Annotated in this window: 49 protein-coding genes and 1 other annotated feature (2 of these 50 cut by a window edge); of the genes, 11 read left to right on the top strand and 38 right to left on the bottom strand. The window is 25.8% G+C overall.

Features of this window, described 5'->3' with window-relative positions:
* The 3 genes from D500_RS03685 to D500_RS03695 form a co-directional block, all read right to left on the bottom strand.
* A protein-coding gene (locus D500_RS03685) for a hypothetical protein (RefSeq protein WP_008362657.1) crosses the window boundary here: on the bottom strand, positions 1 to 82 show its beginning. Its footprint begins 521 nt before the window's first position; 82 of the gene's 603 nt are visible here — the first part of the coding sequence; it begins with the start codon at positions 80 to 82; its stop codon lies off the left edge, out of view.
* 465 nt (positions 83 to 547) lie between these two features.
* Entirely contained in the window at positions 548 to 1,108 is a 561-nt protein-coding gene (locus D500_RS03690; protein ID WP_008362660.1) for a hypothetical protein, read from the bottom strand.
* A gap of 471 nt (positions 1,109 to 1,579) precedes the next feature.
* Positions 1,580 to 2,179, bottom strand: a complete 600-nt coding sequence (locus D500_RS03695; protein ID WP_008362662.1) for a hypothetical protein — start codon at positions 2,177 to 2,179, stop codon at positions 1,580 to 1,582.
* A 783-nt stretch (positions 2,180 to 2,962) separates the two neighbouring features.
* On the opposite strand from D500_RS03695, the gene D500_RS03700 reads away from it, so the two are divergent.
* Positions 2,963 to 3,136, top strand: coding sequence for a hypothetical protein (locus D500_RS03700; RefSeq protein ID WP_195886726.1), 174 nt, complete (start codon positions 2,963 to 2,965; stop codon positions 3,134 to 3,136).
* Between the two features lie 342 nt (positions 3,137 to 3,478).
* Here the strand turns inward: D500_RS03700 and hpt are convergent, their stop codons facing one another.
* From hpt to nrdF, 6 genes are all read right to left on the bottom strand, one after another.
* On the bottom strand, positions 3,479 to 4,030 hold the full coding sequence (gene hpt, locus D500_RS03705) for a hypoxanthine phosphoribosyltransferase (RefSeq protein WP_008362666.1): 552 nt from the start codon (positions 4,028 to 4,030) through the stop codon (positions 3,479 to 3,481).
* A gap of 20 nt (positions 4,031 to 4,050) precedes the next feature.
* The gene (gene purB / locus D500_RS03710; protein ID WP_008362668.1) at positions 4,051 to 5,349 is read right to left on the bottom strand and encodes an adenylosuccinate lyase; all 1,299 of its coding nucleotides are present in this window, start codon (positions 5,347 to 5,349) and stop codon (positions 4,051 to 4,053) included.
* Positions 5,342 to 6,640, bottom strand: a complete 1,299-nt coding sequence (locus D500_RS03715) for an adenylosuccinate synthase (protein ID WP_008362669.1) — start codon at positions 6,638 to 6,640, stop codon at positions 5,342 to 5,344. The genes purB and D500_RS03715 overlap by 8 nt, the downstream gene beginning before the upstream one ends.
* A gap of 250 nt (positions 6,641 to 6,890) precedes the next feature.
* Complete coding sequence (nrdE, locus tag D500_RS03720) at positions 6,891 to 9,053, bottom strand: class 1b ribonucleoside-diphosphate reductase subunit alpha (RefSeq protein ID WP_008362671.1); 2,163 nt, start codon at positions 9,051 to 9,053, stop codon at positions 6,891 to 6,893.
* On the bottom strand, positions 9,040 to 9,513 hold the full coding sequence (gene nrdI, locus D500_RS03725; RefSeq protein WP_008362672.1) for a class Ib ribonucleoside-diphosphate reductase assembly flavoprotein NrdI: 474 nt from the start codon (positions 9,511 to 9,513) through the stop codon (positions 9,040 to 9,042). Before nrdI ends, nrdE begins: the two co-directional genes overlap by 14 nt.
* Positions 9,514 to 9,521: 8 nt before the next feature.
* Positions 9,522 to 10,541, bottom strand: coding sequence for a class 1b ribonucleoside-diphosphate reductase subunit beta (gene nrdF, locus D500_RS03730; protein WP_008362674.1), 1,020 nt, complete (start codon positions 10,539 to 10,541; stop codon positions 9,522 to 9,524).
* Between the two features lie 294 nt (positions 10,542 to 10,835).
* Between nrdF and secG the strand changes: the two genes are divergently transcribed.
* The 8 genes from secG (at position 10,836) to D500_RS03770 (ending at position 19,253) form a co-directional block, all read left to right on the top strand.
* Positions 10,836 to 11,120: a preprotein translocase subunit SecG gene (gene secG, locus D500_RS03735; RefSeq protein ID WP_008362675.1), complete on the top strand. Its 285-nt coding sequence runs from the start codon at positions 10,836 to 10,838 to the stop codon at positions 11,118 to 11,120.
* Between the two features lie 36 nt (positions 11,121 to 11,156).
* Complete coding sequence (gene rnr / locus D500_RS03740) at positions 11,157 to 13,271, top strand: ribonuclease R (protein ID WP_008362677.1); 2,115 nt, start codon at positions 11,157 to 11,159, stop codon at positions 13,269 to 13,271.
* Between the two features lie 7 nt (positions 13,272 to 13,278).
* The gene (smpB, locus tag D500_RS03745) at positions 13,279 to 13,725 is read left to right on the top strand and encodes an SsrA-binding protein SmpB (protein WP_008362679.1); all 447 of its coding nucleotides are present in this window, start codon (positions 13,279 to 13,281) and stop codon (positions 13,723 to 13,725) included.
* Positions 13,725 to 14,210 carry a hypothetical protein gene (locus D500_RS03750; protein WP_008362681.1) on the top strand — a complete coding sequence of 162 codons (486 nt, stop codon included), beginning with the start codon at positions 13,725 to 13,727 and terminating at the stop codon, positions 14,208 to 14,210. Before smpB ends, D500_RS03750 begins: the two co-directional genes overlap by 1 nt.
* A 121-nt stretch (positions 14,211 to 14,331) precedes the next feature.
* Complete coding sequence (locus D500_RS03755) at positions 14,332 to 14,583, top strand: hypothetical protein (protein WP_008362683.1); 252 nt, start codon at positions 14,332 to 14,334, stop codon at positions 14,581 to 14,583.
* Between the two features lie 50 nt (positions 14,584 to 14,633).
* Positions 14,634 to 16,958 carry a PTS transporter subunit EIIC gene (locus D500_RS03760; protein ID WP_008362684.1) on the top strand — a complete coding sequence of 775 codons (2,325 nt, stop codon included), beginning with the start codon at positions 14,634 to 14,636 and terminating at the stop codon, positions 16,956 to 16,958.
* A gap of 106 nt (positions 16,959 to 17,064) precedes the next feature.
* Positions 17,065 to 18,192 (top strand): serine hydrolase domain-containing protein, encoded by a 1,128-nt coding sequence (locus D500_RS03765; protein WP_008362686.1) that lies wholly within the window; start codon positions 17,065 to 17,067, stop codon positions 18,190 to 18,192.
* A gap of 95 nt (positions 18,193 to 18,287) precedes the next feature.
* On the top strand, positions 18,288 to 19,253 hold the full coding sequence (locus D500_RS03770) for an ROK family protein (RefSeq protein ID WP_008362688.1): 966 nt from the start codon (positions 18,288 to 18,290) through the stop codon (positions 19,251 to 19,253).
* A gap of 222 nt (positions 19,254 to 19,475) precedes the next feature.
* On the opposite strand, the gene D500_RS03775 is transcribed toward D500_RS03770, so the two are convergent.
* The 7 genes from D500_RS03775 to mgtA all read right to left on the bottom strand — a co-directional run bounded on the left by D500_RS03775 (position 19,476) and on the right by mgtA (position 30,440).
* Entirely contained in the window at positions 19,476 to 20,945 is a 1,470-nt protein-coding gene (locus tag D500_RS03775) for a YfcC family protein (RefSeq protein ID WP_008362690.1), read from the bottom strand.
* A 62-nt stretch (positions 20,946 to 21,007) separates the two neighbouring features.
* Positions 21,008 to 22,003 (bottom strand): ornithine carbamoyltransferase, encoded by a 996-nt coding sequence (gene argF, locus D500_RS03780; RefSeq protein ID WP_239759416.1) that lies wholly within the window; start codon positions 22,001 to 22,003, stop codon positions 21,008 to 21,010.
* Between the two features lie 16 nt (positions 22,004 to 22,019).
* On the bottom strand, positions 22,020 to 23,231 hold the full coding sequence (locus D500_RS03785) for an arginine deiminase (protein WP_008364042.1): 1,212 nt from the start codon (positions 23,229 to 23,231) through the stop codon (positions 22,020 to 22,022).
* A 626-nt stretch (positions 23,232 to 23,857) separates the two neighbouring features.
* Positions 23,858 to 24,790, bottom strand: coding sequence for a carbamate kinase (gene arcC, locus D500_RS03790; protein WP_239759417.1), 933 nt, complete (start codon positions 24,788 to 24,790; stop codon positions 23,858 to 23,860).
* Positions 24,791 to 24,802: 12 nt separating this feature from the next.
* On the bottom strand, positions 24,803 to 26,332 hold the full coding sequence (locus D500_RS03795) for a YfcC family protein (RefSeq protein ID WP_008364178.1): 1,530 nt from the start codon (positions 26,330 to 26,332) through the stop codon (positions 24,803 to 24,805).
* Between the two features lie 9 nt (positions 26,333 to 26,341).
* Positions 26,342 to 27,337 (bottom strand): ornithine carbamoyltransferase, encoded by a 996-nt coding sequence (argF, locus tag D500_RS03800; protein ID WP_239759418.1) that lies wholly within the window; start codon positions 27,335 to 27,337, stop codon positions 26,342 to 26,344.
* 274 nt (positions 27,338 to 27,611) lie between these two features.
* The gene (gene mgtA / locus D500_RS03805; RefSeq protein WP_008363060.1) at positions 27,612 to 30,440 is read right to left on the bottom strand and encodes a magnesium-translocating P-type ATPase; all 2,829 of its coding nucleotides are present in this window, start codon (positions 30,438 to 30,440) and stop codon (positions 27,612 to 27,614) included.
* Positions 30,441 to 30,782: 342 nt separating this feature from the next.
* Between mgtA and D500_RS03810 the strand changes: the two genes are divergently transcribed.
* Positions 30,783 to 32,006, top strand: a complete 1,224-nt coding sequence (locus D500_RS03810; protein WP_008363058.1) for an MSC_0882 family membrane protein — start codon at positions 30,783 to 30,785, stop codon at positions 32,004 to 32,006.
* Positions 32,007 to 32,078: 72 nt separating this feature from the next.
* Here the strand turns inward: D500_RS03810 and D500_RS03815 are convergent, their stop codons facing one another.
* From D500_RS03815 to rpiB, 12 genes are all read right to left on the bottom strand, one after another.
* The gene (locus tag D500_RS03815) at positions 32,079 to 32,378 is read right to left on the bottom strand and encodes a hypothetical protein (RefSeq protein WP_008363056.1); all 300 of its coding nucleotides are present in this window, start codon (positions 32,376 to 32,378) and stop codon (positions 32,079 to 32,081) included.
* Complete coding sequence (gene atpD / locus D500_RS03820; RefSeq protein WP_040538473.1) at positions 32,378 to 33,805, bottom strand: F0F1 ATP synthase subunit beta; 1,428 nt, start codon at positions 33,803 to 33,805, stop codon at positions 32,378 to 32,380. Before atpD ends, D500_RS03815 begins: the two co-directional genes overlap by 1 nt.
* Before the next feature lie 8 nt (positions 33,806 to 33,813).
* Positions 33,814 to 34,656, bottom strand: a complete 843-nt coding sequence (atpG, locus tag D500_RS03825) for an ATP synthase F1 subunit gamma (protein WP_008363053.1) — start codon at positions 34,654 to 34,656, stop codon at positions 33,814 to 33,816.
* Between the two features lies 1 nt (position 34,657).
* Positions 34,658 to 36,235 (bottom strand): F0F1 ATP synthase subunit alpha, encoded by a 1,578-nt coding sequence (gene atpA / locus D500_RS03830; protein WP_008363051.1) that lies wholly within the window; start codon positions 36,233 to 36,235, stop codon positions 34,658 to 34,660.
* 11 nt (positions 36,236 to 36,246) lie between these two features.
* Positions 36,247 to 36,792, bottom strand: coding sequence for a F0F1 ATP synthase subunit delta (locus D500_RS03835; protein WP_008363050.1), 546 nt, complete (start codon positions 36,790 to 36,792; stop codon positions 36,247 to 36,249).
* Position 36,793: 1 nt separating this feature from the next.
* Positions 36,794 to 37,339, bottom strand: a complete 546-nt coding sequence (gene atpF, locus D500_RS03840) for a F0F1 ATP synthase subunit B (RefSeq protein ID WP_008363048.1) — start codon at positions 37,337 to 37,339, stop codon at positions 36,794 to 36,796.
* Positions 37,340 to 37,368: 29 nt separating this feature from the next.
* Positions 37,369 to 37,674 (bottom strand): ATP synthase F0 subunit C, encoded by a 306-nt coding sequence (atpE, locus tag D500_RS03845; RefSeq protein WP_008363046.1) that lies wholly within the window; start codon positions 37,672 to 37,674, stop codon positions 37,369 to 37,371.
* Positions 37,675 to 37,704: 30 nt separating this feature from the next.
* Complete coding sequence (locus D500_RS03850) at positions 37,705 to 38,565, bottom strand: F0F1 ATP synthase subunit A (RefSeq protein WP_008363044.1); 861 nt, start codon at positions 38,563 to 38,565, stop codon at positions 37,705 to 37,707.
* Positions 38,565 to 38,960 carry an MG406 family protein gene (locus D500_RS03855; protein ID WP_008363042.1) on the bottom strand — a complete coding sequence of 132 codons (396 nt, stop codon included), beginning with the start codon at positions 38,958 to 38,960 and terminating at the stop codon, positions 38,565 to 38,567. The genes D500_RS03850 and D500_RS03855 overlap by 1 nt, the downstream gene beginning before the upstream one ends.
* A 138-nt stretch (positions 38,961 to 39,098) precedes the next feature.
* The gene (upp, locus tag D500_RS03860; protein WP_008363039.1) at positions 39,099 to 39,722 is read right to left on the bottom strand and encodes a uracil phosphoribosyltransferase; all 624 of its coding nucleotides are present in this window, start codon (positions 39,720 to 39,722) and stop codon (positions 39,099 to 39,101) included.
* A 98-nt stretch (positions 39,723 to 39,820) separates the two neighbouring features.
* Positions 39,821 to 41,062 carry a serine hydroxymethyltransferase gene (locus tag D500_RS03865; RefSeq protein ID WP_008363038.1) on the bottom strand — a complete coding sequence of 414 codons (1,242 nt, stop codon included), beginning with the start codon at positions 41,060 to 41,062 and terminating at the stop codon, positions 39,821 to 39,823.
* The gene (gene rpiB / locus D500_RS03870) at positions 41,046 to 41,489 is read right to left on the bottom strand and encodes a ribose 5-phosphate isomerase B (RefSeq protein ID WP_008363036.1); all 444 of its coding nucleotides are present in this window, start codon (positions 41,487 to 41,489) and stop codon (positions 41,046 to 41,048) included. The genes D500_RS03865 and rpiB overlap by 17 nt, the downstream gene beginning before the upstream one ends.
* Before the next feature lie 78 nt (positions 41,490 to 41,567).
* Between rpiB and D500_RS03875 the strand changes: the two genes are divergently transcribed.
* The gene (locus D500_RS03875) at positions 41,568 to 41,864 is read left to right on the top strand and encodes a rhodanese-like domain-containing protein (RefSeq protein WP_008363034.1); all 297 of its coding nucleotides are present in this window, start codon (positions 41,568 to 41,570) and stop codon (positions 41,862 to 41,864) included.
* A gap of 8 nt (positions 41,865 to 41,872) precedes the next feature.
* Here the strand turns inward: D500_RS03875 and D500_RS03880 are convergent, their stop codons facing one another.
* The 10 genes from D500_RS03880 to D500_RS03925 form a co-directional block, all read right to left on the bottom strand.
* Positions 41,873 to 44,038, bottom strand: coding sequence for an MAG2960 family serine endopeptidase lipoprotein (locus tag D500_RS03880; protein WP_008363033.1), 2,166 nt, complete (start codon positions 44,036 to 44,038; stop codon positions 41,873 to 41,875).
* A 74-nt stretch (positions 44,039 to 44,112) separates the two neighbouring features.
* Entirely contained in the window at positions 44,113 to 47,880 is a 3,768-nt protein-coding gene (rpoC, locus tag D500_RS03885) for a DNA-directed RNA polymerase subunit beta' (RefSeq protein WP_008363031.1), read from the bottom strand.
* Between the two features lie 12 nt (positions 47,881 to 47,892).
* On the bottom strand, positions 47,893 to 51,762 hold the full coding sequence (gene rpoB, locus D500_RS03890; RefSeq protein WP_008363029.1) for a DNA-directed RNA polymerase subunit beta: 3,870 nt from the start codon (positions 51,760 to 51,762) through the stop codon (positions 47,893 to 47,895).
* Positions 51,752 to 52,927 (bottom strand): hypothetical protein, encoded by a 1,176-nt coding sequence (locus D500_RS03895; RefSeq protein ID WP_008363028.1) that lies wholly within the window; start codon positions 52,925 to 52,927, stop codon positions 51,752 to 51,754. The genes rpoB and D500_RS03895 overlap by 11 nt, the downstream gene beginning before the upstream one ends.
* A gap of 170 nt (positions 52,928 to 53,097) precedes the next feature.
* Positions 53,098 to 53,466 (bottom strand): 50S ribosomal protein L7/L12, encoded by a 369-nt coding sequence (gene rplL, locus D500_RS03900; RefSeq protein WP_008363027.1) that lies wholly within the window; start codon positions 53,464 to 53,466, stop codon positions 53,098 to 53,100.
* 68 nt (positions 53,467 to 53,534) lie between these two features.
* On the bottom strand, positions 53,535 to 54,032 hold the full coding sequence (gene rplJ / locus D500_RS03905; RefSeq protein ID WP_008363025.1) for a 50S ribosomal protein L10: 498 nt from the start codon (positions 54,030 to 54,032) through the stop codon (positions 53,535 to 53,537).
* A gap of 16 nt (positions 54,033 to 54,048) precedes the next feature.
* Positions 54,049 to 54,190, bottom strand: a sequence feature (ribosomal protein L10 leader region).
* Between the two features lie 70 nt (positions 54,191 to 54,260).
* Entirely contained in the window at positions 54,261 to 54,941 is a 681-nt protein-coding gene (gene rplA, locus D500_RS03910; protein ID WP_008363023.1) for a 50S ribosomal protein L1, read from the bottom strand.
* The gene (gene rplK / locus D500_RS03915) at positions 54,941 to 55,369 is read right to left on the bottom strand and encodes a 50S ribosomal protein L11 (protein WP_008363020.1); all 429 of its coding nucleotides are present in this window, start codon (positions 55,367 to 55,369) and stop codon (positions 54,941 to 54,943) included. The genes rplA and rplK overlap by 1 nt, the downstream gene beginning before the upstream one ends.
* Positions 55,370 to 55,563: 194 nt before the next feature.
* The gene (locus D500_RS03920; RefSeq protein WP_008363018.1) at positions 55,564 to 56,442 is read right to left on the bottom strand and encodes a UTP--glucose-1-phosphate uridylyltransferase; all 879 of its coding nucleotides are present in this window, start codon (positions 56,440 to 56,442) and stop codon (positions 55,564 to 55,566) included.
* Positions 56,443 to 56,783: 341 nt separating this feature from the next.
* Positions 56,784 to 57,671, bottom strand: partial view of a glycosyltransferase family 2 protein gene (locus D500_RS03925; protein ID WP_239759492.1) — the 3' portion only. Its footprint extends 489 nt past the window's final position; the window shows 888 of its 1,377 coding nt (coding positions 490-1,377); the start codon falls outside the window, past its right edge; the stop codon is at positions 56,784 to 56,786.

The raw sequence follows: 57,671 nt of genomic DNA on the forward strand, positions 1-57,671 counted from the left end.
ATTCCGTTTTCTCCTCAAGAGTTAGGTTCGCTAGATCCATTTTTAAAAATCTTTGGATCTTTTCATCAATTTTAAACCCCATCAATAGTTTCTCCTTTATTTTATGTTTAGTAAAATATTTAATGATGGTTTTTTTTAAAGGTTATATTATTAATTTAGGTTTTTAATAATAAGTGTTTGGAAAAATGTTGTTAATTTAAATTATTAAGAGTTATTAAAAATTATATTTTGATTCTTATTATGAGTTGTGTTTTTTTAAGGTTTATTTATGTTTTAAGTAAGATTTTAAGGTTTATTTATGTTCTAAGTAAATTTTTTGAGGTTATTTTGTGTTCAATAGAAAGTAGGTTTTTTAATGTTTGTTTTGTGTTTTATATTAAATAGTTTTTAATTTTTTGTTGTTATAATAAAGCGACGATTTTTTAATTTTTTATGTTAATCTAATTAATAAACTTCAACAACTATAAAGATTAAATCATTTTAAAGATATTACAATTCTATTAACCAATAGTTTTTAACATAAGTTGAGATCATTAACTAGATTAACCTAAACGAGGGCTGAAGTAACAACGTTTTGTAGATCACAGATTATTTTGTTTAAAATCTTGATAAATTTATTTCTTGATATTTTTAATTTATTACAAATTTCTTTAGTAGACAAATTATTTAAATACATTTCAAAAACAGATTTTGCTAATTCATCTTTACAATTTATAAAATATGAATCTATTAGTTTTTGTAATTGATTATCATTAGTTGTTTCTAATTTGTTATTTTTATTTAAATTACAAGTTGTAAAACTTATATTAAAATCTTGATATTGGTTTTTAATAGATTTAGTACAAATTTCTATACATTTTAAATTTATGGCATTGTTAATTTTTAATAATAACTTTAAATTAAACTCTTTGCTTTTATAAACTTTTAATAAGTCATCAAACACCATTCAAGCATAAGATAATAGATCTTGATGTCTTAATGGTACTGAGTAAAATTTAATCATCATTTTTCTAATATTAAAATCAAGAATGTCAGTTAGTGTTGCAAACAATTCCGTTTTTTCTTCTAGGTTTAGATTATCTAAACTTTTTTCATAGCTCTTTTTCAATAATTTATATCTTTCTATGTTTTGTAATTTTTTATTAGTTTTAATTTTTAAGTGTTTTATTGGAATTTTTATTATTATTTAATTTTTAGTATTTTATTTTCAAACAACACAATATAGATTAGGTATAAATTTGATGACTATTAAGTTATTATTAAAAATGTTTAAAATGTATAAGATCGATATTATGGTTAGGTTTTTATTAGGTTAGAAATTATAGTTTTATAGTTTGTTTTAGTTTTATTAATTATTTTTTTTAAAATATCTTTTATTTGTTCTTATTTTACATTTCCTTTCTACTCATTATAGTATTAGGAGCTTTTTTCAAAAAGTGACCAAAAATTTTAAAAATTTTTTAAAAAAATGTGTTTTTTTGAAAAAAGTTAGTAAAAATAAGCGTTTTTTAGAAAAATATTTTATTTATAGTTGACTAAAATATGAATTTGTATATTATAGTTTTATGTTACAAATCATTTACTCATCTAAACTTTCACTTACTTCTAGTTGATTTTGATTTGTATTATTTTTTGGTTTTAATTCTATTTTGTTTTGATTTATAGAATTATCAAAAATTATTTTTTCTTCTTTTTTACTTGATGATTTTTTAAAGATTTGTAAAATAGGTAGTATGAATTTATCTTCAAAATCATTTATAAAATAAATAATTTTATCTTTTGTTATTAAGTTATTTATTCCTTTTAAATAAGATGATATTTGTTCGGTGCCTTCTTGGTTATCTATTATAGTTTCATTTATCTGAAGCATTGTTTTAGAAATGCTAATGTATTTTTCAAAAAACTCTATAGATTTTAACTCAACCAAATGAGTAATTGATAGTACAAATTCTAAAACAGTTTTATTGCTATCATAACTTTTTAAAGAATTGTCAAATAGCATTCAAGCATATGGCAATAGTTTTTGTTGTTCTAATGAAATGTTGTCAAATTTGCAAATAGCTTTTTTAATAGCTGATTTAATTGGATTAAAGAAAATTAAAAATAGTTTTGTTTCTTCTTCTAAGCTTAGTTCAGAAACTTTTTTCTTTAATAAACTATTCGTTTTAAAGTTATTCAATTTGAACCTTTCTAAATGTTAGTAGCCTACTTATAAAACAAAGAAATATCTAAAATTTTTCAAAATAGCTACTAAACATTATTTAATCTGTTTTTTTAAAAAGTTTTTTGTAAGCACCACTAGTATCATCCTAAGAATGATTGGGAATTTACAATATTTTTTTTATATTTTTTATTTCAAAATACAATAGTTTTTTTATAAAAAAAATTTGACAATAAAAAAACATGTGATATAGTCTAGGTTTTATGGGCTTTTTTAACATTTTTAAATAACTTGTCAATACAAGTTATTTTTTTTAGACATACTCAAATAGCAAGCTTATTTTGCTATTTTTTTTATAAATTTAATGGCTTTTAAGTGACACAACTATAGATTTTAGAGATTTTTAGCCTTTTGTTGTAAATAAAAAAGTGGACTTTTATTTAGAAAAAACCACTTTTTGATAGAAGAGTTAATTTGTTTATTTTCTTGTTTTTAAATGCTTAAAACATACAAATACATAATTAAGTTAAATCATACAAATTCATTTAAAATATTTTTTATTATACTTAATTAAAGATATTAATATTTATAAATGTTTTTTATCTCTTTTAAAAATCATCAAGAATTCAATATCTCATAAAAGATATATAAGTTGTTAATGCTGCTAATATAACTAGATATATACTTCACAAAAGAATTTTATTAGATAATTTATTTTGAACTAATGGTAATTTTTCATAAAATTGATTAAAAAAGTCATGTCAATTTAGATCATAATTAACATGTAAACTAACAGCTAATATGCAACCTATTACTAATATTGCTAAAAATAAACTTACTATTACATTAATAATTCAAAAAACAGGCGGAAGCGAGTCAAAACAAAATCAAATTATAAGACCATATAACCCAGTAGAAGCTAAAGCTATAAAACAAGTAACTATAACTCTTATTACTTTATTTTCAAAAAAATAACTTGAAATATAAACATGACCTAAATATCCAAAACCAGCTAAAATAACAAGATATTCAAAATAAAAAAGAACTTTTGCTATTCAACTTATTCCACTATTCCATCACAATATAAAAAACAAAACCACACAAATTATAATAAGTACTATAATCAACCCAATTAGCGTTTTCATTTAGAATAAACCTCAATTAAATTTTATTACTTTTGCTTTATTGCTTTTTTTAAGTTTAAGGTTTATTTAAATGAATCTGTTCATACAATATAGTGATTATTTTTCATACTAAAAAAGTCCACAATTATAAAAGTGGACTTTTCTTGTTTAAATAATTATAATTGTTTTTAAACTAATTATTATCAGGTTCATATAAACCTATAAATGGTAAGTTTCTATAATCTTCATTACAATCAAAACCATAACCAACTATATAATAATCATCAATATTAAAACAATTTCAATCAGGAGTAAAATCAACAGTATGATGATCTTTTTTATCTACTAAAGTAACTACTTTAACACTATTTGCTCCTTTATATATAATATGTTCTTTAACTTTACTTAAAGTTAATCCAGTATCAACCATATCTTCAACAATTAAAACATCTCTATTAGTTAAATCTAAACTAGTATCTAATTTTATTTTAATTGCTCCAGTTGATTTCATACCACTATATGAAGAAACAGCCATAAAATCCATTTGAATTGGATAATCAAAATTTAAAACAAATTGAGTATTAAAAATCACACAACCTTTTAATAAACCAACTGTAATTAATGAACCATTAACTGGAGGATTTTCTAAATAATATTGTTTAACTTGATCTGCTACTTGTTTAATTCTTGATTCAATTTGATCTTTAGTAAATAAAACTTTTTTTACATTTTTTAAATTATACATTTTTACTCCATTTACAAATTTTAATTATTAAACACTCTATTAAAAATATAATCAGTATGTCTTAAAAAGAACTTATCATCAAAAAGTTGTTCTAATTTTTCTTTTGAAACATAACTAGTTAAATTACTATTTAAAACTTCATCTTTAAAATCTAAATTATCTTTTGTACATTTAAAAGTAATTTGTTGGATTAAATCATAAACTTCATCTCTAGTAACATTTTTTTGTTCTAATAAAATAAAAGTTAAAACTCTTTGAGAAAAATAAATATTTTTAGCTTGTTTAATGTGATTTAACATTTGTTCTTTATTAATAACTAGATTAGTTAATGTTTCATTAGTTCTTTTTAATGTATAAACTATTAGATTAAAAATATCTGGTAAATAAATTCTTTCATTTGATGAATGAGAAATATCTCTTTCATGTCATAAATTATTATTTTCTAAAACAACATGAACTAAAGATTTAATATATCTACTTAATCCAGCTATATTTTCACTTGAAATTGGATTTTTTTTATGTGGCATTGATGAACTTCCTTTTTGATTTTTAGAAAAACCTTCAGCAAGTTCATTAACATCACTTCTTTGTAATAACCTAATTTCAGTTGAAATTTTTTCTAAAGTTGAACTAATATTTGCAAAAACTTCAACTAAAAATATATGTCTATCTCTTTGTGATACTTGAGTTGATAAACTATCAACATTCATTTCTAATTTATCAGCTACATATTGTTCTATTTTTGGATCTAAATTAGCATAATTTCCCATAGAACCAGATATTTTAACTACTTCAATATCATTTCTAGCTAAATTAAAACGTTTAATGTGTCTTAAAAACTCATCATATCATAAACAAAACTTTAAACCTAAACTAGTAGGTTCACCATACATTCCATGAGTTCTTCCCATGATTAATGTATCTTTATTTTCAAAAGCTAGCTTTTTAAGTGTACTACAAATATTTTCTAATTCATTAAAAACAATTTCATTAGATTGCTTAATTAAATAATTTTGAGCAGTATCAACAATATCAGTTGAAGTAATTCCTAAATGAATTCATTTACTTTCATTATTTAATTGTTCAGATAACATTCTAGTAAAAGCAACAACATCATGTTTTGTTTCTTGTTCAATTTCTCACATTCTTTGTAGATCAACTTTTAAATTATTATTGATTTTAAAAAGATCTTGTTGATTAATTTGTATAAGCCCAGCTCATGCATTAGTTACTAATTGTTCAATTTTTAATCAAGTATTATATTTATTTTCATCACTTCAAATATCTGTGATCTGTTTTATTTGATATCTATTAATCATCAAATTCACCTTTAATTAAAATTGTTTGTTTACGATCTGGGCCTACTGAAAATCCTAAAAAAGGTACTTTTACAATTTCTTCAATTCTTTTAATGTATTTTTGAGCATTAATTGGTAATTGTTCAAAAGAACTAACTTTAGTAATATCTTGATTTCAACCGTCTAATTCTTCATAAACTGGTTCACATCTTTTTAATTCATAATCACTTGCTGGAAAATAATCAATAACTTTTCCATCTAATTTATAAGATGTACAAATTTTAATTTTTTCTTCTGTATCTAAAACATCAAATAAAGTTAAAAATAATTGATCTATTCCACCAACTCTAATTGCATATTTTAAAGCAACTAGATCTAATCATCCAATTCTTCTTGGTTTTCCTGTATTAGATCCATATTCTCTTCCACGTTCTCTTAATTTATCAGCTAATTGGGTTTTAATTTCACTAACCATAGCTCCAGATCCAACTCTAGTGTTATAAGCTTTAACAATTCCTAAAACTTTATTAATTTGTTTTGAGTGAATTCCAACACCAGTTGAAACATTATTAGCTGAACAATTTGAAGAAGTTACAAAAGGATAAGTTCCATGATCTATATCTAATAAAATCCCTTGTGCTCCTTCAAATAATACAAATTTATTTTCATTAATTAAATTAGAAACTTCATAACCACAATCGATAATATTATTTTTAATAACTTCATAATTTGACATTAATTCATTATAAATTGGTTCAAATTCTAAACCTTGATGATTATAAACTTTAGTAATAATTTGATTATGATAATCTAAGTTTTCTTTTAATATGTATTTAAAATTAGGGTTTTTAAAATCACAAATTCTAATTCCATATCTAGCTGCTTTATCAGCATAAGTAGGACCAATTCCTCTTTTTGTTGTTCCTATTTTGTTTTCTTTTCTACTTTCTTCTTGTAGTTGATCTATTAAAGTATGTCATTCAAAAATTATATGTGCTCTATCTGAAATAAAAACATTATCAGTTTTAATATCTGATTCATTTAATCTTTTAATTTCATTAACTAAACTTTTTAAATTAATTACTGTTCCATTACCAATAATATTTTTAACATTAGGATTAAAAACTCCTGATGGAATAATTGTTACTTTATGACGTTTGTTGTTAAACTCGATCATATGTCCAGCATTATCTCCACCAGCAAATCTCACAACAACATCTGCTTTTTGGCTAAAATAATCTGTGATTTTTCCTTTACCTTCATCTCCTCATTGACTACCTACAATGACTAATGATTTGTAATTGTTTTTCATAAATTCTCCTTAAGAACGTGTTTTAAAATATCTTCTAATAAAAGATATCGAAAAATTCATTATAATATTATTTAACTTCTATTCCAACAAAATTAGTAAAAAATAAAAAATTAATTTAATAATAAAATCATTAAAAATAGATTAATAATTTAACAAAACAATTATAAATTACTTTTTGTTTTTCAATAAAAAACCAAATACTAAAATTTAGTATTTGGTTAAATGTATGTTATTAAATAAATAAAATTTTTTAAATTTTACATGCATCACATTCGTAATTTTCACTATCTTCTAAAACATCTTGACGAATTCTTACATAATAAATTGATGAACAACCTTGTTTAAACGCATTAACATAAGCTCTATTTAAATCTCTAGTTGTTGCTTTATCTGTCATAAATAAAGTTAGTGAAATTGCTTGATCAACATGTTGTTGAGCAGCTGCTGCAATATTAATAATTGGATCAGGTCCTAATTCATAAGCGCCCATTGCATAATATCCCATATTATCAAAATTAATTTGATAAGCTGGAACATAAACTCTTCCTAATTTTCCTTCTTTTCTAACTTCAACTGTTGAAACTACTGGCTGAAGTGAAGGAGTACATGATGATAAATAACTAATTGATCCAGTTGGAGCAACTGCCATTAAATGAGAGTTTGCTAGACCAGTTTTTTTGATTTCTTCAACTAAATCAATTCAATCTTGTTGACTTGGAATAGTAATGTCAAAATCTTTAAATAATTCTTTTACTCTATTAGTTTGTGGAGTTCATTTATCAGCTTGACATTTAGTATATTTATCAAATCAAGAACCATCAGCAAATCTTGATTCATCAAATGAACTAAATTTACCAAATTCTGTTGCTAATTTATTTGAAGCTTTAAAGGCATTATAAGCAACTGTATAAAAGAACATATTAGTAAAATCAACAGCTTCTGGTGAATCATACATAATTTTATTAGTTGCTAAAAATCCATGTAAATTCATAGCTCCTAAACCAACAGCATGATTTTCTGCATTACCTTTTTGAATTGAAGGAGCAGCACTTAGATCTGAATTTCTTGAAACTACATCTAAAGCAGCAATTGCATTATAAATAGAATCTGAAAATTCTTTTCCTGATTTCATCATTTTATCAATATTTAAACTACCTAAATTACAGCAAATATCTTCTCCAGTTTTAGTAAATGATAAATCAGAACTATATTCACTTGGTGTACTTACTTGTACAATTTCACTACATAAATTACTCATAATAATTCTTCCTTTTTTATCATGAGCATTTCTTCTATTAACAGTATCTTCAAATAAAATATATGGATATCCACTTTCAAAATGTAATTCAGCAACAGTTAAAAAGAATTTTCTAGCACTAATATATGTTTTTTTAATATTTGGATTTTCTAACATTTCATAATATTTTTCAGTAATAGAAATATCTGATAATGGTTTACCATATACTTTTTGAACATCATAAGGACTAAATAAAGCCATATCTTTATTATCTCTAGCTAATTCAAAAGTAATATCTGGAATTACTAAACCTAATGATAAAGATTTAATTCTAATCTTTTCATCAGCATTTTCTCTTTTAGTATCTAAAACTGAAATAATATCTGGATGATGAGCTGAAATATAAACAGCTCCAGCTCCTTGACGTTGACCTAATTGATCAGCATAAGTAAATGAATCTTCTAAGATTTTCATTACAGGAATTGGTCCTGAACTTAGTCCTGTGATGTTTTTAATAGGTGAACCAGTTTCACGTAAATTAGTTAAACAAATTGCAACTCCTCCACCTCTTTTTGATAATTGTAGTGAAGTTGAAATAGTTCTACAAATTGATTCCATGTTATCTTCAGTTCTTAATAAATAACATGAAACATATTCTCCTCTATGTTTTTTTGCTGCATTTAAAAAAGTAGGAGTTGCTGGTTGAAATCTACCTAACATCATATCTTTTAAAAGATCTTTTGCTTTTTTAAAATTACCATTACCTAAAAATAGAGCATTCATCAATACTCTATCTGTATAAGTTTCTAAATACATTGTAGTGTCAAATGTTTTTAAACCATAAGCATTAAAGAACTTTAAAGCCCCCATAAAGCTTGGAAAATGGTGATTAAATGAATAAGCATAATTATTTAATTCTTCAATTTGTTCAAAAGTATATTTATTTAAAATCTTTTCATCATAATATTGATTTTCTAATAAATAATCTAATTTTTCTTTTAAACTATTAAACTTCATCATTCTAGGTTCAATATAATTTTTTAAATATAGATCAGCTGCTTTAACATCTAATTGGAAATTATCTTGGTCTTTTGAAAAAATCTTAGATCTAGCATTCAACTTAATATATTCATCATCAACATCATCTAAAACGATTGGGTTTTTATTTTCGTTCATTATTACCATCCTCTCAAAACTTTAATAATATTTGTCTTATTTTACTAACATCGTGTTGTGTTCCTAGTAATTCAAATTGGTATAAAAAAGGAACATTTAATTTTTTAGAAATAATTGGTCCAGCAATTCCAAAAGTATCACCAAAATTAGTATTTCCTGATGAAATTACACCTCTACAAAAACTTCTATTTTTTTCATTATTTAAAAACTTGATTACTTGTTTTGGTACAGCACCTTCAACATATTCTCCCCCACCACTATAAGTTGGAGTAACTAAAACATAATCACGATCAACACTAATTGATTCATCTAATTCATAAGGAATTCTAATATTTTCTAATTCTAATTTTTGAATAAATCTATGTGTGTTATTTGAAATTGAAGAAAAATACACTACAAAAGGTGTACCAACAGGTTTAATTACATCTTTATCTGTAACTTTTTTAACATTTGAATGCATAATAACTCCTAAAATTCTCAGTCTTCGTCTTCTGTTTCAACTGAAACTCCCATAACATATGAAGATCCATTTCCTGAAAAGAAATCGTGATTTTCATCGGCTCTAGCTGATAATTGGTTAAAAATTTCAGGCTCAATTCTAGTTTCTTCTTCACTAAATGGTGAATCATATCCTAGATTTTGTAAGAATTTACCAGCATTATAAACACTAAATCTAATAGCATCATCAACAATATCAAAACCAGCATATAACTCTTTTAAATAAGCAGTTTCTAAATCAATTAATTCATATAATAATTTAAAAACAAACTCTTTCATTTCTGCTTGTTTTTCAGCTGATAATTTAGCTACTTTTCTTTGATATTTATACCCACTATAGTAGTTGTGAATTACTTTATCTCTTAAAATTAATCTAATAATATCTGAAGTATTTGGTAATTTTCCTCTAGCAGATAAATAAAATGGTAAATAAAATCCACCATATAATAAAAATCCAGGCATTAAAGCTGCTGCAACTTTAGATTTTAATGGATCATTTCCTGTGTAATATGGAATTAGAGCTTTTGCTCTTTTTTGTAATGATTCAGTTTTAACAACTCATTCATGAGCTTCTTCTATTTGTTCACTTGAACATAATGTTGAAAAAATAGTTCCATAAGAACGCGCATGCACACCAACCATAAAAGCAAAATTAGAATAAATTACTTGTTCATGATCAGTTAATGAATGTTCGATTTGAGCAACATCTCCAACAGTTGCTTGTACAGTATCTAATAAAGTTAAACCAGTAAAAGTTCTAGTTACTAATTGTTGTCATTCTGGTGATAAACTTCTTCATGATGGTAGATCATTTGAAACTGGAATTTTTTCTGGTAATCAAAAGTTTTGAGTAATTCTGTTTCAAACTTCTAAATCCTTTTCATCATTAATAACATTTCAATTAACTGATCTTAAATTTCCTTGAAAATTATTTTTAGCAAATTCGATTGGTGAGAGTGATTCTTGGTAATATTTTTGTTCTTTTGCCATAGTAATTTATCCTTTCATTTTTTAGCAATGTAAAAAAATTATATTATAAATTTGATGAAGTTAACCTTTAACTACTTAAAAAGAATTTCACGACTTGTAAAAGTTTTTAATAGTAAAAAAACTATCAAATTAACTAGATTTTTAAAATTTTTGTGATATTTAGAAAAGAAAAAACACATTCTAAAAAATAATAACACTAAAAATAGGATTTAGTTTTATTTAATGATTAAGAGTAATTGTTTAAATTCATATTATTTTGAGATATTATTATATAGTAACTATTTGGGGGTTTTTATGATAAATCTATTAGCTTCAACAACTAAATTAGCTCAGCAACTAATACTTGGATTTGAGATCTTTATTTTCATTATTGCATTTATAATGATTGCTATAGGTTTATTACAAAACAAACAATCTCAAACTGGACTAAGTGCTTTAAATGGTGGAAACGAAGAATTGTTTTCTAATTCAAAAGAGCGTGGGTTAGATAAAACTCTTTCTATTTGAATGCTGGTTTTAGGAATTATATTTTTTATAATAGCATTAATAATAAGCATCATTACAAACACTTTGTTATAAAATGGTGTTTATTTTTTTATATAAAAAAGGAGTAGTATGGAATCTAAGATTATTGAAATTTTAAAAAAGAACCATCATAAAATTAGTTTAAATAAACTTCTGACTTATTTTAAAGCTCTAGATTATGCACTAGTTAAAAACTACTTAGACCAATTAGAATCAAATAATAAAATTGCTATTTCACTAGATAATAATATTTATTTATTAGATGAAATCTATAAAAGAGGAACTATTAAATTAAATCCAAAAGGTTTTGGTTTTATAAACGATATTAATAGTGTTGATAATGAAGATTATTTTATAGCTGGAGTTGATTTAAATAATTGTATTAGTCAAGATGAAGTAGTTTATATTTTAAAACAAGAAGAAGATAATAGATTAAAAGCTATAGTTATTGAATTAATTAAAAGGACAAAAGTTTATTTAATTGGTGAGATAAATAGAAGTTTTGATAAAAGGTTTTTAGATTTCATACCAAACGATAAATCATTTGATAATTTTAGATTTGTAATAGTTAATAAAAATGAATTTAAATACGAAGAATTTCAAATTATTAAAGCAAAAATCATTAGTTGTAAAGAACGTAGAATTTTTATAAGACTTATAAAAATTATTGGAAATAGTAAAAAAGCAAGTGACCGTATTTTAGCAATAGCTGAAGAATTTGACATTAAAACTAGTTTTGACAAATCAACACTAGATAATGCTAAACAAATTAATTTATCAACTGATAAACTAGAAAAAGAATTTATAAAAAGACAAAATAATTCTTTAATTAATAAAACAATAGTAACAATTGATGGAATTGATTCAAAAGATCTAGATGATGCAATTTGTGTTGAAAAACTAGATAATGGTCATTATAAGTTATTTGTTGCTATTGCTGATGTTTCTTATTTTGTAAGATATAAATCTAGTTTAGATAAAGAAGCTTTATTAAGAGGTAATTCTACTTATTTAGCAAATAAAGTAATTCCAATGCTACCAAACATTTTATCTGATGATTTATGTTCATTAAATCCTGATACTAAAAAGCTAGTTTTTGTATGTGAAATGGAATTTGATAATAATGCAAATATGTTAAATAAAAAAGTTTATGAATCAGTAATTATTTCTAAAGCTAGACTAAACTATGATGAAGTAAACAACTATTTTAAAACAAAAACTTGAACTCACTGCTTAGAAACAAAACAAATGTTAGATGTTGCTTATGAGTTGTATAAAAAAATAGAAGATTTAAAAACTAAAAAAGGAACTATTAGTTTTGATGTTAGAGAACCAAAAATTATTTTAGATAAAGATCTAAACGTAATTGATATTAAAGCTAAAACTGCTGATCAAGCTGAAAAGTTAATTGAACAATTTATGGTAAGTTGTAATGAAGCAGTAGCTGAATTAGTTTTTCAAAAAGATCTACCTTTTTTATATAGAAACCATAACAAACCAGATGAAAATGAATTAATTAATTGATATAAATCATTAAAAACATTTGGAATAAATCCAAAATTAACTAACAAACAAATTCTAAATCCAGTATTTATTAATCACACTTTAACTCAAATCAAAGAACAAATTAAAGATGAGATTGAAGTTGAGCTATTAAATATTTCTTTATTAAGATATATGGAAAAAGCTAAGTATGGGTTAGAAAACATTGGTCATTTTGGATTAGCTAGTGAATGCTATACTCATTTTACTTCACCAATTAGAAGATATTCAGATCTTTTAGTGCATCGTTTTTTAAAACAATATTTAATTACAAAAGATCTAAAACCTACTAGTTTAGAACAAAACACAGTTTATGTAAATAAAGTAAGTAATATTATTAATGATACTGAAACTAAAAGTGTTGATTGTGAAAGAGAAGTAATTAAAGCATGTATGTGTGAATATATGCTAAATAAAGTTAATACAACTTATCAAGCAACCATTTCATCAGTTTTAAAATTTGGAATATTTATTCAATTAGATAATCTAGTTGAAGGATTAGTACATATTTCAAATATGAATAATGATTTAGTTTATGATGAAGCTAATAGAATTTTAATTAAACCAGATAATACTTATTATAGAATGGGACAAAAAGTTAAAGTAAAACTAATTAATGTTGATATTAAAAAAAGAACAATTGATTTTGTTTTAATAGAATAGGATAAATATGGGAGAACATTTAATAACTAAAAATAAAAAAGCTTATTTTAATTATGAAATTATTCAAACTTATCAAGCTGGTATTGTTTTAAATGGTCCTGAAATTAAATCTATTAGAAATCATGATGTTTCAATTAATGAAGCTTTTGTTTTAATTAGAAAAAAAGAAGTTTATGTTTTAAATATGAACATTAAAAAGTATGAGTATGCTAATTATATAAAAGGTTTAGAAGAAACTAGAACTAGAAAACTTTTATTACATAAAAAAGAAATAATTAAAATTCTAAATAGAATTAAACAAGAAAATTTAACTATTATACCTACTAAACTATATTTTAAAGATGATTATGTTAAATTAGAAATAGCTTTAGCTAAAGGTAAAAAGCTTCATGATAAAAGACAAACTATTAAAACAAGAGATATAGAAAGAAAAGAGTTAAGAAATTACAAATAATGATAATTTTAGCTAAACAAGAAGATTATTTACCAACTTGAGCTGTTTATTTAATTTTAATTCTAGGATTAATTGGGTTAATTATTTCAGCTTATGGAGCTACTAGTGCTTTTAAATATAATAAAAAACTAAAAAACAAAAATAACTTTAAAAAAATTCAAAATGTTTTATCAACTAGACAAAGTTATTCTTGAAACAATGTTGATAGTTTAAACAATAAGGGTTATTTTTTAGTAGCTATAACTTTAAACAACTTTGATTTTAATAACAATAAACCTTTAATTACCTTATTAAAATCAACAGATTTAAAAACTGATATTAATGAATTTAAATTAAATTTTGATCAAAATAAAGATTTAGTTGATTATTTAAATAAATTCAATTTAACTACTAATGATTTAGTGTTTATTATTGTTGAAAAAGTTGAAAATTTAGATGAATTAAATAAGTTATATTTAGAGTGAAATTCTTTAATAAATGCCTAAAATACTAAGCCAAATTAAAAAAAGAAGTTAATAATTGCATGAAATTGTAAAATTTTAATTTATGCAAAATAAACTTCTTTTTTTTTGGTATACCATTATAAAGAGGTGTAAAAATATTTTTATGTTATTAATGTTAGTAGTTAAAACTGAATTAATAGTTAATTTAGGTGTATTAGGATTTGGTATTTTATTTGTTTTAATAGGATTATTTTTATATTGAAAACAAAAAAATAACAATAGATATTCTTTTGAAAAACAAAATAGAGAATCTAAAAACGCCTGAGAATTTACTAAGAAAAACTTCTACTTATTAGTATTAGCTATTGGATTTTTATTTATAATAACAGCAATTATAACACTAATAACAAAATAATAACACAAAACTAAATTAACATCTTTTTATAGAAAGGATTTAACATACTCATGTTAACACAAACAAACAAGAGTAGTTTTAAAGATAAAGTAAAAGCATTTGGTGCTAACATTATGCCTACTTTATCTAAACTAAGTAAAGCATTTCTATTACCTATTGCTTTATTACCAATTGCTGGTGTGTTTTTAGGAGTTGGGGCTGCTATTGCTGCAAATACAGCACCTCAATCAGCACTATGATTTATTGGTAAAGTTATGGGAAATATGGGAGATGTTTGTTTTGGTAACCTACCTGTATTATTCTGTATTTCTGTTGCTTTAGCATATACTAAAGACTCAGGAGTTGCTGCAATTACTGCTGTAGTTGGATTTTTAGTATTTAACGGTGTTCAAGCTCCGTTATTTATTGCTCCTACAGTAAAAGAAAGTGATAAAGTTTTTGAATACGGTTTATTATGATACAAACACGTTTCTAACTCACTAACAGGATCAAATATGGGGATTCTGTCACTTAATACTGGGGTTTTAGGAGGAATTTTTGTTGGTGCAATTGCTGCTAAATGTTATAACAAATTCCACCAAACTCAATTACCAACTGCTATTAGTTTCTTTAGTGGGACAAAACTAGTTCCTATTATTACTTTTGTAGCAGTTATCCCATTATCATTTATCTTTATGATGGCTTGACCAGTTATTGGACTAGGATTAAACAAATTTGGTCAAGTTTCAGGAAAATTACCTTACGGAACTGATTCATTAATCTTTGAAGTTGTTGAACGTTCATTAGTTCCATTTGGTCTACACCACGTATTCTATGCTCCATTATGATGAACTAGTGCTGGAGGTTCAATTGCTGAAGGATTTACTAACCTAAAAAATCAATCAGAACAAGTTCAAAGTGCATTCATTACTTCATACAACGCATTGCACAACACACATCATACTAAACTAGATGAAATTATTGCAGTAGTTCAAAAAAACAAAGAATTATGGGGAGCTGTTGGAGATCAAATTATTTCTCAAAGAGTTATTGGTCACTTAAGCATACTAAACTTTACTGATGTTGAAAAATTAGGAATTAACTTAGGAAGATTCCAATCAGGTAAATTTGGATTTATGTTATTAGGTTTACCATCAGCTGCATTAGCTATGTGATTAGCTGCTCCAAAAGAAAATAGACAACAAGTATTTGGTATCTATTTCTCAGCTGCGTTTACTTGTTTCTTAACAGGTATTACAGAACCTATTGAATATACATTCTTATTTGTTGCTCCATGATTATTCTATGGTGTACATATGCCATTAGCTTCAATTGCATTCTGAATTACAGGAGCATTACAAACACATATTACTCAAACTGTTTCAGGTGGAATTATTGACTATATTGTATTTGGAATTATTCCATTTGCAAGTGGAGCAATGAGACCATTATCAGCATTTGGAGTATTACTAGTTGCTGTTGGATTAGCACCAGTTTACTTCTTTGCATTCTACTTCTTAATTAAGTTATTTAAAGTTAAAACACCTGGTCGTGATGGAAATGCTGCTGAAGCTAGATTATACACTAAAGCTGACTTTAAAGCATCTAAAGGATTAAATGTTGATGGTTCAAAAATGTCAACTACTGATGAAAAAGAACAAGCTAGATTAGCAAAAGCTGCAGCTATTATTGAATATCTAGGTGGTGAAGAAAACATTGTTGATGTTGATTCATGTGCTTCAAGATTAAGATTAACTGTTGTTGATGCTAAGAAAGCTAACATTGATGGAATTAAATCTTTAGGTGGAACTACAGGAGCTTTAGTTAAAGGAAATAACATTCAAATCGTTTATGGTGGAGAACAAGAAGCTATTAAACCAAGAATGCAAAAACTACTAGAACAACAAAGACACGATAAGATGATGGGTCATTCAGAAATGAAATCTGATGAAATGATGATGATGGAATCTAAACCAGAAGAAATGATGAAATCAGAAGAAATGAGTATGGCTTGCGAATCAAAAGAAAATTGTGGTTGTGAAGAATCTTGTGATAAAAAAGATTGCAAAATGAATGATGAAGCTTGTGGTTGTGAAGAAAGTTGCATGTGTGAAGATGAAAGCAAAATGTCTGAACAACCTATGAGTGAAATGAAAGTAGAAGAAATGATGGCTAAAGAAGATATGGCTATAGAAAATAAACCAGAAGAAATGATGGTTGAAAAACCAAAAGCTACTAGAGCAAAATCAACTAAAGCAAAATCAAGTACTTCAAAATCAACTAGTGCAAAATCAAAATCTACAAAATCAACTAAATCTACTAGTTCAAAAGCTAAAACAACTACTAAAGCTAAATCTACTAGTTCAAAAGCTAAATCTACAAAAACAACAAAATAATAATTTTTAATATTTAATAAAATACTCAATTTGTCTATATAGAATTGAGTATTTTTTTATTAGCAATTTTAGATTTTATTTTACAATTAAAAAGAGGTAAAAAATAATGGAATTTGTTAATATTGAAAACACAATTAACTCTTTTATAAACAATAAATACTTTAAAGGAGCAACTATTAGAATTGCTAAAGATAAAAAAGTTATTTATGCAAAACAATTTGGATATAATGATCAAAATAATACTATTTTATTAAAAGGTGATGAAATTTATCAAGCTTATTCAATGACTAAACCTATAACAACTCTAGCTGCTTTACTTTTAATTGATAAAAAACTAATTAGTTTAGATGATGATTTATCTAAATATATCCCATCATTTAAAGATAAAAACATTAAAATTTGAAACTTATTAACTATGACTTCAGGTTTAACTTATAGTGGTAATAAGTCAAATACTCAACTTCAAATTAAAAAAATACTAGAGAATTGAAAAATAAATAATTTAACTTTAGAACAATTATGTGATGAGTTAAGTAAAGTAGATTTATTATTTATTCCTTCAACTAATTGATATTATGGATTAAGTTTAGATGTATTAAGTAGAGTAATAGAAATAGTTTCAAATAAGACTTATAGAGATTTTGTAAAAGAAGAAATTTTTAACAAATTAAATATGAATGATTCAGATTATTATTTATTTGATAAATCAAGAAAAGCTAATGTATTTAAATGATCTTATAAAGATGATCAAAATCATTTAGATCAAACTGATAACTTTGACTTTTTATTTCAATCAATTGATAAATTATCTGTATGTAATTTAGGTGGTAGTGGGTTGTTTACAACAGCTGATGATTATTTAAAATTTTTAAATGTTTTAATTGATGGAAAATTAGAAGATAATAGTCAATTTATTTCATTAGATTTATTAAATGAAATGAAATCAGATCAACTTACTAAACATAATTTAAAACAATTTTTTAATTGAAATTTAAATGATGATTATAGTTATGGTTTTGGTGGAAGAATTAGAGTTAAAAACGAACTTTATCCTTTAACTGAAGTTAATGAGTATGGGTGAGATGGATTATTAGGTTCTTCTGGATTAGTTGATAGTAAAAATAAAATTACAATGACAATAATGTTATCTTCTCATCCTGGGCATAATAAACTAGTTGAAACTGAGTTTTTTGATGCTTTATATAAAGATTTAAGACTAAACAATTTAGCATAATATTCTAATTTTTATTAGTTTTATTCTAATGTAAAAATTAAAAAAAATTAATGTGATAATTAGAATAAGTGCAATTTAATAATTAAGGAACAAAGATGAAAAAGATATTAGGAATAGATCTTGGTGGAACTTCAGCAAAGGTTGGAATAATTTCACAAAACGGAGATTTAGAACATAGCTTTTCTATAACTAATCCAAAAACTAAAATTATAGAAAACTTATATTCTGAAATTCAAAAAACTTTAAAAACACTAAACATAGATGAAGATAATATTATGTTAGTTGGAATTACAGCTCCTGGATTTGTTGATCATGATAAAGGAATTGTAATTATGGCTCCAAATATTGAAAATGGATGATTTAATTATGATTTAAAAACTGAAGCTGAATTCTTATTTAAAAAACCAGTTTATGTAGTTAATGATGTTAATGCTGCTGCACTTGGTGAATATAGAAAAGGATCAGGTTTAACTTATAAATCAGCTTTATTTTATTGACTAGGAACAGGAATTGGTGGAGCTATAATTTCTGATGGAAAATTAATTTCAGGATCTCATGGATTTGCTGGAGAATTTGGTCATGGTGGAAGTAATCAACATAATTTAAAATGTAATTGTGGATTAGATAATTGTATTGAAAAAATATGTTCAGCTACTACTATACCAAATTCAATTTTAAAAATTTTAAACAATAAATATCCTGAGTTTTATAAAAAACATTTTTCAAATATTAAAGATTTAGATATGAAACTTTTATTTGAAATTTATAATAACTTAAATAAACCAATAGAACTAAAAAATAGTTTATTAGAAGTTTATGAAGAATTATTTAATCATATGTCACTACTAATATATGCTCTAGATCCAGATGTAGTTATAATTGGTGGTGGAGGTTCTTTAGCTGGAAATAACTTATTAGAATTATTTGAAAATGGTGTAAGAAACAAATTAACAGATTCATATAAAGATATAGTTGATTTTAAATTGGCTTTATTAAAAAATAATGCTGGTATGATTGGTGCTGCTTTTTATGCTTTAGAACAATCATTAAAAGCAAACTAAATATAATAAAAAGTTCAAATGTTAATTCATTTGAACTTATTAAAGTAGTTAATAACTACTTTTTTTTATTATTTTTATAATTTAGTTCTATTTGAACTTTTAAAGTATTGAATTTAAACAAATTAGTTTTGATCAATATATCTTGAAAATAAGCTAAAGTTAAGTTAAAAGCTTATTTTTTGCTAATATCAATAAATTTAGTTTAACTATTTATACTTTTTATTATGCAATTGTTCCACCAATCATACCACCAATCATTAGTAAAATTAATGAACTTACAAATAATGCTAACATAATTGGACTAATACCTTTTATAAATTTCATATAATCAATTCTTGTAATTGCAATAGATCCCATAACAACACCACTTGTTGGAGTAATTAAATTAACTAATCCTGAAGCAAATGAAAATGCTGTAATAGATCCTGAAGCTAGAACATCTTGTTGTTTTATAACAACACCTGCTAATAATGGAAACACTGCACCTGCAAATCCAGAAGTTGAAGGTATTAAAAATGATAGTGGAATAAATAATATAAACATTACTAAAAGAATTAATAATGGTGATTTAATAGAACCTATTGATGATTGTAATGCTGATACAAATAATTTTTGCATATATGATATTTTTAATATTCAAGTAATACCAGCAGCAACAGCAATAACTAAACATACACTTAAAAGATCACAAGCACCCACCATAAATTCTTTAATAAATTTTTCTTCATTTAAAGAGTTAATAAAAGCTAGTATGATTGAGCTAATTAAAAATATAGCTGCAACTGATTCTAATCCACCATAACCAAAACCATCATCAGTTTGTGTTAAGTATGGAATATGTTCTTTAACATAATTAGCTAATATTTGTGAATTTTTATTTTTTAAAATCGAATCTCATCCTACTAGATAAAATATCATTATTAAAAAAGAAATACCAAATACTAAAATTGTTAATTTTCTTCTTCAATTCATTTCTATTTTTTCAACAGAATTTGATAAAAAGAATTTTTTATCTTCTTCTAAAGTATGAAATACTATTGATTTAGTAGGATTATTTTTAACTTTTCTAGCATAAAGCATAACCATAGTAATTGATATAGTCATTAAAACTATAAAAGATACTAAACGTCAAACTAATCCATCACCAGTATTTGTTATTTTTGTTGTTTTATTTAAACTATCAACAGCAATACCAACTAAAAATGGGTTAACAGTTGAAGCAAGAACTCCTGTTCCTGCACCAACTAAAACGATTAATAAACCTGTAAATTTATCATATCCAGCTGCAATCATTAAAGGAATACATATCATATAAAATCCTAATGATTCTTCAGCTAAACCTACTGTAGATCCACAAATACCAAAAAATATCATCAACAAAATAATTGCTCAAATTTCTTTGCCTTTCATTTTAACAACTATTGCTTGTGAAAAACCTTCTAAAGATTTTGAAGCAATAACAATATTTATAAATGCTCCTAAACAAAGAATAAAAATTATAATTCTAGTTTTATCAATAAAACCTTGCATAGGAGCTTTAAACAAATCAAATATACCAACAGCTAAAATTTCTTTAGTTTCTGTTTTGTTATCTGTTGAAATTTGTACAGTAACTCCTGCTCATTTAAGTATTCAAGATATTAAGACTAATATAGCAATTATAATAAGTAGTATTGAAAATGCAGAAAGCATTTTGAATTGCTTTTTTTTCTTTTTTACTACTTGTTCATCATTTTGTCTTACAATAGTCATATTTATTTGCCAATTGTAGCTACCATAACAGCTTTAATTGTATGAAGTCTATTTTCAGCTTCTTCAAAAACAACTGAGTGTTTAGATTCAAATACTTCGTTTGTTACTTCCATTTCAGGAAGATTGAATTTTTCATAAATTTGTTGTGCAACTTCAGTGTTTAAATCATGAAATGCTGGTAAACAATGCATAAAGATTACATCAGATTTAGCAACTTTAATTGCATCCATATTAACTTGATATGGTTTTAATAAGTTAATACGTGATTCTCATACTTCAGCTGGTTCACCCATTGAAACTCATACATCAGTATAAATTACATCAGCATCAGTACATGCTTGTTTCATATCTTCGGTAAATGAAATTGTTGCATTAGTTTCTTTTGCAATTTCTTTACATTGATTAATTAGATCTTCATTAGGTCATAATTCTTTTGGAGCTGCTCCTACAAAGTGCATACCCATTTTTGCACAACCAACCATTAATGAATTTCCCATATTGTTTCTAGCATCTCCTGCAAAAACAAATTTTAATCCTTTTAAATTACCTTTATATTCTTCAATTGTTAAAAAGTCTGCAAGAATTTGAGTTGGATGAAACTCATTAGTTAACCCATTATAAACTGGAACTCCTGAGTATTTTGCAAGATCTTCAACTACAGCTTGATCAAATCCTCTAAACTCAATAGCATCATACATTCTACCTAAAACTCTAGCAGTATCTGCTACTGATTCTTTTTTACCAAATTGAGATCCTGAAGGTCCTAAATAAGTAACATGAGCTCCTTGATCTAAAGCTGCAACTTCAAAAGCACATCTTGTTCTAGTTGAATCTTTTTGAAATAGTAAAACAACGTTTTTTCCTTGCATTGTTTGAACTTCATTACCAGTGTATTTTGCTCTTTTTAAATCTCTAGATAAATCTAGTAAGTATCTAATTTCTCTTGGAGAAAAATCTAATAATTTTAAAAAACTTTTTCCTTTTAAATTTAAAGCCATAATTCTATCCTACCTATTATCTTTTAATTTCTTGTAAATCTTCTCTTCATAGTGGCATAGTCATACATCTAGGACCACCTCTACCACGTGATAATTCTGATGAAGGAATTGTTATTACTTCAACACCAGCTTTTCTTAGTAAATCAATTGTTACTCAGTTTCTTTCATAAGCAATAACTTTTCCTGGTCTTAGTGTTATAACATTAGTTCCATCATTTCATTGTTCTCTACTAGCACCAACAACATCATTACCACCACATCTAATAATTTGAACTTCTCTTCCAACAGCATCATTTAATAATTCAATTAATGTTTTTTTAATTTCTTTTGTTCCTTGTTTTGAAATTTCATAAATTTTAAACTCATCAATGCAATCAAAAATTAGTGGATGAGCAATAAATTTGTCATAATCAATATTTGTAAATACAGTATCTAAATGCATAAATGCACGAGATTTTGGTAAATCTAAAACAATAACCTTACTATAGCTTGATTCTGGATCATTAAATAATCTTTGTGTAAATTTCTCAATTGCTTTTAGTGTAGTTCTTTGAGTAACTCCAATTATTAAAGTTTTATTATTTAAAACTAAAATATCTCCACCTTCAATTGATTCATCTTTTCATTCTCTTTCATAATAGTAAGGTACTTGATTTGCAAATCTATTATGATGTTTGAACACTAAATCAGGAAAAATTGTTTCTCTGTTTCTTGTTACAGATCACATTCTATTCATTGTTATTCCAAAACCAACACTTGCAAATGGATCTCTTTGAAATAAAACATTTGGAAGAGGATCTGCTATAAAAGGGTATGCTTTATATCCTTCATCAAAACCTAATTCAAGTTTTTTAGTTCCAGCAATCATTTTTTTAATCATTCTGTAATTATCTAATTGACTAATAAAATCACGGTATTTTTCTTTATATTTTTCTTTTATATTAGCTTCATTAATAAACTGATCAATAAATTTTTCTCTTAGTTCTGGGTGTTGATCTAAAGTTTGTGCAGCTAATTTTTCAATATATAAAACCTCTACTCCATTATCACGCATAATGTTAGTAAAAGTATCGTGTTCACGAACAGCAACTTCTTTAAAAGGAACATCATCAAATAATAATCCTTCTAAAAGTTCAGGAGTTAAGTTTTCAATTTCATCTCCTGGCCTATGAACAAGAACTGTTTTTAAAGTCCCTATTTCAGAAAAGACATTTAATTTTTTTTCCATATTTATACATACCTCCTAACAACCAACTCTAGTGATGTTAATTCTATTTAAAAATTTTTATTATCTTATCTAGTTAACTTTTTTACTAGTTTAAAAATTATTATTTTTTTATAGTTAGTTTTTATTTTGAGTACACTAAAAACAGCAACATTACTTTTAAAAAGGTTTATTGCTTTACTAATTGTTTTATAATAACTCCTAGTTTTTTAACTTCTAGTTTAGATTTTGTATTTAGTTATTTATATTATGATTAAGTTTTTATATTGTTAATTTTTAATTTTTATTATTTTGTTTATAGATTTTTTATTTTGTAGTTTAATATGATTTTTTAAAGTTTATTAATTATTTTAAGAACATTATTTAGTATTTTTATATGAGTTTTATCACAATTATTTAACTAATTTACTAGTTAAGTTATTTACAATTTATTAAAAAATAAATGTAAGGAGTTTAAAAAACAAGTATATAAGGCAATTGCCGTTTCTAATTTCATTTTAGCATAGTTTTTAAAATATGAAAATAATTTTAAATTAGGCCTTGTTTGTTAAATAATTAAAAAAAGACTTCTTAGAAATAAATCCTAAGAAGTCTAACAAATTGTTATATTATAAATAAACTATTTTTTATTATTTAACAAACTTAGTTCCACTTAAATTTTGTAAAACTTTTTCAGCTTGTTCTAAAGATCCGATGTATGCTGGTTTACCATTTGTTTTTTGAACAAATGACATTACAGCTTGAACTTTTGGAAGCATTGAGCCTGGTGCAAATTGGTTTTGATCAATATATTCTTGAGCTTGAGCTAAAGTTAATTGATCTAAAGCTTGTTGATTTTCTTTTTTATAATTAATCATTACTTTATCAATTGCTGTTAGAACTATTAAACTTTGAGCATCAATAATTTCAGCAATTTTAGCAGCTGCAAAATCTTTATCAATAACTGCAGCAATTCCTACTAATTTATCATCTTCTAGATAAACTGGAATTCCACCACCACCTCCAGCAATAACGATAAATGAATTATTAACTAGTTGTAAAATAGCTTCTTTTTCAACAATATCAATTGGTTTTGGTGAAGCAATTACTCTTCTTCATCCTCTTCCAGCATCTTCAGAAATACTTCAGTTATTTTCTAAGGCTAGTTTTTTAGCTTCAGTTTCACTCATAAATGAACCAATTGGTTTAGTTGGTTTTAAAAACGCTGGATCATTTTTATCAACTAAAGTTTGAGTAACAATAGTTGCTGTATGTTTATTAATATTTCTTTGTTTTAATTCATTATCAATAGCTTGTTGTAAGTGATACCCAATATATCCTTGGCTCATTGATCCACATTCAGGAAAATCTACAATTGGAGATTTTGATTCATTTTTATTTGCAATATCAAAAGCATTATTAACCATTCCAACTTGAGGACCATTTCCATGAACAATTACAATATCATTTCCTTGTTGAATAAAATCTACTAAAGATTTAGCTGTTTTTTTAACAATTTCTAACTGTTCAGTTGGTGAATTTCCTAAAGCATTTCCACCAATTGCAATAACAATTTTTGACATATTTTTCCTTTCTTAAGCAATTGTTTTTCCAATAGCTGCTCCAATTAGTAATAAAGCTAGTGAACTTGTTGTAAGAATTAACATAAATGGTTTCATTGATTTTATAAATTTAGCATAATCCATTCTAGCTACTGCTATTGAACCCATAACAATACCAGATGTTGGAGTTATTAAGTTTACTAAACCAGAAGCAAATGAAAAAGCTGTAATAGATCCAGATGCTAATATTTCTGTATTTTTAGCAACAACTCCACCTAGTAATGGAAATACTGCTGTTGCAAATCCAGAAGTTGATGGTATTAAAAATGATAGTGGTATAAAGAAAATAAACATTATCAATAAGATTAAAACTGGTGATTTAATTGACCCTAAAGAATTAGAAAGTGATTGAACAAATAATTCTTGCATATGACTTTCTTTTAAAATTCACCCTATACCAGCAGCAACTGCAATAATTAAACACACATCTAATAATCTAGAAGCACCACTAATAAAATCTTTTAAAAATTGCTTTTCTTTAGATCCATTAATAATCCCCATAATTATTGCTGTTATTAAAAATATAGCAGCTACTGAATCAACTGAACCATTACCAAAACCTTTATCTGTTCCTGTTAAATAAGGTATATTATTTCTTATTCATCTTGCAAAATCAGCTGATTGAGTTGTATGAAAAATATCGTCTCATCCAATTAAATAAAGAACCATTAATATAAGTGATATTAGAAAAACTACTAAATTAGTTTTCTTTTTTCAATCCATAACTATTCTGTCAGCTGAATTAGCTAAGTAGAATTCTTTATCTTCATGTAAAGTTTTAAATACTACTGATCTTGATTGATCATTTTTTACTTTTTTAGCATATAACATTACTAAAACTATTGATATAGTTGTTAGAATAACTCAACAAATAATACGTCAAGTTAATCCATCAGATACGCTTGTTGCGTTTGGTAATCCTTTATTTAAATTACTTACAGCTATTCCAATAGCAAATGGATTAACTGTTGAAGTTAAAACACCAACTCCAGTTCCTATTAAAACTGCTATTAATCCAGTAAACTTATCAAATCCTGCAGCAACCATTAAAGGAATACAAATCATTTGAAAAGCAATTACTTCTTCAGCTAAACCTACTGTAGTTCCGCAAATAGAAAAGAAAATCATCAATGGAATTAGTGATCAGATTTCTTTTCCTTTCATTTTTCTAACAATAGTTTGTGAAAAACCTTCTAAAGATTTAGAAGCAACAATAATGTTAATATATGCTCCCATTGTTAAAACAAAGACTATGATTTGTGCTCTTTCACTAAAACCTTTTAGTGGCGCTTTAAATAAATCAAAAAATCCTAATGCAATTATTTTTTCTTGATTTTGTCCTATTTTAACAGTAGTATTTGTTCATTTAAATATTCATGAAAGTATTATTAGAATGCCAATAATTATAAATAGAATTGAGAATGCTGAAATCATCTCAAATTTATGTTTTTTCTTAACAATTTTGTTCTGTTTATTTATGAGTTGTTCTTCACTTTTTATCATAAATTATAATTATTTACCAATTGTAGCTACCATAACAGCTTTAATTGTGTGAAGTCTGTTTTCAGCTTCTTCAAAAACAACTGAGTGTTTAGATTCAAATACTTCGTTTGTTACTTCCATTTCAGGAACTCCAAATTTTTCATAGATTTGGCGTCCAATTTCAGTATTTAAATCGTGGAATGATGGTAAACAATGCATAAAGATTACATCAGGTTTAGCAATTTTAATTGCATCCATATTAACTTGATATGGTTTTAATAAGTTAATACGTGATTCTCATACTTCAGCTGGTTCACCCATTGAAACTCATACATCAGTATAAATTACATCAGCATCACTGCAAGCTTGTTTCATGTCTTCAGTAAATGTAATTGTTGCATTAGTTTCTTTTGCAATTTCTTTTGATTGATTAATTAAATCTTCACTTGGTCATAATTGTTTTGGAGCTGCTCCTACAAAGTGCATACCCATTTTTGCACAACCAACCATTAATGAAGTAGCAACATTGTTTCTAGTATCTCCTGCAAAAACAAATTTTAATCCTTTTAAATTACCTTTATATTCTTCAACTGTTAAAAAGTCTGCAAGAATTTGAGTTGGATGGAACTCATTAGTTAATCCATTATAAACTGGAACTCCTGAGTATTTTGCAAGATCTTCAACAACAGCTTGATCAAATCCTCTAAACTCAATAGCATCATACATTCTACCTAAAACTCTAGCAGTATCTGCTACTGATTCTTTTTTACCAAATTGAGATCCTGAAGGTCCTAAATAAGTAACATGAGCTCCTTGATCTAAAGCTGCAACTTCAAAAGCACATCTTGTTCTAGTTGAATCTTTTTGAAATAGTAAAACAACGTTTTTTCCTTGCATTGTTTGAACTTCATTACCAGTGTATTTTGCTCTTTTTAAATCTCTAGATAAATCTAATAAGTATCTAATTTCTCTTGGAGAAAAATCTAATAATTTTAAAAAACTTTTTCCTTTTAAATTTAAAGCCATATAACTCACTCATTCCTATTATTTGTAAAATATAAAAGATATAAAATCAACTAAGATAAACTACTTAAAGAAGTTGAAATTAAAATGTACATGTTATCATCTCCTTATATAATAATTATCTCTCTTTATAACTTGTAGAATAATTTAGTTATGATTATCAGAAAATATGATTTTGAAATTATTTTGTAAAAATATTTTTAGATAAAATAAAAAGTTCAAACACAAAATTTGCATTTGAACTTTTGTAGTAAAATTATTTAATATTTATTAATTACTATAATCATTTTTTAAATGCTTTTTTATAACCCATTTTAGCAAATTGAGCTACTAAACAATAACTAAATATAATAGTTATAGAAATTGGAATATAAATTAATCCTGGATTTTGTAATTGAACTAAACTACCAATTGGACCAACATAAACAATTGTAAATGCCATAATTGTAGCAATTGAACCAATTACATAAACTGGTCAAGTTGATCGAGATTGAATAACTGGTATTTGTTCAGTACGTAATACTTGGAAAACAAATGTTTGAGATAATAATCCAATTATAAATCAACAAGCATGGAATTGTGCTAATGATTGATTTGCTAAAACAGCATTATTTTGAGCTATTGCACTATTATAACTAGTAACAAATCCAAAATAATATCCAGCAATTGCAAATGTTATTAAATCAAAGATCGTACTAATCGTTCCATTAATTGTTGTAAATGGTAAGAGATCTTTTGATTGTCAACGTTGAGGAGAAGTTAAAAATGTAGCATCAACTTTATCTAAAGCAACTCCAAATTGTGAAAAGTCATAAATTAAGTTTTGTAATAAAATTTGAGCAGGAGCCATTGGTGAAAATGGTAATCATATTGTTCCAATTAAAACTGATAAAGCATTACCAAAGTTAGAAGCAGTTGTAATTTTAATATATTTTAAAATATTTCCAAAAATAGTTCTTCCTTGAATAATTCCTTTTTCTAAAACTAATAATGATTTTTCTAATAAAATAATATCACTAGCATCTTTTGCAATTTCTGTTGCATTATTAACTGAAATAGCAACATCAGATTGTCTTAACACAGGAGCATCATTAATTCCATCTCCCATATATCCAACTACGTGATTATTTTGTTTTAAAACTTGAATAATCTTAACTTTTTGTAATGGATTTAGCTTAACAAAAATATTATTTTCTTCAACAATCTTTTTTAATTCATAATCACTTGCAGCATCAATTTCTTCACCAGTTACTAAACCTTTAATATCTAAATTAACCATTTTACAAATAGCTCTAGTAATAGGTTCACTATCTCCAGTTAAAATTTTTAAATCAACACCATATTTTTTTAATAACTTAATAGTTTGTTTTGTTGATGGTTTTGGTGTATCTAAAAATGATGCAAATCCCATAAAGATTAATGATTCTTCATCTTTTGGACTAAATTTAGCTTGATTATCTCTAATTCTTTTATACCCAACACCTAATAAACGCTTTCCTTGCTCATTAATTGATTCATAATAAGCAATAATTTGTCTTTTATAAGCATCAGTTAAATTAACTACTTTATCATCTTGAACAACTCTTGTACATGAATTTAAAATTTCTTCAACACTACCTTTTGTAACCATAAAACGTTTTTCGTTTTCATCATCAAAAATAATAGTTAGTTTTCTTCTATTAAAATCAAAAGGTATTTCATCAATTTTAGTAATGTCTTGAATCGAAAAGTTATGATTGTGTTTATTTACATAATCAACAATTGCTTTATCCATTGGATTTTTTAACCCAGTTTGATAATAACTATTAATATATAAATATTTTAATAACAATGGATCAGCTTTTTTATCAACTCTTAAATAATCAATAAGTTCAATCTTATCATTAGTTAAAGTTCCGGTTTTATCAGTACATAAAACATCAATAGCACCAAGTGATTGAATCGCTTCTAATTGTTTTACAACTACTTTTTGTTTTGACATTTTAGAAGCACCATTTGCTAGATTTGTTGTAACTATCATAGGTAACATTTCAGGAGTTAATCCAACAGCTACAGCTACAGCAAAAAATATAGCTTGAAATCAAGGGTTATCTTTAATACTGTCAAAAGATCCACCACTTGAGATTGTTCCAATAATTGATTTTGCTAAATAAACTGTTGGAACCATTACAAGCATAAAAATTAATAACATTCTTGTTACTTGCTTTATTCCTTTAGTAAAACTTGAATCAGGACGTTTTTCTAAAATTGCTTTGCTAATTGTTGAAAAATAAGTGTCATTTGCTGTTGCTAAAACTAAAGCTAAAGCACTACCAGAAACTACACTAGTTCCTGTATAACAAATATTTTCTAAATCTAAAATATTGTTTGTATTTTTTTTATTAGTTGCATGTTTTTCAACTGGTATTGATTCACCAGTTAAAGATGATTGATTAATAAATAAGTCAGTTGATTGAATAATTCTTACATCAGCTGGTAACATATCTCCACTTGATAAATAAATTAAATCACCAGGTACTAATTGTTTAACATCAATTTCTTCACCAAGTCTAATTAAATCTAATTGGTTTCTTTTAGTAATTTTTAAATAATCTTCAACATCTTCATCATTTTTATGTCTAATAATATTAGTTGTACTTCTTACAATAGAACTAATTTTTTTAGTAACTAAATGAGATCTTAATGATTGAATAAATGAAGCTAATCCACTACCTAAAACCATTATTAAAATGATTAAACCACCAACTAATTCAAATTTTGAATCACTTGAATTTGTATCTTGATAAAACCCATTTGTTGCATATGAAATAAAATTATATAAAGATATTAGTAATAAAACGATATTAAATGGTCCAAAAAAAGCATGAATAAATTCTGTTATTAAGTTAAACTTTTTCTTTTTTAATTCATTAGTTCCATATTTTTTTAATCGTAATTCATATTGTTCGTTAGTTAATCCAAAGTGCTCTAAATTCATTATTTCTAGTACTTCGTTTTGTTCTAAATTACTAACTTGTTTTATAAATCTTTCGTTTGCAAAATGAGCTTTTTTCTTGTGTCTTGTTATTTTTTTAGGAGAAAACTTTTTCTCTTTAAATAAAAACATTTCTTCACTCCTTTACAGGATTAAATAATGTTATAAAACACCTATGAAAATAAGAAAATAGAGAGATTATTTATAACAGTATTTAATCGATATATATTTTGACTATGGGACTCAGGACTTTCGTCAACTGAATTGATTATACTTATCATAAATAATCACCACCTTAACTATTTAATTATACTTTAAAAAAACCTATATATAATAGAATTTAAAATAACTTATCAACATTAAAACTATAAAATAAAACTTGTACATATAAACAAAAACTTTTGCTATTAAAATATCTCGATTGCTTGATTTTTATAAAATTAAATAGATGATAATACAAACAAGGAGATAAACATGCGCGATTATAATTCAAATGATAATTGAAACAATCGTCGTAACTATCCACCAAATAATAACAACTATAATCGTAGAGATGATAGATACTATCAACAAAATCAAAGACCTAATAACTATAATGACCGTTATGAAGATGATAGATATTATCAACAAGATCCAAGATATAATCCTAATTATTATGATGATAGATACGAACAAGATGATAGATATTATCAACAAGATCCAAGATACGAACAAGATCAATATTATGATCAACAATATGAACAACAACAATATGAACAAGAACAATATGAACAAGAACAAAATAATGTAGATTCTAATGGTAATGTAAAATTTGTTCCTGATAAAAAAATCAAGCGTATTGTTAAATTTAACACTACAAAATCTTTAATTAGCATTCTTATTTTAATAGAATTAATTGCATATTTTGGTATGTTTTTAGTTAATCACTATACTCATTTTTTATATGATCCAAGCAACATACAAAAATATCACAAAGCTCTTCAGGGTTGGTTACAAACAATGAATGGTTTTAAAGTCTGACATTTATCTGTAATAATAGCAGTGATTTCTGTTTGTCTTATTATTTATATAGTTGTAGCTTCAACACTATTTAGTAACTATAATAAATATTTAAAAGATATGCAACAAAGAACTGAAGAATATGAAGCTCAAAAACTACGCATGCCTTATCCTAGAAAACCAGAAGAAGGTAACCCACCTTTATTAATTAAAAAAATGTATGAAAAACAAATCAAAAAACCATATTATGTTAACTGATTTAGTTTTGCTGCTTATATTTATTTAATTGTAGCTGCGATTATTTATACAATGTTTGTGATTTTTAAATGAGGTTCACAAAAACTAAGTGATCACGAAGCAGTTCATAAAATAGGTTTAAAACAATATTTTGTTCAACCAGGTCAACTAACACCTTATTACATTTTATTAGGTATTTTTCTAGCTATAGTTTTAATTCATATTATTGTTTTACTATCAGTTAAATATGTTAGAAATGCTTTAGAAGAATATTGAAAAGTACCAATTTTTTCAGATGAAAAGATTAAAGATTTTGAAAAGAAAGCCAACCGTAGATCATTAATTATATTTATTATTTTAATTATAATTGCATTCTTTGTTTTAGCATTCTTCTTTATATTCTTTAAAATCGAAAGAAGAAAAGGATCAATATTTAGTTTATTAAAAAGACCAGGCAAATAATAAAAACTGCTTTAGGCAGTTTTTTTATACTAAAAAACCTATACTATTTTAGTTAGTATAGGTTTTTAATTATTATGTTAGTTTTAAAGGAGTGGGTAATTCTTTGTCTTGTTTATCTACAAGATATAATTTTTCAGTAATTATTTTGCATTGATTTTTACTAATAACTACTAAACCTTGATCAACATGAATATAAGTATATGTATTTTTTTCTTTAAAATTTAAAGTATCATTTCTTAAAGCTGTTGCAAATGGAGCCATATTAGATAAAACCCCAATATCTCCATCAATAGTTTTAAGATTAATTATATCTACTTCTTTTCCTTCAACAAAAGTACCATTAGGTGTTAAGATTTTTAATTTAATACTCATTATTTTTCTTTGTCTTTGTTATATTTTTCAATAACATCATCAATAGTTGAAGAATATAAGAAGTAAGTTTCAGGAATATAATCTACTTCACCATCTAAAATTGATTTAAATGATCTTACAGTGTCATTTACTTTAACAAAAACTCCTGGTCTTCCTGTAAATTTTTCACCAACAAAAAATGATTGAGATAAGAAGTTTCTAATTTTTCTTGCTCTTTGAACAATTAGTTTATCTTCTTCACTTAATTCATCCATACCTAAAATTGCAATAATTGATTGTAAATCTTGGTATTTTTGTAATGCAATTTGAACACCTAAAGCAACACTATAGTGTTCTTCACCAACAGTTTCTGGATCTAAAACACGAGATGAAGAAGCTAGTGGATCAACTGCTGGATAAATTCCTAAACTAGCAATAGATCTATCTAAAACAATACGTGCATCTAAGTGAGTAAAAGTAGTAGCAGGAGCTGGGTCTGTTAAGTCATCTGCTGGAACATAAACTGCTTGAACTGAAGTAATTGAACCGTTTTTAGTTGAAGTAATACGTTCTTGTAATGAACCCATTTCAGTTGATAAAGTTGGTTGATATCCAACAGCTGAAGGCATACGTCCTAATAAGGCTGAAACTTCTGAACCTGCTTGAGTAAATCTAAAGATATTATCTATGAATAATAAAACATCCATATTTTTTTTATCTCTAAAATATTCAGCAATAGTTAAACCAGTTAAAGCAACACGCATACGTGCTCCTGGTGGTTCGTTCATTTGTCCAAACACTAGACAAGTTTTATTTAAAACTCCAGCTTCAATAAATTCGTGATATAGATCGTTTCCTTCTCTAGTTCTTTCACCAACTCCAGCAAATACTGAAACCCCGTTATGAGCTTTTGCAATGTTATTAATTAATTCTTGAATCAAAATAGTTTTTCCAACTCCAGCTCCACCAAATAATCCAACTTTTCCACCTTTTGTAAATGGAATCATTAAGTCAATAACTTTAATTCCAGTTTCTAGAATTTCAGTTGTTGTAACTAGTTCTTCATAAATTGGAGCATCTCTATGAATTGGTTCTCTTTTAACATCTAATTCAGGTTTTTCATCAATTGGATCACCTAATACGTTAAACATTCTACCTAAAACTTCATTTCCAACTGGAGCTGTAATTGGTGAATTTGTATTGATCACATCTAATCCTCTTTTTAATCCTTCAGTAGGACCCATTGCAATTGTTCTAACTATTTCATCACCAATATTTTGTTCAACTTCAAGAACTAATTTCTTACCATTATTATCAACAATTAAAGCATCATAAATCTTTGGTATATTGTTTTCTGAAAACTTAACATCAACAACTGGACCTAATACTTGAATGATTTTTCCCATAACTTGAGTTTTTGTTTTATCTTTTGTATTTTTAGATACCATATATCCTCCTAAGATTGGGCATTTGCTCCAGAAACAATTTCACTAATTTCTTGAGTAATAGCACCTTGGCGTTGTCTGTTGTATTTTAAACTTAAAGTTTGTTCAAGATTTTTTCCATTGTTTGTTGCATTTTCCATAGCAGTTCTTCTTGAAGCTTGTTCACTAACTTGTGATTCTATAATAGTTCCATAAATAATGGCATTTATATAAATAGAAATAGTGTTATTTAAAATTTGATCTGCATCAGGTTCAAAAATAATTTTTTGTTTATGACTAAAATTAATTTCTGATTTTACTATTGGAAAAATTCTAATTATTGCTGGTTCAAAAGTTACGTTATTAATAAATTTAGTATAAACAATTTTAATTTCATCAAATTCATGATTAATATACATTGCTAGTAAATCATTACTAATTATCTTAGCTTTTTCATTTGTAAAATTAATATCAATATTTGTGATTTGATCTTTAATTGTAATTTTTTTAGCTTTGAAAAATGATACAGCTTTAGATCCAATAGCAAAAATTTGATCATCTGGTTTTAAATTTTGTAAAACTAGTTTATTAACGTTTGAATTATATCCACCACATAAACCTAAATTAGAATTAATTACAACTCATAAAGTTTTTTTAGTTTCAAAATTACTTTCTTTTAGAAAAACAGATTTATCAGCTTGACTAATAATATCATTAAATAAAGAATATACTTCACTTACATAGTTATGAGTATCAATTACTCTTTTACTAATTTTTCTTAACTTAGCTGAAGCAACCAGTTGCATTGCATTAGTAATTTTTGAAATATTTTTAACAGATAAAATCTCTGTTTTTAATCCTTTTAAATTTGGCATACTATTTACCTAAATTTTGATATTCTACAATATTTCCAAATGTTTCTGGTTTATATTCTTTAATATTTTTAGTGATTTTAAGAACTACTTTTTGAGCTTCTTTTAAAATTTCATTTTGTAAAGATTCATCAAAAGTTTTTTGTTGATCTAGTTTTTTTCTAAGCTCATTTGCATTTTTATCATTTTTAAAATGTGATAGGATTTCGTGTTTGAAATTATAAATACTATCAATTGGTAATCATTTTAATAAGTGAGATTTAATAGTTAATAATAAAATAGCTTCGTCAACTTGTTCTAATGGATTATATTGTTTTTGAATTAACATTTGAATTATTTTTGCACCTTGATCTAAAGTAGCTTTAGTTGTTTCATCTAAATCAGATCCAAATTTAGCAAACGATTCTAATTCATAATATTGAGCTAATTCTAGTTTTAAAGTTCCTGAAACTTGTTTAATTGATTTAATTTGAGCAGCAGATCCAACTCTTGAAACTGAAGGACCAATATCAACAGCAGGTCTTACACCTTGATTAAATAATTCACTTGATAAAAAGATTTGTCCATCAGTAATTGAAATAACATTAGTTGGAATATAAGCTGAAATATCTCCTGCTTGAGTTTCAATAATTGGTAAAGCTGTTATTGAACCACCACCATAGTTTTGATTAACTCTAGCAGCACGTTCTAATAATCTTGAGTGAAGATAAAAAACATCTCCAGGATAAGCTTCTCTTCCTGGTGGTCTTCTTAAAAGTAGAGACATTTCACGATAACTTACTGCATGTTTTGATAAATCATCATAAACAATTAAAACATCATCTCCACTTTCCATTCACTCTTCAGCAATTGTAACTCCTGTATATGGTGATAGATATTGTAATGGGGCTGGTTGACTTGCTCCAGCATTAACAACAACTGTATAATCCATTGCACCATATTTTTTAAACTTTTCAACAACTTGAACAATAGTTGAATCTTTTTGACCAATTGCTACATAAATACATTTAACATTTTTATTTTTTTGATTAATAATAGCATCAATTGCAATTGCAGTTTTTCCAGTTTGACGATCTCCAATGATTAACTCACGTTGTCCTTTACCAATTGGAATAGCTGAATCAATTGCTAAAATTCCAGTTTCTAGTGGTTGAGAAACAGATTTTCTAGCCATAACTGAAGTAGCAACTCTTTCAACAGGTCTAGTTTTAGTAAAGTTAATTGGTCCTAAATTATCAATTGGTTGACCTAAAGCATTAATAACACGACCTAATAAAGCATTACCAACTGGAGCTTCAACAACTTTATTAGTTCTTTTTACTATATCTCCTTCTCTAATTAAAGTTTCATCACCTAGAATAACAGAACCAACTGCACCTTCTTCTAAGTTTAAAACCATCCCATAAACATTATTTGGAAATATTAGTAATTCACCCATAATTGCATTATCTAATCCATAAACTAATGCAATACCATCACCAACACTAATAACTGTTCCTTGTTCAGTTTTTACTATTTCTTTATTATAATTTCTTATCTGTTTTTCTATCATCTCAGAGATTTCTTTGATATTAAAACTCATCTTAAACCTCCTTATGTATTCATTTCTTTTTTAAGAGCTTCTAATTTAGCTTTAATAGAACCATCAAAAACCTTACCATCAACACTAACTTTAACTCCACCAATTAGTGTTTTATCGATTTTATTAACTAGTTCAACTTTTTTATTAACTTTATTTGAAATTTTTTTCTTGATTGCTGATAGTTGAGTTTTAGTTAGTAATTCAGTTGAATAAACTTCACCTAAAACTATATTTTTATAAGCAAGTAATTTTTTATATAAAGCTTTTAAAATCATTCTTGTATTTATAAACAATTGATTTTCTACTAGAATTTTTAATGCATTAATTAAATAAATATCAAACCCAAATGGACTAAAGGTATTTTCAATAACTAAAACAGCTTGTTTTTTTTCTTCATTATTAGAATAAGCAAGAATTTTATTAAAATCATCTTTATCTTTTAGACATTGAATTAAAGCATCAACTTGAACAATATATGTATCAACTAATTTTTCTTTAACAGCAATATTGTATAAAGCTGTTGCATAGTTGTTTATTGTACTATCTTTTAAAATCATATTATTCTAAATCTTTAATAAAGTCTTCAACAAGTTGTTTGTTAGTTGCTTTATCAATTTCTTTACTTAGAATTTTTTCAGCAGAATTAATTGCTAAATTAACTATAGTATTTTTAATTTCTAATTGTGCTTTAATTTTTTCTTGTTTAATAGAATTTTGAGCATAAGATTGAATGTTTTTTGCTTGTAAATTAGCATTATCAATAATTTTATTTTTTTGTAATTCAGCATCAATTCTAGCTGTTTTAATAATTGATACTGATTCAGTTTTAGCTTCTTCTAATAAAGTGTTTGCTTGTTTTATTTTAATGTTTGCTTGAGTTTGCTTTTCAATAGCATCACTTAAAACTTCAGTAATTTTTTGTCTTTGTTTATCAATCATTTGTTTATATGGTTTATAAACTAATTTTGTTAAAACAATAACCAAAACAATTGTTGCTAATAAGTGTGCTATAAAGTTTGGTAAATTAGGAAAAAGTGATTCAATGATTTTTGGCACACCTTGAGTGGTTGCTCCAATCACCATATTTAAACCTACAGATAACACAATTTATTATCCTTTCTTAACAACAAAATCTAAACAACAAAGATTAATAAAATAGCAATAACTAGTGAATAAATTGCTCCAGATTCAGAAATACCTGCAGAAACTATCATTGTTGAAGTAACTTTTGGTGCCATTTCAGGGTTACGACCAATTGCTAAACAAGCTCCTTGTCCAATTAAACCTTGTCCAACTCCAGTTCCTAAAATTCCAACAGAAGCTAGTCCAGCTCCGATGTATTTAATATTTCCTTCAACTGCTAAAATGTTAGGTAAAATTATTGATAGTGCTGTTAGATAATTAGCTAAAATGTTTGACATAAATGCTGTGTGTAACATGTTATATTCCTCCTTTAAAGAATATTTTTATTATTGATATTTTGTAGTTATTTCTTCTTTAACTTGTTCGATTAAATCAGGTCTTTTTACATTATCATCGATTTGTGCTGATCAATAAGATAGTGTTAGCATTGCAAATACTGTTGATTGAATCACACCACTAAATAAATCAAAATACATATGTAAAAAAGGCATAATTGGTGTTGTAAATAAGTTTAATCCTGCTCATCAGTATTCATATTGTTTTAAATATCCATTTTCTACTAATTCAGGATTTCAAATTGCATAAGAAGCTCATCTAGTTGCTCCTTCAACTTGAATATTATTTACTCCTCAACTTAATTGAAAACCAATTAACAAACCATATAATAAACCTAAAATAATAGATCCACCAATTAAATTACCAAATAAACGGAATGATATGGAAATTAGTGGCGTAAATTGTGTAAATAATTCAACTGGGTTGATATATTTTTTAAAAAACGCCAGTTTTTGGTATTTAATACCAAAATAATAAATCATAATAAAAGTTACCATTCCCATAGATAAAGTAACTGTAAAAGAAGTCCCTTGTGCTTCAAGTCCTAATATCGAAAGAAGACAACCTATGAAAATGTATGCAAATAAATACATTATATAAGGTGTGAGTTTTCGGTATTTTTTACCTAATATTGAAACTACTATATTTTCAACACTAGCTACAAAAACATTAACTAGTACTAAAAAACCGGGCATTTTATCATCAATATTATAATTTTTAACTTTTTTATTATAGATAATTGAAATCGTACAAACGATAATTACAACTAATAAAATAGTAATTAAAATACCGTTAAACTTATTTCAAGTTGATAAATTATCTTTTATTGATGAAAAAGTTATTAGTTTCATTAAGTTCCTCCTTTCTTTTCTAGTCTTTTATGTATAAAAAATGGTATTACTAGATTTGAACTATAACCAATTAAAATACCTAAATAACTAAAAATATTTTCATTACTTAATAAAGCAATAAAAAGTGGAATAACATATATACCTATTCTTAAAAGGAACATAAAATACAATAAATAAGGATTTTGATATTTTATTATTAATAACTTAGTTAAAAACAATAAAAATATTGCCACATACGAGCAAAAATAAGCTACAAATATACTTATTAAATTAATCCAATTTATTATTTTAATAGCTGATAAAACTATAAAAACTATAATAATTACCAACCATCAAATAGTATTAAATATTAAAGCTTTTCTTAGTTGTTTATCTAAAAAAGTTTGCTTTAACATCTTAAATGAACCTTTCTTGAAATATGCAACTCCTTATATATATTCTACTCTCTTTTTAAAAAAAACATTTATTTTTTAAGACCTATAAATTAGAGTAAATAAAAAATGATACCTTAAGGTATCATTTTAAAATAATTATTATTTTGTACCAAAGATTCTATCTCCAGCATCTCCTAATCCTGGAACAATATAACCTTTTTCATTTAATCTTTCATCTTTTGATGCTGCATAGATTTCAACATCTGGGTGTCTTTCTTGCAGTCTTTTAATACCAGGTTCTACAGCTACTAAACAAACAAACTTAACTTCTTTAGCTCCTCATTGCTTAACAATGTCAATTGCCTTACATGCACTACCACCAGTTGCTAACATTGGATCAACTACTATTACATAACTTTTATCAATATCTTTAGTAGTTTTTGCAAAATATTGATGAGTTTCTAATGTTTCTTCATCTCTATATAATCCAATATGAGCAATTCTTGCTGTTGGAATCAATTTTTGAATTCCATCTAACATTCCAATTCCTGCTCTTAGAATTGGGACTAAAACTACTGGTTGATTAATTTTATATCCAGTGGTTTTTGAAACTGGAGTTTCAATTTCAACTGGTTCTAGTTTTAAATCTCTAAAAATTTCATAAACCATTAATTGAGCTATTTCGTTTAAGTTTTCTCTAAAATCTTTTGAAGAAGTTTCTGTTTTTCTCATTCTAGTTAGCTTATCTATGATCAGTGGGTGTTTAATTTCTGTAAATGCCATAATATGTTCTCCTTTTTCATGCGTTCGAATTATTTTATAATAAATAATTTTAAATAGCAAACTTTTTTTAAAAAAAGTACTCAAAAGAGTACTTAACCTTAATATTTAATATTTTGATATATTGGGAATTTTTCACATAAACTTACAACTTGTTTTGCAAGTTTTTCTAGATTTTCTTCTGATTGATCTTTTAAAGCACTAACGATAATTAGTCCAACTTGTTTAAATTCTTCTTCTTTAAATCCTCTAGTAGTCATTGCTGGAGTACCTAGTCTAATTCCAGAAGTATAAAAAGGTTTTTCAGTATCAAATGGGATCATATTTTTATTACAAATAATTCCAATTGATTCTAAAATCTTTTCAGCTTTTTTACCTGTAATTTGTAAAGTAGATTTAACATCAACATTAATTAAATGATTATCACTACCACCAGCTACAAGTCTTAAACCATTTTCTTGTAAAACATTAGCTAAAGCTTTACTATTTTTTACAATTTGTCTAGCATATTGTTTAAATTCTTCAGTTGAAGCTTCTAATAAAGCTTGAGTTTTACCAGCAATAAGATTTTCTAAAGGACCACCTTGTGAACCAGGAAAAACTGCTGAATCAACTTTTTTTGCAAACTCTTGTTTACATAAAATTAATCCACCACGTGCTCCTCTTAAAGTTTTGTGAGTAGTTGTTGTTACAATATCAGCATATTCCATTGGATTTGGATGAACTCCAGCAGCAACTAGTCCTGCAATATGAGCCATATCAACCATTAAATAAGCTCCAACTTTATCTGCAATTTCTCGAAATTTTTTAAAATCAATAATTCTAGAATAAGCACTAGCACCAGCAACAATTAGTTTAGGTTTGTGTTCTAAAACGATTTGTTCAATTTCATTATAATCTAGTTGTTCAGTATCTTTATTAACTCCATAAAATCTAAAATCATATGTATTTCCTGAAAAATTAATATGATATCCGTGTGTTAAATGACCACCAGCATCTAAACTCATAGCAACAACACGATCTTTTGGTTCTAATAAAGCTTTATAAGCTGCATCATTTGCTTGACTTCCTGAATGAGGTTGGATGTTTGCATGTTCAGCATTAAATAATTCTTTTGCTGTTTTGATTCCTAAACTTTCAATTTCATCAATAAATTCACATCCACCATAATATCTTTTTCCAGGATATCCTTCAGCATATTTATTAGTTAAAACTGATCCGTTCAACTCTAAAACAGCTTCAGAAACATAATTTTCAGAAGCAATTAATTCAATATGAGATTGTTGTCTATGTAGTTCTTTTTGTAGTGATTCTTTTATTAATGGATTAATTTTTGTATTCATTTAAAGTATTAACTCTTTCTATATGTCTTCCACCTTCAAATGGTGTGTTTAAAAATACGTCAACTAAATTAATAGCTTTAGCAATTGCAATAATTCTTGCTCCAAGTGCTAAAATGTTTGCATCATTATGAATTCTTGCTAGTTCAGCTGTTTCTTTTTCATAAACTAAAGCAGCTCTTGCAGTTTTAACTTTATTTGCAGCAATACTAATTCCAATACCAGTACCACAAATTACAATACCTCTACTATTTGGATCATTTACAACATGTTCAGCAACAACTTGACCAATTTTTGCATAATTACATGATTTTCCATCATTATTTCCAAGATCAATAACTTCATAGTTTTTTTCTTTTAAATGATTAACAATTGCTTGTTTCATTTCAACTGCACTATGATCATTTCCTATATAAATTCGATTTGACATACTAACCTCTCTTTTAAAATATTTTACAATAATATTTTTAATAATTTTTAGCAAGTAAAATATTATTAGGTGAGCTTAATGAAAAATTCTATAGAAATATCTAATGAAAAATTTTTTGAATTATTAGATAAAGGTTGACAAGTAATTGATGTTAGAGATAAGTATGAATATGAAAATTTTGAAAAATTTTTACCAAGTTTAAACATATCTTATCCAGAAGTTTTAGAAGATGTTAAAAAGAGATGACCTAATTTAGATGTTAAATTAATTTTTGTATGTAATCACGGAAATAGATCAGGATTAACTGCTAGATATTTACACAAATTAGGTTATTTTAATGTTTATGTTTTAGATACAGGTATAGCTGGATTATAAAATATTTTCTAGCTATTTTTATTTTTAGGATTTAACTTAACTGTAATTAAATTATCTTTTTTTAGTTTTTTAACAAAATCAGTTCTGATATTACCATTAAAACCATTTTCATATGTACTTTGACCTTGCATTAAGCTTATTGCATTTGTAGATGTATTATGTTTTTCATCTTTAGTTAATAAATAGTTTACACCAATTAAATTAAATGAAGAATCAATTGCCATAGATCCAGAAGATCCACCATCAAGAGCATTATGATCTTTATTTTTTTCTATTCTAGTAAATAAACTTGAGTGTTGAGTTAGAACAGTTTTTATCATTCCGTGTTGATCTTTTATAAAAGGTTGGGTATATTTTTCTCAGTTTTTATGATGTGAATTTCAATCTTTATTTTCATTTTCATTATATTTAGTTCATAAACTTTGAAAATTACCTTCTTTAACATATCTATTTTGAGTACTAATAATTCCACCAATTGATTTATTACCTTTAAACTCATAAAGTGGCTGATAAGTCCCATTATAATCAGCATATCTTTTTAAAAATGGATAACCTGCATAAAATTGAGTTTTTAATGGTGTAAATAATTCATTTTTACCTAAACCAATGTGTCAATCTCTTTCTTTATCTGTTCCAATAACTTTGTCTAATTCAGGTAGAATATTTTTTAATTTGTTTTTATCTATTTTTAATCTTAAAATTACAAAATCTGCTCCACCATTTTTAGTTGAACCAAATCTAGTTGATTCATCAAAATTCTCAATATAAACTTGACCAGCATGTGGTGTTTCTGTTTTAAATCCAGAAACATTATAACGCGGTGTGTAATAAGCAGCTTGTAAGTATTGTTCTTCAGCTTTAAAAGTTGGTTGAAATCCTGAAATTTCGGTTACATTATTTGAAGTTAATTTATCTTGGTTTAACCTTGTTGTCATAAATTCAGCTTTTTTAGAATTTCATTGATTTTGAAAATCATAAAAACCTGCTTTTCATTTGCTAGCTTTTGCATTAGTGCTATTTTTAGAAAAATATATAGATTTATCAAAAGTTTCTGCAAGACTAAAAACGTGAATATTTGTTGCTAATAATAATTCTCAATACCCTTTATCTTCAAGTTCTTTATTAACAACTCGATCTAATACTCACATAGTTCCGCCTTTAAAATCTTGAATCATTTTGCCTGATCTAAGATCAAAAGGATCTTCTCATCATCTATTAACACCAACTAATAAACTAAAACTTCTATCATGAATATATTGATAAAAATCTAAGTTTTTCTTTAATGAACTAGTATTAGTTTGATTTATTTTTTGATAATATTTTTGATTATTTTTATCTGTAATTAATATTTCAAATTCACCTTTTTCATCATCAAAATTAGCTTTAATGTCTTTAACACTTTTAATTTTATATAACCTAGAAATTGAATCAAAATCCATATAATAAAATAACTGACTTAAATTTGAAGGTAAATAACCAAAAGGATTTTTTAAAATAAAATTATTAAAATCAAAATTTAATGTTTTACTAGAATCAATTTCTTTTTGTTCAAACTTATTTAGATAAGCTTGTTTTACCATTCCATCAACTGAAAGTTGATCATTATAAAAAGCTACTTTTTCTTCATCAGTTTTTCCTAAATCACCATATCAACCAATATTTTTTGAATGTTTTCAAAACTCATTATCAGTATTTTGATCATAACCATTTCTAAAATCAACTGGGTTATTATAATATCCAGTTTTTAAAAACACATTCATATTATGTGATCCTGTAAAAAACTTATTTGTAGATCTACTAATTGTATAAGCTGAATTTTTTAATAAAAAATCAGAATCAAATAAATGAGCATCTGTAAAATACTCAGGGTTTTTATCTATATCATAGATCTTGTTTGAATCATAAACTAACTTAGATCTATTACTTGGAATGTCATTTGGTTTAGGTTCAATATCATTGTTTGGTTGATCATTTTGATTATTATGATTATTATTATCTATAAAGTGATTAGGTTTTTTGTCTTGATCTGATTTGTCATTATTTGGTTTTTGATTTGAATTAGGAATTGTTGGAATTTTATAAGAATTAGGATAATTATTATTACAACTAATAACTAATAAAGATGAACTAGTAACTAAACTAGTTAATAAAATTAAATTTAAAGATTTTTTCATAACTAATATTTTTTATTTAATTATACTTATTTTTATAATAAAAAAAATCTCATTTAAAATGAGATTTTAATCGATTAATATTCATTATTATGATAAGTTTCAGCTAGTTCTTCAACTTCTTTTGTTCCAGTTAAACCAGTACCAGCTGGAATTAAGTTACCTAACATAATATTTTCTTTTAATCCTTCAAGTTTATCTTCTTTTCCTTTAATAATTGCTCTAGTTAATACTCTAGCAGTATCTTGGAATGAAGCTGAAGATAATCAAGAACCAGATTCTAAAGGTGCTTTTTTAATACCAAAGATTTGTGCTTTTGATAATGGTGGTCTTATTGATTTAACAATACAATCTTGAACAACTTCTTTATAGTTTTGAATAGTAATAATTTCTCCAGGTAATAAATCAGAATCACCACTATCAGTAATTTTTACTTTATTTAACATTTGTTTAATGATGATTTCAATATATTTATCTGAGATTTCAATACCTTGTAGTCTATAAACTTTTTGTACTTCTTTTAAAATGTAGTTTTGAACATCTTGAATTCCACCAAATTCTAATAATTGATGTAAATCAATAGCTCCTTCAGTTAATTTTTGACCAGCAACAACACTTGAACCTTCTTCAACACGTAATACTGAGTTAAATTCAGTTTTGTATTTTTTAACTTCTTCATTTTCAGTAACAATATTAATTACAAAAACACCATTATAATCTTCAATTTCACTAACTACACCATTAACTTCAGAAATTATAGCAACTGCTCCTTTTGGAGTTGTAACGTCTAGTAATTCTTTAATACGAGGTAGACCTTGAGTAATATCAACATTACCAGCAACTCCCCCAGTATGGAAGTTACGCATTGTTAATTGAGTACCAGGTTCTCCAATTGATTGAGCAGCAATTACTCCAACTGGTTCACCAATATTAACAACTGATGCTGTAGCTAAGTTTAATCCATAACATTTTTGACAAACACCACGTTTATTATCACAAGTTAATACTGATCTAATAATTACTGAACTAATTCCTGCCATAATAATTTTTTCAGCAATATTTTTATCAATTAATGTATTAGCTGTAACAATTAAGTTTTTATTATCATCATAAATGTCTTCAAATGTATATCTTCCAACTAATCTATCTTTTAATGGAACAATAACATTATCGTGTTTTGTATCAATAATTGCTGATACTTCAAATCCTTTAGTTGGTTCACAATCTTCATTAACAACAACAATTTCTTGAGAAACGTCAACTAATCTTCTAGTTAGATATCCTGAATCTGCAGTTTTTAAGGCAATATCTGCCATACCTTTTCTAGCACCGTGAGTTGAAACAAAGTATTCAGAAACTGTTAGTCCTTCACGGAATGATGATTTAATAGGAATTTCTTTAATATCACCTTTAGTATCGTTCATCAATCCACGCATACCAACTAATTGAGTAAAGTTTGAAACATTACCACGAGCTCCAGAATCAACCATTACAAAGATAGGGTTTTTAACATCTTTACGTAAAACTGTAGCTAATTCATTTTGAATTTTATCTTTTACATCAGATCAAACTTCAATAATTCTACGTTTCTTTTCACTAGAAGTTAACATACCCATATTGTAAAAATCAGTAATTTGTTCAACTTTTTGATCTGCTTGTTTAAATTCATCATATTTATGAGTAAACGCAACAACATCTCCAGCTGAAATTGTAGTTCCTGATTTTGTTGAAAAACTAAATCCTAAATCTTTCATTTTATCTAGCATTTCAGCAGTTTTTCTAGCACCATGTGATTCAAAATATCTTTCAATAATTAGAGATAATTCTTTTTTCTTAATTGGTTGTTGAACTTGAACATTACTAATTACAGTATTTATATCTTGTGAAAAATCATAAATAAATTCTTTAACTGCTTCTTTTGCATTTCAAATATTATTTGAGTTAATTCATGGGAAATTATCATCAAAAATTTGGTTGAAATATAATTTTCCAACAGTTGTTAATAAATAAGAATTTAATCTTTGATTTTTATTACTAAATTTTTGTTCTGGTAAAGCTGATAAAGCAATTCCGATTAATGAGTTTAAATGAACTTGGTTATTGTTATAAGCCATAAATGCTTCATCTAAACTTGAAAAAATCATTCCTTGACCTTTAGCATCTTTTTCTTCAGTTGTTAAATAGTAGTTTCCTAAAATGATATCTTGACCGGGAGTAACAATTGCTTTTCCATCTTTTGGTCCTAAAATTGCACTTGATCCTAACATTAAAGCTCTAGATTCAGCAACAGCTTCTTTTGTAATAGGAACGTGAACAGCCATTTGATCCCCATCAAAATCGGCATTAAATGCAGTTGTAACTAATGGGTGTAAACGAATAGCTTTTCCTTTAACTAATTTAGGTTCAAAAGCTTGAATTCCTAAACGGTGTAAAGTAGGAGCACGGTTTAATAACACTGGTCTGTCTTTAATAACTTGTTCTAAAGCTTCTCAAACTTTTGGATCGTTTTGTAATAACATTTTTTCTGCAATTTTTACATTTTCTGCATACTCATGATCTTGAAGTCATTGAATTACAAAAGGTTTAAATAAAGTAATAGCCATTTCTCTTGGTAAACCTGCTTGATACATTTTTAGATCAGGTCCAATTGCAATAACTGATCTTGCTGAATAATCAACACGTTTTCCTAATAAGTTTTGTCTAAATCTACCTTGTTTTCCTTTTAAAACACTAGTTAATGATTTTAATGGACGTTTATTTTTTCCTTGAACTGGTTTTGGTTTTCTTTCATTATCAAATAAAGCATCAACAGCTTCTTGTAACATACGTTTTTCGTTATTTACAATAATTGATGGTGCACCCATTTCTTTAACTTTTTTTAATCTTTCATTTCTGATAATAATTCTTCTATATAAATCATTAATTTCAGAAGTAGTAAAACGTCCACCATCTAATTGAATAATAGGACGAATGTCTGGTGGAATAACTGGAATTACTCTCATAACCATTCATTCAGGACGTTGATTAGAACGTTTTAAAGCATCAAAAGTTTCTAAACGTTTTAATAATTTAGTTCTTTCATTTGGGGTTTTTTTAGAATTTTCAAGTTGAACTTTAATAGCTTCAATTTCTTTTTTAAGATCTACTTTTTCTAATAAATATTCAACAGCTCTAGCTCCAATTCCAAATTTAGCATTAGTATATTTACTAATTAAACTAGTTGCTTCATCAATTGAAAATGGAATAGCAGTGTTTTTTAATTCTTCTAATAATCTATTAGCTTTTTTAGTATCTCTATGATTTGGATCATTAATTTGATCAATAACATCTAAAATTGTTAGTTGTAGTTTTTCTCTAGTTTTAGTAATTCTTGATGAACCTAAATCTAGAACTTCTTTTTCAACAAAATGTTTTTGATTTCCTTGTTCTAAAACAATATGAGAAACAAAGTAAACTACTTCTTCTAATTCTTTTGCTTTTAAATCTAAAATTGCAGCAATTCTATAAGGAGCAACTTTAAGCATTCAAATGTGAGTAACTGGTTCTTCTAATTCAATATGTCCCATTCTTTCTCTACGAACAATTGATTCAGTTAATTCAACACCACATTTTTCACAAACCTTTCCTTTATTCATAGGGTTTGCTTTTTTATATCTTCCACAAACACATTCATAGTTTTTAGTAGGACCAAAAATTCTTTCATCAAATAGCCCATCTTTTTCAGCTTTTAATGTTTTATAGTTAATAGTTTCTGGTTTTAAAACTTCTCCATGTGATCATGATCGAATTGTATCAGGGTTAGCTAATTCAATTTTTATTGCTTTTTTACGATTTAAATTTTCCATGTTTGCCCCCAATTATTCTTCTTCATCATCATCTAGTTCAAATGATTTTAAAATGTCGTTTTCATCAACATAAGTTAAATCTTCAAATTCAGCATCAACATCTTCATCATCAATATATAGACTATCTGTTTTTACTAAAATTTCATCATCTTCATAATTATCAGCTTCAAAGTCTTTTCTATCATATGCATTAATTGCTGATTTTTCACCATCTTCATCAATCATATACATATTAAATCCTAGACCCATAATTTCTTTTGATAAAACGTTAAATGATTCTGGAATTCCAGGTTCAGGAATTTTTTTAGATCTAACAATTGCTTCATAAGTTTTAGAACGACCTTTAATATCATCTGATTTAATTGTTAAAATTTCACGTAATGTGTGAGCTGCTCCATAAGCTTCTAAAGCTCAAACTTCCATTTCTCCAAAACGTTGACCACCATTTTGAGCTTTTCCTCCTAATGGTTGTTGAGTAATTAATGAATAAGGACCAACGTTACGTGCATGTATCTTATCATCAACCATGTGTGATAGTTTTAACATATACATAACTCCAACTGCAATTGGTTTATCTAATGGTTCACCAGTTTGACCATCAATTAAAGTAACTTTACCATAATTAGTCATTCCAGCTTCTTGCATAATTTCTTCTAGTTCTTTTTCATTTAAACCTTCAAAAACAGGAGTAATAACTTTTTGATTTAATTTTTTAGCAGCCATTCCTAAATGGATTTCTAGAATTTGACCAATGTTCATACGAGAAGGCACACCTTGTGGGTTTAAGATAATATCAACTGGAGTTCCATCTTCTAGATGTGGCATATCTTCAATAGGTAAAATTCTTGAAATAATACCTTTGTTTCCATGTCGTCCAGACATTTTATCTCCTTCTTGGATTTTACGTTTTTGAACAACATAAACTTTAATTACTTCAATAATGTCAGCTGGTAATTCAATTCCATCAGGATTTAATGCACTTTTTGCTTTAAAACGTTTAATTGATTGAACAATTCCTTCTCCACCATTTGGAACTCTTAATGAATTGTCTTTAACATTTCTAGATTTTTCACCAAATATAGCATGTAGTAATCTATCTTCTGGAGAAAGTTGAACTTGTCCTTTTGGAGTTACTTTTCCAACTAAAACATCTCCAACTTTAACTTCAGTTCCAATAGCAACAATACCTTCAGCATCTAAATGACGTTTGGCTTGTTCTGACATATTTGGAATTTCTCTAGTTACTTCTTCTTGACCTTGTTTTGTATTTCTTACTTCTAAAGTATATTCATCAATATGAATTGAAGTAAATCTATCATCCATAACAACTCTTTCAGACATAACAATCGCATCTTCGAAGTTATATCCATTATAAGTTGAAAAGGCAACAACAACATTTTGACCAATTGCTAATTCACCTTGATCCATTGAAGGTCCATCAGCAATAATTTCTCCTTTTTTAACCATATCTCCAACTCTTACAAGTGGTGATTGTGTTAATGAAGTACCATTATTTGATCTTTCATAATCTGATAAAACATAAGTTCTAATTCCAGATTCTCCATCAGTAATAATAGTTTTTGAATCAACATATTTTACAATTGCATCTTCTTTTGCAACAACAGCTTCTCCTGAGTCACGAGCAGCTTCAAATTCAATACCTGTTGCTACAATTGGTGATTCTGGTCTAATTAAAGGAACAGCTTGACGTTGCATGTTAGCACCCATTAAAGCACGGTTAGCATCATCATTTTCTAAGAATGGAATTCCTGAAGTAGCAACTGAGACAATTTGTTTTGGTGAAACATCAATATAATCAATTTCTTCAACTTTAGCCATATAGTCATCACCATTAAAACGTGAAACTATAATTTCATCTAAAATTTTTCCATTTTCATCTTGATTTACATTAGATTGAGCAATAATAAAGTTCTTTTCTTGATCAGCTGTTAAATATTCAACTTGATCATTTTGAATAATTCCATCAATAACTTTTCTATATGGAGTTGTAATAAATCCATATTCATTAACTTTTGCATAAGTTGATAAGTTATTAATTAAACCAATGTTTGGTCCTTCTGGAGTTTCAATAGGACAAATTCTTCCATAATGAGAAGGATGCACGTCACGAACTTCTAATCCAGCTCTATCTCTTGATAATCCACCAGGTCCTAAAGCTGTTAATCTACGTTTATTAGTTAATTCTGATAATGGGTTAATTTGATCCATGAATTGAGAAAGTTGTGATAAGTTGAAAAATTCTCCAATAATTGCAGTTAAAGGTTTTGCATTAATAATTGTTGAAGTTCTTACTTTATATAAATCACTTGTAGCTAATTTTTCTTTAACATTTTTATCAATACGGTTTAATCCCATTCTGAATTGATTTTGTAATAATTCACCAACAGTTCTAACTCTTCTGTTTCCTAAATTATCAATATCATCAATTTCACCAATGTTATATTTTAAGTTTAATAAATAAGAAACTGTTGATAAAATATCAGCTACAGTTATAAATTCTTCATTAGATTGACTAGTTAATCCAATTAAACAAGTAGTTTCAGTTTTTAATTCACTATCTTTATAAACTTTAATTTTTTGAACTTTTCTATTTCCAGGAATATCTGATAAATAGTTTAGATCAACACACATTACATCTTGATCTAAAATAGCACTAATTTGTTTAATGTTATGTTTATCAACTTCAGTATTTTTGGCAATTAAAACATTATTATTTTCATCAACAATATCTTCTGCTATTACTTTATTTAAAATTCTATTTTTGATTGAAAGTTTTTGTTTTAATTTAAATCTTCCAGCTTTAGTTAAATCATATTTTCTTTTATCAAATAAAATACTATTAATAAATTTAGAAGCACCTTCACTAGTTGCAGTTTCACCTTGTCTAATTTTTTTATAAATTTCTTGAACTTGGTTAGATCAATCAATTTTAAAATCACCAATAATTGAATCTTGTTGTAAAGTTTCAGCTAATACTTCATCATTATCATAAAGATCTAAAATATCTTCTTTACTAATTCCAAATGCTAATAGTAATGAAGTAGCAGTAGTTTTTCTTGATTTATCAATTTTTACATATAAAGGATTGATTGCATCAGTTCCAGTTTTTTTAGAATCAGTTTCATATTCTAATCAAGTTCCTCTACTTGGAATGATGTCTGCAAAATAGATCATTTCTCCAGTTTTACGGTTTAATTCTTTATTAAAATAAGCTCCTGGAGATCTTACTAATTGAGATACAATAACTTTTTGAGAACCATTAATAATAAAAGTTCCAGCTTCTGTCATTAATGGAAAATCACCTAAAAACACTTCACCTGATTTATAAATAGCTACATTACAAATCAATGAAGTTCTTTTATCTTCAATAATATCAATTTGAATTAGATCTGGTTTTTCTGCTTTTTTAACAGTTAATTCAAAAAAGTATGAATTTTGAGTTTGTTGTTTTAATGTAATAGATTTACCTGCAGTTTTTTCTTCTAATCATCTAGTTAAAACTTGTAAAGTATCATCTAAATTAACACCATCAAATTCTTTTTGAATTTCTTCAGTTTTATTAACTGATAGTTTTAGATTTGCATAAATTGGAGCATCATAGATTTTTGATTCTTCTCTTGCTTGTCTTACACTTAATCTAGGTTCTTTAAACCCTCAGTTTTCTAAAGTTAAAACACTTGATCCATCAAATGATAAAATTGGGAAAAACTCATCTAAAACTTCTTGAATTCCTTTAGTTTTAAATCATTCAAAAGTTTCAGTTTGAATACCAATTAAGTTTGGTAGAGAAAGGTTCATTGACACTTTAGTATAATCACGACGTTCTACATTACGATTAATTTTTCTGATTTTATAAGCCATTGTATAGTCCTTTCATGTTTACTAAATATTTAGATTTTTCTAAATATTTATCAACTATTACATATTTAACAACACTATTATTTGTTGTTTGTAATACTTGATTAGCTACTAATTTAGCTAAAGCATTTTTAATTTGTTCATCATCAAATAACTTAATCTTATTAATTGCTAATAAGGTTTTTATGTTATTAAAAGATAAACTTTTAGTATTTTGTAAAATTAAAATTAAAACAATAAAACTAGTATCATCTTCAAATACTCACAACCTTTTTTTGTCTTTTTTAGCTCATTTATAAATACAACTAGCATGATTGTATAAATTAATACTTTTTAAATAATCAGTATTAAAAAGATCAATAACATTATCAATGTTTAAATCTTTATTATTTAAATCATCTAACTCATTCATATAATCATTTGAATTTTTTAAAAAATAACAAATCGGAATTACTAACTTATATGAATTACTATATTGAAATGAGATTCACTGACATAATAAAGTTGCAAATATTAAATTATATTTTTGAAAAGGTGAAATCATAACTAATGTACTAAATATTAAATAAGTTTGACTATAAGTACATAAGTTATTAGCTTGTAAAAATTTTAAATAGTTTAGTAAACTTTCTAATTCTTTACTAATTTGTTGATTAGATAAAACATTAGAAATAAGTGTCTTAGTTTTTGGTGTTCTATAATAGTTATTTTTTAAATCTAAATCAAACTCTAATCCAACTAATAAAATACTAATTAACATCTCTAAGTTTTCTTCATTAATTAAAACTTTAGGTTTTTTAATATATTCATAAGCATAAATAATATTAAAAATTAATCGTTCTAAATAATTAGTAGGTCTTTTACCTTTTTTTATTTCTTTAAAGATTTTTAAAATAGATAAAAAATCTAAATCAGTTTTAGTTTCAATCATTACAAGTAAAGCTAGTTCATAAGTTTTTAGTTTCTTTTCAACACTAGATTCTAAAAAATCATCATAAAAAGCCTTTGTATAGTAACTTAAAAACCGATCTTTTGAAAGTTTATCAACAAAGTTATAATTTAATTTATTTGCTGTTGAGTAGGGAAGAGATGTTTTATAAATATTATTTTCTAATTTTCTATTAATTTTATTAAGTGATTTGGTGTTTAAAAAATAGTCAAAACTCATAGATTTTATCCTTTTATAGTTGACCAAAAAATAAGATAGAGCATAGCAGAAGCTCTTAACAACTAAACTATACTCGATTATTTAATTATATTTTTTTTTAATGTGAAAAGCAATTAAACACACAAAAACTCACCCATTATGGTGAGTTTAAAAATTATTTAGAAATTGGCTTATTTTAAATCGATTGAAGCTCCAGCTTCAACTAATTTAGCTTTCATTTCTTCAGCTTCTTCTGGTTTTACGTGTTCTTTAATAGTTACAGGCATTGTTCCATCAACGATTTTTTTAGCATCCATTAATCCAACACCAGTTAATTCTTTAACTACTTTAATAACTGCAACTTTTTGTTGTCCTACTGAAGTCATAACAACTGAAACTTCACTTGGAGCAGCATCAGCAGCTTCAGCTGGAGCAGCAGCTGCAACACCAACTGATGCAACAACTCCAAAGTGGTCTTCAATAGCTTTAACTAATTCGTTTAATTCGTTTAATTTCATTTCTTCTAATGCTTTAATAATTTCATCTTTAGTGATTGGCATGATATTAATTCTCCTTTATATATATTTTTTTAAATGTTGCTACTAATACTTTTAAATTGTATAGTTTATTAATTTCTAGTTTCAGCAACTGCGTTAATAGCAGCCATAACTTTTCTCAATGGGTATAGTAAACTTGAAGCAAACATTGAGTATAGTTCTTCTTTTGATGGTAGAGATGCAACTTCATTGATTCCAGCAGTATCAACAACTTTGCCTTCATAAATACCAGCTTTTAATTTAAGAGCGTCATTTTTCTTAGCAAAATTTGCAACTAATTTAGCTGCAGAAATTGAATCTTCAGTTGAGAAGATAAATACGTTTTGTTGAGTTAAGAATGGAATTAAATCAACTAAACCTAATTCTTCAGCAGCTCTTCTTACAAGTGAATCTTTGTAAACCTTAATATCAATATTTTGTTTTAAGGCTTGAACTCTTAATTCAGTCATTTTAGCAACTGTTAAATGTTTGTATTCAGCAATTGCAACACCTTGAGCACTTTTAATTTTTGAAACAATTTCAGCAACTATTTCAGCTTTACGTGCGTGAGCAGGTCTTGAATTTGACATTTAGACTCCTCCTTTTTTAAATAAAATAAAAACCTTGGCTAGTAACACTAAAACCAAGGACAAAACAAAAAAATGTTTTTTAAACAAGTCAGTTTTCCTCGGTAACATGATTAAGGGAATATCCCCGTTACTGTCTTAGGTATTAATAGCAATATAATATTACCATTTATTTTTATTTTTGTTATATTAAATGACAAAAAAACAACTCTAATGAGTTGTTCTTAATTATTAAAATTCAACTTTGATACCAGGACCCATTGTAGTTGATAAAGTTACATTTTTAATGTAATCACCTTTTACAGTTTGAGGTTTAACTCTTCTAATTTCATCAATAACAGCTTTAAAGTTTTCTTCTAATCTTTCAGCTTCAAATGAAACTTTACCAATAATTAAATGAACGTTTCCTTCTTTATCAGCACGATATTCAACTTTTCCTTTTTTAATATCATCAATTGCTTTAGCAACATCCATAGTTACAGTTCCAGTTTTTGGGTTTGGCATTAATCCTTTAGGACCTAAAATTTTACCAATAGCTCCTAATTTTGCCATCATTTCTGGAGTAGCAACAATGATATCAAAATCAAATCAGTTTTCATTTTTAATTCTGTTGATTAATTCTTCTCCACCAACAATATCAGCTTTTGCTTGTTCAGCTTCTTTAGTTTTAGTATTAGTTAAAACTAAAACTCTTTGAGTTTTTCCAGTACCTGCAGGTAAAACTACAGCTCCACGGATTTGTTGATCAGCTTTTCTTGGGTCAATGTTTAAATTAAATGCAACTTCAACAGTTGAATCAAATTTTGTTGTAGCAGTTTGTTTTGCTAAATCTAAAGCTTCAGTTAATGGATAAACTTTATTTTTTTCAACTTTACTTAAAGCTTCTTTAAATCTTTTACTGATTTTAGCCATTATTTAAAGTCCTCCATACCTGTAACTTTGATTCCCATATTTTTAGCTGTTCCAATAATTTGTTTCATTGCTGCTTCAACAGTATTTGCATTTAAATCTGGCATTTTGTATTCTGCAATAGATCTAATTTGATCTAATGTAACAGTTGCAACAGTTTGAGTTCTAGAATTACTTGCTCCTCTTTCAATTTTTGCAACTTTTTTTAACATATATGCAGTTGGAGTAGTTTTTAAAACAAAGTCAAATGATTTATCATCATATGCTGTAATAACAACAGGAACTACATCTCCTGCTCTATCTTTAGTAGCATCGTTGAATTCTCTTGTAAATGCAGGCATGTTAATTCCTAATGAAGCTAATTCTGCACCAGGTTTTGCTTGCATAGCCATAAATTCTAATTTAGCCACACGTGTGATTTTTTTAGCCACGAACTTGTTCTCCTTATATTTTTAAGGTCGTTTTTTATCCGCTGTGGTTCATATGAATTATAAAAATAAGTTCTCCCACAATAAAAATCGCCTAAAAAATATTATACATTTTTTCTATAAAAAGTGAGTAATTAAATTAAATAAATATAAATAAAAAAAGACATCAATTGATGCCTTATATTAAATTAATTTCATTAATTGCTTGCAGTTAATTTTTCTATTTTAGTTTCAATTAAACTTAAGAATTGATCTTTTAAATCTTCTCTTTCTAAACCAAAATCTAAAATAGCGTGTAAATAACCAATTTTATTTCCAAGATCATATCTTGAACCATTAATAACTTTTGCATAACATTCAGTTTCATCTAAAGTTTTTAATATTGCATCAGTTAATTCAATTTCTCCACTTTTGCCTTTTATTTGCATATCTAAATATTTAAATACTTCAGGTAATAAAACATATCTACCACCAATTGCAATATTACTTGGTGCACATTCAACATCAGGTTTTTCAATTAATGATTCAACTTTATAAACATCATCTGAAATCTGATCTACTTTACAAATTCCATACTTTTTACTATCTTTTTTATCAATACAAATAGTACCTAAAACGTTTTGTTGATATTTTTCAAAAACATCTATTAATTGTTTAATAGCAGGTGTGTTGCATTTAAATAAGTCATCACCTAAAAGTATAGCAAAAGGTTCATTTTTTATAAATTCTTTTGCTAGTGAAATTGCATGACCTAATCCAAGTTGTTCTTCTTGCATAATATAATAAATTGTTGCATTGTATTTTTCACTTATTAATTCTAATTCACTTAACTTATTTTTTTCTACTAAAAAATGTTCAAGTTCTTTATTTCTATTAAAGTGATTTGCTATATTATTTTTTCCAGATCTGATTATAAGTAAAATCTCTTCAATTCCACTATTTATAGCTTCTTGAACAATATATTCTATTGCAGGTTTATCAATAATAGGTAACATTTCTTTTGCTTGAGATTTAGTAAAAGGTAGAAATCTTGTTCCAAATCCAGCACAAGGAATAATGGCTTTTCTTATTTTCATAGTTAGAACCTCACATATTAGATTTACTTAATTTCTTACTTTTATTCTTAATCTAAAATTAGTTAAACAATAATAAAAGAATTAATACTAAAATAGTGATATTAAAAAGCTTTAGATTAATTTCAATACAAAATATAAATGATAAATAAACATTAATTTAATTATTAAATATAAACAGATTTTAAACAGATTTTTATTTTTTATTTTTATATTTATAAAACAAAATAAATATGAAAAAACTCGATAAAATAAGGCTTTATTTAAAAAATTAAAGTTCATTTATGATTATTTTTTATTTTTATTTAAAAATAGAAATTTAATTAAGATAAACTTAAACATTCTTATTTATTACTTGTTTTATTAGGTTTTGTTTTTAACACTACTTCACTTTTTCTAGCAATAGGAGTAGTTGAATAAGTTGATCTAAACAGTGCTAAAAATGAAATAGGAATATAAGTTAACATAAATAAAGGATAAGTAAATATTGATTTAAATTTTTGTCATTTAGTTGCATGAATAGATTTTCTATTTCTAATAACAACAACAATTCCTCAAAGTAAGTAATTAACAAAAATTATTAAATGAATAACAAATGGAGTTGTAAGAGCATAAACTAATAAATGATAAAAATTATTTTGTACTTGAGCAACTTGTATAAATCTATTATGAACATAATTAACTTCATAATTAGAAACCATTAATAATGTAGTTATTAGTCAAAATAATAAATTAATTACAAGTGTAAGAACAACAGGTGAAATCATTGTAAAGTTTGCTCATATCTTAACTTTATTTGCTTTTAATGAAAACATTTGTTTAAGAATTCTAGATTTATAAATATTTCAAACTTGTTTAAACCCAACACTTCATCTCATTCTTTGTTTTCAAGAACTTTTAAAATCTATTGGTTGTTCATCATAAAAACAAGCATTTTCTGTATAGCCAGTTTTAATATTATTTAGCATCAATCATTGAGTAAATTCAATATCATGACTTAGTGAGTTAAAGTCTCATCAATTAGTTTTTTCTAAAATTTCTTTAGTAAAAGAAAACCCAGTTCCATTAATATAAGAAGCATGATTTAAAGTAGCTCTTCCTTTATTAATAACATCTGATTCTTTTAAAAATTGAATTGAATAAGCACTAGAAATTCAGTTATCAGCATAGTTTTTTGAGTTTCTATAAGTTGTTACAACTTGAATATCTGAATAAAAATCATATGCTTTATT

It is taken from the genome of Mycoplasma feriruminatoris (assembly GCF_000327395.2).
GTDB lineage: Bacteria > Bacillota_I > Bacilli_A > Mycoplasmatales > Mycoplasmataceae > Mycoplasma > Mycoplasma feriruminatoris.